The organism is Paraburkholderia sp. SIMBA_030, assembly GCF_046535245.1.
Taxonomy (GTDB): Bacteria; Pseudomonadota; Gammaproteobacteria; order Burkholderiales; family Burkholderiaceae; genus Paraburkholderia.
On the sequence record NZ_JAWRXB010000005.1, the window covers coordinates 283,589 to 339,302 of the forward strand.

A 55,714-nucleotide genomic window follows, 5' to 3' on the forward strand; every position below is an offset into this window, starting at 1 on the left:
GTTGTAAGCACTCCCTCACTTTAAACAAAGTGAAGTGGCTCGCGCAACACGAAAGTGCGCGATTCGCGATGTATTGTCGATGTACGCCAACCCTTTGCGAACATTGTTCGTATTGTCAATCGGCGCGATCCGTTGTCTGCTTTTCCTTCAACTCTGAAAGCTTGAACACCACCTCGTTGTTCAGGCTCCGTAAATTTTTGGTGGCCTCCGCCTCGAGCCACGCTTTCAATTCCGCTGGCATCCGCAAGTTCACAATCTTGATGCCTATTTCCATATTGCCCCCTACAGCACTAGGTGAAATCAGCGAAAAGACACCATTTTAGTGTCTTCATTCAAGCCCATGCTATGGTGACACCAAAGTAGTGTCAAACACTATTTTGACACTACTTTGGTGTAATCTTGGTTGCATGGATGAGCCTATTGAGAGAATTACACTCCGCATGCCCCAGGACTTACATGCCCTGGTGACGGCGAAACTAGAAAAATCCCATCGCTCGTTGAACGGCGAGATCGTCGCTCGCCTATGGGCAACATTCACCGGGGATGCCTACGAGATGCCCGAGAGCATCAGGGCAGCCATCAAAGCGCGCGCCCTCACCTCCGAGACCTCGTTCGACGCAGAGCTGATCAAGACCTTGATAGCCGGCCTGGAGCGCAAAGCACCGGCCGTCCTGGTGCTAGAAATTCCTGAGAGCATTTCGATATCGAAGGTCGCGACCGCCATCGAAGAAGCGAAGGCGCGGCTGCCGCGCGAGACCGCTGTTCGATTCGAGACTATCCGGAAGAAGTAGCGCCCCACCCCCGAGCGCACGCCGGCCGCATACCGCGGCCGTTTTTTTCGCATGATGAATTAAGCCAACTCAAATTTTGCTTGACTCGTTTATTTGAGTTTGCTTAAATTCAGTCCAACGCAACGCGATCTGGAACACGCGATGAACGCTCGGAAGGCAAACCACAAGGCGGCTCACCGCTCTCTTGACGGTCATGTACGGTTCGTTGTTGCAGCAGGACGGTCGATTGAGGTGCTCGATATCGGTGGTGTCGCGACGCGCGGCGCTCGGGTCGACATCATTGCGGCCTACTCGAAGGGCCGGCGCTTTACGCCGCATTCCCATTAACCCAGCAACAGGAGCACCGTGATGTCGACAATCAAGAAGCGACCCGCGAAAGTGGTTCGATCAGTATTCCGAATCACTCGAAACATTCTCGCCGTCCTTGGCGTGTGCTTCGTCTATCTGCTGGTGATGGGCGTCATGCAATACGAAGACCGCGTTGCTGCCGGCGACACGTCGTGCACTCTCACTCATTGCGTGTGAGCGCGGCGATGAACGTCTCCTACTTCCCGCAGCTCGAGCCACGTGATTACGCACACGTTATGTGGTCTCCGGTCATCGACAACTTCGGCGATGAGATCGAACTCGTGGAGATGCTTCCCGAGTCGGCGCGGATCAATGCCTTCTACGCGGCTATGGCTTTCGCGCCGAGCGAACACATTGAAAACATGTGTGGGGAGCACTGACATGCATGCCGACATCACTGTCACCGACGCGATGCTCGCCAGCAAGCTTCCGGAATACGGAATCAGCGGCGAGCCGAGCAAGATCTGCAGCGCTCTGCGCGCGATCGCGGTAGCTCGTATCCGCGCTGAGTTGCACCCGAATCCGAAAGTCTCGCGCCCGATACCGCGACCGCGTGCCGTCGTGAAGGCATTCGTCTCAACGCGGCCGGACATCGACCGTATGCGTCTTGCCGCCAACGACCTCGACGAGGAATAGTCGTGACTACCACCCATATCCTTTTCTTGATGGTTCTGGTGCTGATTGCAGCGGCCTGGACATCCGTGCGCGTCGGGGCAATCTTCGATGCCGAGTTCGAATTGTCCACCCCCGCGAAAGATGACCGGGTTCATTCGGGAGCGCGGTCGCGGCGTGCCTCCCGCGGGGAACAGTGACATGCGTTACTACCACGGTGGCGTCGGCCACCTCCAGAAGGGGCAGTTTCTGCTGCCGCCGACCATCACGAACCTGAAGAAGTCGTGCAGCGAGTTCGGTGCGTCCGGTATCCATCGGCGCGATCGCGTCTATGTGACCAGCGATCCGAACGCTGCGTTCGTCTTCGCAGCAGCGGCCCCGGCACGCAGCGCGGCTGTGTACGAGGTCGAGCCCGAAGATCTGGCGTCTGATCCCGACTGCGATAAGCCGGGCCTCTCATTCGAGTGCCGCCGTGCGCGCATTGTCCGCGTCGTCCAGGTGCTGACCGAGATCGAGCGCCACGAAACGATGGCCGGACTCACGCTCGTTGTCGGCATGTAACGATTTTTCAGGATTTGAAATGAGCGAGAAATTCGAACAGTGGGCAATCGTTGAACTCTTCGGGCATCAGCGCATTGCGGGGCGAGTAACTGAGCAGGCGATCGGCGGAAGTGCATTCGTCCGCGTCGACGTTCCCGAACTTCCGGCGACTGAAGATTTTATTGCAACGCAGGCCTTCACGAAGCTGTACGGCCAAGGCGCGATCTACGCGATCAGTTTCGTCGATCAGGCCGCAGCTTTGATGGTCGCCCGCCAACTGCGTGTGCAGCCGATCAGCGCGTATGACCTGCGCCGCGCACTTCAGGATTTGCCAGCGACAGGCGGCGCACTGCCCGCGCCTCGGCAGTCGGACCTTGAAATCGACGATGACGAAAGGCCGTTCTAAGCGGCGGTCGTTGCCAACGCCCTGGCAGATCGTCAACGACATCTATTCGCACAACGTCGACCCACGAACCGGCTACCGACTTGTCAAGGCCATTACCCGAGCCGCCGAGCACCGCGGCAAACGTCAACGCAGCAGAGGATGAACACCATGAAGAACGTTTTTGTTTTCAATGATTCCCGCGTCACTGACCGCGAATATCACGTTCTCGCTCTGAGCGAAGACGGCCAAGGGATCGCACTGATTCGATTCAACGACTGGACGATGCCGCATTGCCGCTTCGCCATGTGCGTCAGCAGCGAAACGGATGCGAGCGGAGATAGCTTCATCGCCGCCGACAACATCCGCGCGGAAGTTGAAGCGGCCTACAACATTTCCTTCGGTCGCGGTAACTGGCATGCCGTCTGGGTCGAGCATCCGAAGCAAGATCCGATGTGCATCGACGCTCTTCGCGTAATGCATGCGGACATGGCTGCAAAGATCGAAAAGCGCAACGCGGCCCTCGTGGAGAGTCTGTTTGGCTCCCTTGGGATCGCGCAGGAAGTGCGGTCACCCGCCACGCACTGAAACGCCACGTCCACTCAGTCACAGCCCATAACTCTTAGGGGAAACCATGTCCGTAAGACCCATCACCGACACGCTCCGACAGATTGCCGGCGGCATGTTGCTTGATCACGCCGGCGAGCAGTTCGCCGAGCTGGTACGCGCTATCGATGCAAACGGTGGCACTGGAAAGCTGACCATTGAGCTGACCGTCAAGAAAGCCTCGCGCGGCGGCGCCATGCTCGTTACCGGCAAGTCCACGTCGAAGAAACCCGCCGACGAGCCGATGGAAGCGATGTTGTTTGCGACGCCTGAAGGCAACCTCGTCGCAGACGATCCGCGTCAAGCGAAGCTCGACCTCAAGCGCGTCGAGACTCCCGACACCCCGCCGTCAGAACTGAAGACGGCTTAACCCGACCTCCCTACTGGAGATTGCCCTGTTATGGAAGATTTGAAATCCAACGTCGCCGAGACGCTCGCGCGCGAAATGAAAAAGCCGATCGAAATTGGCTCGGACACCGCTGGTGCGGTCCGGCGCATCGCGTTGCCGCCAAACTGGAATCTGCGCGAATACGACGACTCGAAGTTCCTCGTTGCGCCGCAGCGCAAGAAAGCGTCGGTGCGCCTGCGCACACCCGAGGACTTCATCGACTATGTCAAGCGCCACGGCTCGCTCGCCGATTCGACGATCTGGTGCGAGGCCGATTACCCGAAGGGCGAAGTCGCTTTCACGTCCATCCTCAATGACAACGGCGAAGATCCGGGAGCAGCTGCGTGGCGTGACCACCTCGCATACTTCCAGCCGGAATTCAGCGAGGAATGGAAGCGCTGGATCAGTGGCCACAAGAAGGCGATGAACCAGGTCGAATTCGCGGCCTTCCTCGAAGAGAACCTGAAGGATATCGTCGGGCCGACCGATGGCGAGAACCTGCCGACCGGTGCGCAGATGCTTGAAATGGCGCTCGCCTTCGAGGCAACCCAGGACTTCCGCTTCAAAAGTGGGGTTCGCCTGGCAAACGGCGGTATCAATCTTTCGTTCGTTCAGGACGACGACGACGCCACCCTGCAGCGCATGCAGATGTTCGAAAAGTTCGCGATCGGTATTCCGGTGTTCCGCAACCGTGACGCGTATCGGGTCGATGCTCGTCTGCGCTATCGGGTGCGCGATGCAAAGCTCACATTCAATTACGAGCTCGTGCGCTTCGACAAGGTGCTCGAGGCCGCTGCGAACGGTGTGATTGCGACGATTCGCGAGAAGACGGGCAACCCCTTCTTCTTCGGCGATCCATTCGCCAGCTAATCGGACGCGAGGAGCAATCCCATGGACATCATCGAAATCGCGCGTGTGGCCGGCCTTGTCGTGCTGCTCGACGGAAAGATCGGGCGAGAGGAATACCACAGTGTTTCCGGCTCTCTTCCTGCGCTGCGCCGTTTCGGTGATGCCTTTCGAGCTGCGGCAGAGGCGGAATCCCGCGATCGCGCCGAACTCGACGGCGCCGTTCAGGAATAGACGTGGAATTCGCCGAACTAATCGCGCTGTTCGAGCAATGGGCTGTCCATGAGGGGCTTCCTCTTGATCGCTCGGCGCTCCCGGGCAGAACGTATGTCTGGATGCAAACAGAGCAGGCGTGGTTCGGTTTCAAAGGTCTTGCGAGCGTGCTTGAGCGCTCAAAGGTATAGCACGCGGCGATCCGCCGTAAGCGTGTGGTTGGCCGGGGCTTCGGCCGGGTCATTTTTCCGAAAGGATAAGCAATGCAACAGATCCAGATTCCTCCCCTCGCCGAAGGCGAGATCTATCTGTGCGGTATCGCAGATGCAAATGGCGTTGTTGAGCACACCGTGATCATCGGCATCAACAACGACGGCGCGTCGTGGCAGAAGCATCTCGACTGGGCCAAGAGTCTCGGCGGCGATCTGACGAACCGCATCGAGCAGGCCGTGATTCGCGCACGTCGTCCGGAGCTCGTCGAGGAAGCCGCCTACTGGAGCAATACCGAAGTCGAGTGGGATTCCTCTTATGCCTGGTGCCAGAGCTTCGACGACGGCTTCCAGTACTACAACCGCAAGGGCGCCGCGCTCCGCGCGGTCGCCGTCCGCAGATTCAAAAATTAAGTCATTCATTCATTTCACAGGAGCATTGCAATGACGATCACGCTTGAGGCCATCGAGGCCCAGCAATCACGGATCACCGAGATGATCGCGGCCTTCAAGGCGAAGCCTCGCGCGACCGAGTACCGCATCGATGCCGTCACGATCCCCCTCGCACCGGGTGAGCGATTCGCCGGTGCGATCCTGAACGATGACGGCACGCTGAGCCACTACCTGATCAAGTTGCCTGGCGAAGCCGAAAGCAAAGGAAGCTGGACCGCGGCGCAGGCCTATGCGAGCGAGTGTGGTGGCGAAGCGCCCACATTGCGCGAACTCGCACTGATGCGCACGAACCTGCGCGATGAGTTTGAGGATGAGGCGTACTGGTCCGCCGAGGCACATGAGACAGATTCCTCTTATGCCTGGTACCAGGGCTTCGACAACGGCTACCAGAGCGGCACCCGCAAGAGCGCCGCGCTCCGCGCGGTCGCCGTCCGCAGATTCATTCCTTCAGTAATTTGACCATTTGATCCAGCATGGCTCTCCACACCGAACTCGACATCTACAAGGTCGGCTACAAGTTGCTCGGCAAGGTGACGAACCTTGTCAAGAACATGGAACGCGACTTCAAACGCCTTATCGGCGAAGAGATCGCGCGCGAATCGGCCAAGGTACTGATCCTGGTCTATCGCGCGAATATCGCCGACAACAAGGCGCCACATCTCGTCGGTCTGATTGAGAAGGTGCAGATGATCGAGGTTCTGCTTCGTCTCTCGATGGACATGGGCAAGATCTCGCCGGGGCAATACGCCGGTGTGATCTCGCTCACGACCAGCATCGGGAAACAGGCTAACGGGTGGAAGAAAAACTCCGCAAACCGCCTGCATCATGGAGGTCAAGGCCGCCATGACTGAGCGAGATTTCAATCTGGTCGTGCCGCTGGCTCACAAGGCCACCGCCATGCGCAATGAGGATACCGACCGCCGGCGTGCGGAGCGGTCCGGCGCAGTTTCCCGACTGAGCAATCGGCTGGGCGACGTAGATAGCACGATGGTTCCTCTTATGCCTGGTACCAGAACTTCAACAACGGCAACCAGAACAACAACCACAAGAGCGCCGCGCTCCGCGCGGTCGCCGTCCGCAGATTGGAACGGACATGCCGGATTTACATTGACCGAACTCGTGGTGGCTTATCGCGATTGCCGCCGCACGAAGCGAAATAGCGCGAGCGCACTTGCGTTCGAAATCGGCCTTGAGCGCAACCTAACGCGGCTGCATGACGAGTTGGCCGATGGCAGCTATGTACCGGGTCGCTCGAAGTGCTTCGTGATCACGCGACCAAAGCCGCGCGAGGTTTGGGCGGCCGAGTTCCGCGACCGTATCGTGCATCACCTGCTTTACAACCACATCGGTTCACGCTTCGAGCGCTCGTTCATCGTTGATTCATGCGCCTGCATCAAGGGTCGTGGCACGTTGTACGCCGTGCGGCGACTCGAAGCGAAGATCCGCTCTGTTACGCAGAACTGGTCGAGGCCAGCGTATTACCTGAAATGTGACCTCGCGAATTTCTTCGTCAGCATCGACAAGCGCATCGTGCTCGATCTGCTGCTCGCGAAAATCCCCGAGCCATTTTGGCGCGCGCTGACTGAGCTCGTGCTGATGCACGATCCACGGGCCGACTTCGAATACCTCGGCGATCCGGCGCTGCTCGAGCTGGTTCCAAGGCACAAGCGCCTGATGGAACAACCGTCACATCTCGGTCTGCCGATCGGCAACCTGTCGAGTCAGTTTTTCGCCAATGTGTTGCTCGACGTGCTGGATCAACGCGCGAAGCACATGCTCGGCGCGCGGCACTATATCCGGTACGTCGACGATTTCCTGATCCTTCATGAATCGCCCGACTACCTGAACGGCGTGCTTCGCGACATCACGCAGTTTCTGCCGGCGACGCTCGGCGTGAGCCTAAATCCCAGCAAGACCATTCTGCAGCCGGTCGACCGCGGTGTCGATTTCGTCGGCCAGGTCATCAAGCCTTGGCGCCGCTCGACGCGCAAGCGCACCCGCAATGAGGCATTGCGCCGGGTTGCGACGGTACCGGACGACGAGTTCGTGCCGGTCGCCAACTCCTATTTCGGCTTGCTCAGGCAGGCAACCGCCAGCCATCACGATCGAGCATTACTGGCGAACGCGGTGCGCGATCGCGGGCATGCGGTCAATTTCAACTTCACTCAAACATATCGGGGCTCTCGCGCATGAAACGCGATTCGATCTCTCTTCCGTTGAATCTAGGCAGCGAACTGATCGTTGATAACTTCGCCGGCGGCGGGGGCGCCAGCACCGGTATCGAGCGCGCCTTTGGTCGCCCTATCGACATTGCTATCAACCACGACGGCGAAGCGCTGGCGATGCACGCGGCGAACCATCCGGGCACGAAGCACTACACGGAAGACGTGTTCGCCGTGCATCCAGGCTTTATAACCGGCGAGCTGCCGATTGGTCTCGCGTGGTTCAGCCCTGACTGCAAGCACCATAGCAAAGCCAAAGGCGGCAAGCCGCGCGAACAGAAGATCCGCGGTCTCGCATGGGTCGCGCTGAAGTGGGCCACATTTCAGGTGCCACGTTGCATTGCGCTTGAGAACGTCGAAGAGTTTCAGGATTGGGGCCCGCTGGACGATGAAGGGCGACCCATTAAGTCCGAGAAGGGGCGGACGTTTCGCGCGTTCATCGCGGCACTCACGACTGGACTGCCTAAGGACCATCCGGACACCAACGAGATCTACGAGACGCTCGGCGCCGACTTCCCGATGGAGCGCTTACACGCTGGTCTGCGCTACAAACTCGAATATCGCGTCCTGAGAGCTTGTGATTACGGCACGCCGACGATCCGGAAGCGCCTTTATGTTTTCGCGCGCCGTGATGGGCTGCCTATCGTCTGGCCGATCGTAACGCATGGCGACCCGAAGAGCGATGCGGTCAAGACCGGAAAGCTGATGCCGTGGCGGACCGCTGCTGAATGCATCGACTGGTCGATGCCGTGCCCGTCCATCTTTGAGCGCGCGCGGCCGTTGAAAGACGCGACGCTGCGCCGGATCGCAAAGGGAATCATGAAATTCGTGGTGAACGCGGCAGATCCGTTCATCGTCACCTATTACGGCGACAAGGCCGGCGAGTTCCGCGGATCCGCGATCGACGAACCTCTGCGCACACAAAGCACGGAAAACCGCTTCGCCGTTGTTGCGCCGACCTTGATGCACGTTACCCATCAGGGAGCGGACCGCAATGCTTCCATCGACGCACCGATTGCGACCGTGACCGGCGCGAACCGCGGAGAGCAGGCGATTGTCTCCGCGACGCTGATTCAGACTGGCTACGGCGAGCGCGAGGGACAAGAGCCCCGCGTACCTGGTCTCGATAAACCACTTGGCACGGCCGTCGCGGGCGGAGTGAAGCATGCGGTCGTATCCGCCTTCCTTGCGAAGCACTATGGCGGCGTCGTAGGCACTGGTGTCGACGTGCCGACCGGGACCGTGACGACGACCGACCATCACTCTCTTGTCACTGCGCAACTGGTCGGATGCGGTGGTCGCGCTGGTCAATCGCGGCCGCGCGATGCCGGCGAGCCGCTCGCAACGGTCACGGCCAAGGCTGATACGGCGGTCGTGACGTCGCATTTGCTGAAGCTGCGTAATAACCAGTTCGGTCAGGACGCTCGGGAGCCGATGCCAACACTAACCGCTGGCGGTGGCCATGTTGGCGAGGTCCGCGCGTTCCTCATCAAGTACTACGGCAACGACAAGGATGGTCAGAGTCTTCGAAAACCGCTCGGCACGATTCCAACCCATGACCGTTTTGGCCTGGTGACGATCCACGGAGAAGACTACGTAATCGTCGATATCGGAATGCGGATGCTGACGCCGCGCGAGTTAGCGCGCGCCCAAGGCTTTCCCGATACCTACGTGCTGGACCCGCCGATCAACGGCAAGCCGCTTTCGAAATCCGCACAGGTCCGGATGATCGGCAACAGCGTTTGCCCCGACGTCGCGGCGGCACTGATCAACGCGAATTTCGCGCACGAGCGTCAAATTGCAGCTGCCTGACGGCATATCGAGAGAGATAGAGAGATGAAAGATATTCTGGGACGCATCGACGATTCGAGTCCGAATGAGAGCTCGCACGAACTGGTATGCCGCCTGCGCGATTGCGCGCATGAAATCGAAAAGTTGCGCGGCATCGATCCGGCCATCGTGTACACCGATCCGGATGGTCAAACGAATTTCTTCGGCGTGGCGCCGGGTGCGCCGATGCCGGACTACATCAATCTCGAAGGGTTGCGCGACAAGATATTGGCGCCTCGCGAAATCGTGCGCGACTGCGCTGGCTGGCTCGTGAATACAGACATTCCGATTTGCGACGAAGACGTGCGTGCGGACAAGCTCCTCGATGCGTTCGGCATCGAAACGCACTTTGTAGCGATGGATGGCGACGCCGACGAAGCGTTTGTCGAGCGCTATTTTGACAACGACGAGGCCGACTGCACCGAGTGGACGCCCACACCACCGGCCGGTGATGGTTGGGTGTTGCTCGAAATTTACCCGACCGAAGACGGACCGTACGCGATGTTCGCACGCAAGAAGTCGAAGAGCCACGCAGCCGGCGCAGCCCCCCGCACTGAGGCGGTGCGGGTGGGAAGCGAGGTCGCGATCATCAAAAGCCTTATCGACTTGGCCCGCACGACTTTCATCGCGCTAGATGATAGCGAAGAGGGTTGCGGCGACGACGGCCGCATGCATGTCATCGACTCCGCCAACTTCGATGCTGTCTGTGCGGTAATGGATCGACTCGAAGAATTGCCCGATGACCGGCCCGGTTACACGATGGACGCACCCGGCAAAACCGAATGGGCGCTTCGTAACCTTCTCGACGCCCGCAGCGGTGACGATGCAGCGCAAAGAACCTTTGCGGATCCCAAGCTCTCTGACGAACTGCACCCGGATACCGCGAAGCTCGTTCGACGCTTTGCGCGCTCGCTGGGCAACAAACTGCTCGATGCTCAGCGCAAATACGGCTATACCAACGGGTGGGCGGCGCCGGACTGGATGGACGAATGCCGCGCCCAGTTGATGAAACATATCTATAAGGGCGATCCTCGCGACGTCGCGGCCTATTGCGCATTCCTGTGGCACCACAACGAATCAACGTTACCAGCCGATGACGCTAGCGGCGAGCGCTTTCAATTGCATGTGCAGCCGTGGATGCTGAAGTGCTTCGGCGCCGAGATCGCGGCAGACACCGTCGAGCGCAATCATCGTTTCTTCGAGGAGGCCGCGGAACTCGTGCAGGCCTGCGGCATGACCGCCAGCGAGGCGCACCGGCTCGTCGACTACACGTGGTCGAGACCGATAGGTGAGAAGGTTCAGGAGGTGGGCGGCGTCATGGTCACGCTCGCGGCCCTATGTCTCGCGAACGGCCTGGACATGCATGCCGCCGGCGAGACGGAGCTCGCTCGCATTAATCAGCCCGACGTGGTGATCAGGATCCGTGCGAAGCAAGCATCGAAGCCGAAGCGCTCGTCTTTGCCAGAAAGCGCGGCGCCTGCGCTAGCTTACCCTGCCGAACTGACCGGCGGTCTACGAGAAGTGCTCGGTTGGCCGAACTTCCGCTGCGGTCCGGTCGCGCATCTCATGCGCGCCGCCGGCGCCGACATTAAGCCGAATTCCGAAGACGAACAGGCTGTGGTGCTGCATTGGATGGTCAAGCTGGTCTTGGAGCACGGCGCCCAATGGTGGGAAGTCGCATCCGACGAGCTGAGAGCCATGCAGGAAAGGATCGTGGCACCGGAGCAAAAACCATGATCGCTGAGCAATTCGATTTCCGTCTGTGCAAGGTCATGCGCGCTCGCAAAATGCGCACTACCGATTTGGCGATGAGAGTGAGCATGCCTGCTTCAGTTTTGTCGCGCCTGCGCGCCGGCCACACCAAGCCGACATTCTCAACCCTTTGCAAGCTTGCCAAAGAACTCGATATCAGTATCGACTGGTTAGTTGGATTCACCGACGATATGCGCCCACTGACGATAGATAAGGACAAACCGTGAGCGAAACCAAACTCTGGATGCTTCACATCGAAGGCCCGGATGACATTGTCGCGGCGCCGTCGAAAGAGGAAGCCGACAAGGTTGCAGCTGCGTTCAATGCGTTCTATGGCGCATACCTCGCGAAGCAGCGTGCAGCGTCAGTCGCAGCAGGCCGAGACCCGAACAATTGGCCGACCATCAACGCAGTTGTCGTCGAATGGGATAGCACCGCCAAGGCGCACGCCAAGAGTGTCGCGAAGTACTGGCCCGACTACGCCGAGTACCTCAAGCAACCGGAGCAGCAGTCATGAAGGTCGGCGAATCACGGCAATTTCACATGTGCCTCGACGTGCGCGGCGCGCTGACGAACTGGAAGAAGAAAGACTTCCGGCACATGTTCAAACACGCCGACGGCCGCACGATGACACCGGACGAAGCGAAGGCTCAGTTGCTCGAAGAACTATCGAAAGGTCACAACTTCATCCCTTACGGCAAGTGCGACAACTTCGACCATAAAGAGCAAGGCTGCATGGGGCACCCAGTGAACGAGGGAGAACGGGCGTGAGCGAGAACAGCAAGATCGAGTGGACAGATCACACGTTCAATCCGTGGGAGGGCTGTCAGAAAGTCGGCCCCGGTTGCGATCACTGCTATGCCGAGGCGCGCAACGCGCGCTTCGCTGGCGGTACCGCGATCAATTGGGGGCCCGGCGCGCCGCGGCGCCGCACGTCGGCCGCTAACTGGCGCAAGCCGCTGCAGTGGAACGCGAATCACGCTACGTTCTTCGCCGAGCACGGACGCCGGCAACGCGTCTTCTGCGCGTCGCTCGCGGACGTATTCGACAACGCTGTAGATCCGTCGTGGCGCGCCGATCTGTTCGACCTGATCGAGTGCACGCCGAACCTCGACTGGCTGCTGCTGACGAAGCGTATCGGTAACGTATTGCCGATGCTGAGTGAGACGGCTGCACGCCGCTTCGACCTCGATTGCCTTCACGATCCGTATCTGCCAGATAACGTCTGGCTCGGAGCGACTATCGTCAACCAGGAAGAAGCAGACCGCGACATTCCGAAGTTACTCGCAGTTCCAGCAGCGAAGCGGTTCTTATCGATGGAACCCCTGCTTGGGCCGGTTGATCTTGAGCGCCCGATGCCAGGCGCCGACCTCGATCAAGGTGGAGGCGCCTCGATTTGCCAGCCATGGATGATCCAGAGTGGTATCGACTGGGTGATCGTCGGCGGCGAATCGGGTCACGGCGCACGCCCTATGCATCCGGAGTGGCCGCGCGATCTGCGCGACCAGTGTTCGGCCGCCGGTGTGCCATACATATTTAAGCAATGGGGAGAGTGGCTTCCGGGCGAGCATAACCACGGCCAGTTCGATCCATCACCGATGCATGCCTACCGCCGCTGCGACGATCACACATACGAGTGGCCGCCATCACACGCCCGCGAAAATTTTGGTTCGCATCCAGATCGGCACAGCGGTCCATTCGCGACTATGCGAGTCGGCAAGAAAGCTGCAGGCCGCATGCTTGATGGCCGCTCACACGACGAATTCCCGCGAGGTGCCGCATGAAGGCGCTTTCCATCCGCCAGCCATGGGCGTGGCTGATCGCCAACGGCCACAAAGACATCGAGAACCGCACGTGGTCGACGCGCTTTCGCGGTCGCGTGTTGATCCATGCCGGCAAAGGCATGACCAACGATGAATATGACGACGCGCTGGCCACTGCGATGCATTGCGGCTACCGCGCCTACTTTCCGCCGCGCGGAACGCTCGAGCGCGGCGGCATCGTGGGTGTCGCAACGATCACGGACTGCGTTCCGCCCGAGCGCCGTTCGTCGCCCTGGCATATGGGCGGCCAGTTTGGTTTCCAGATCGCTGACGCGAAACCGCTGCCGTTCGTCGAATGCAAGGGCGCGCTCGGCTTTTTCAACGTTCCCGCTGATGTCGCTACCCACCTGCGTCAAATGCACGACCTCGGAGCCATCGCATGACTACCGCCTACCCGCTTCAATGGCCGGCCGGGCGCCCGCGCACCGATCGATATCGCCGTGAGAACGGCAAGTTTGATGTGACGTTCACGCGAGCGCGGGACAACATCGTAGACGAAGTGCGCTTACTCTGCGGCGGCCGTTGGGCGACAGACCCGAATATCGTCATCAGCACGAATATCGGACTTCGCCGCGACGGTCTCCCGCTCGCCGGCCAGCGCGCGCCTGATGATCCGGGGGTGGCCGTCTACTTCACCTACAAGAAGCGGCAGATGTCGTTTGCCTGCGACCGGTGGCTGAAGATTGAGCACAACATGCAGGCCATCGCCAAGACCATCGAAGCGCTGCGCGGCATCGCCCGCTGGGGTACTGGCGACATGCTCGAAGCGGCATTCACCGGATTCACGGCGCTGCCCTCTCCCGGCGCCGTGCGGCATTGGCGCGAGGTGATCGGCGTCGGACCGGAGGTTCGCGACCTCACCGCGATCCGCTCCGAATATCGACGCCGCGCGGCGCAGCACCATCCGGATCGCGCCGGCGGCTCGCACGATGCCATGACCGAACTCAACGCTGCCCTCGCGGCGGCCGAAAAGGAACTGAGCTGATGCAATACCTGACCGATCACGATCTCGCCGGCGAGCGCGGCGCGCACATCAGCGATTGCGGTACCTATCGTTACAGACTCTGGCGCGAATGGGACCGCTCGCGGCCCACCCTAGCCTTCCTGATGCTGAACCCGTCGACCGCAGACCACCTGACAGACGATCAGACCGTCACGCGGTGTCTTCTGCGAGCAGCGGCCGGCAAGTATGGACGCCTCGAGGTGGCGAACCTGTTTCCTCTCCGCGCAACGAATCCGGCCGAGCTACTAACGCATGCCGACCCGGTAGGACCGACCGGCCCTGCCGACGGCGCCGTGCTCGACGCGATCGACCGCGCCGGCATGGTGATTTGTGCATGGGGAGCGCACTCGGCCGCTGCGCCACGCGCTGCCGAGGTGATGCGCATCATCCGGCTCACAGGCATGCGCAACAAGCTGTACCACCTCGGCCTGAATAAGGACGGCAGCCCGAAGCACCCGCTTTACATCGCCGCCAGCACGCGGCCTAAACCTTTCGAATTTGCAACATGAGCGAAGCAGCAGCACAAATCATCGAAACGACGCGTAACGCATGGACCGTGGCTGGAGTAAAAACATGATCGAACGTGCACTCAGTCTGAAGGAAGCCGCTGCCCTGCTCGGCGTCTCCTACTCCACCGTGTACGCCCACAAGGAAGAAATGGGCTTCTTCCAGATCGGCAACCAGTGGCGCATCTGGCCCGACAAGCTGAAATTCGCGACAGAGTACAATCCGAACCGACCGGCGCAGACGGAACCAAGGAGCAAAAAATGTCAATCCGAAAGCGCGAAGGCTCGGACATCTGGCATATCGACATCCGCACGCCAGGTGGAGAGCGAGTTAGACAGACTACTGGAACGACCAACCGAAAGGAGGCTCAGGAGTATCACGACAAGCTGAAGCACGAACTGTGGCGCGTCGAGAAGATGGGCGAACGTCCGGTGCACACGTGGAACGATGCAGCCGTAAGGATGTTGAAGGAAAGTTCGCACCTCGCGGACTGCCAGAACCGCGTAATCCACATCCGGCACTTCCGGCAGTTTTTTGCAGGTCGCCCACTGGCCTCGATTACGCGGGACGAAGTTTTCGCTGCCCTGCCCGAATGGGATCAGCGGTGCAAGGAACGCCGCAAGGTCTCCCGCGCGACGAAGAACAAATACCTTGCAACGATGCGCATCCTGTTCAAGCTGGCCGCCGATAAATGGGAATGGATCGACCGCGCGCCGAAGCTGGAAGACCTGAAGGTGGCGAACGGCCGCATCCGCTGGATCACGAAATCGGAAGCACAGCGGCTGATCGGTGCCATTCGGGCCGACTGGATGCGGGACGTGGCCACTCTCGGGTTTGCGACTGGGCTGCGCCGCGCCAACTTGCTCGGTCTGGAGTGGTCGCAGGTCGATCTGGTGAACCGGCGGGCATGGATACACCCAGATCAGGCGAAGGCGAGAAAGCCGATTGGCGTGCCGCTGAATGATGATGCGGTTGAAGCGATCCGGCGGTGGATCGGCAAGCACCAGACTTACGTGTTCGTAAGGTGTGGCAAGCCGATCCCGACGACGAGCTGGTGCAGCGCGCAGTGGGACCGGCAATGCGCCCGCGCGGGGATCGAGAATTTCCGGTTTCACGATGTGCGCCATACCTGGGCGAGCTGGCATGTGCAGGCGGGAACTCCATTGAACAGGCTGATGGAATTGGGGGGATGGGCGAAGTACGAGCACGTTCTCCGGTATGCCCACCTTGCACCGGATCATCTGGCTGAGCATGCAAACGCGGTCACGTTTACGGCACAGCCAGCGCGGGAAAAGCCACAAACCCTTGCGGCATAAGGCTCTGCGAAAGCCTTATTTCACTAGGGACATGCGAAACGTGGCTGGGGTGAAGCCCATATAATACTTGCTTGCCTTAGCTAAAGTCAGAATTGACTGTTCTCCGAATCCATGAACACACCGCTCGCTACCGCTTCAGGCACCCTCTCAGACACTGTTGCCACGGCACCTTCTTCACCTGCCGGGCTCCCTGCGCTGCCGCGCCCGGCGTCCGATGAATTCGACGCCGTGATCCAGCAAGGCGCCTACGTGCCGCTCACGCAATTCGGCGTGATCGACGTCACTGGCGACGATGCGGCGAGCTTCCTGCACGGCCAGCTGACCAACGACACCCAGCATCTCGATGCCGCCCATGCACGCCTCGCCGGCTACTGCTCGGCCAAGGGCCGTCTGCTGGCGTCGTTCCTGACGTGGCGCAGCGGCGAGACGATCCGCCTGCTGGTGTCGAAAGACGTGCAGGCCGCGGTGCAGAAACGGCTGTCGATGTTCGTGCTGCGCGCCAAGGCCAAACTCGTGGATGCAAGCGGCGAACTGGCGGTGGTCGGCCTCGCGGGCGACGTGCGCCGCGCGCTCTCCACCGTGTTCGACGCGCTGCCGGACGGCGTGCATGTGCAGGTGGACGGCGCGGCGGGTTCGCTGATTCGCGTGCCCGATGCGCTCGACCGGTTGCGTTATCTGTGGATCGGACCGAAGGCCGGGATCGAGGCGCGCCTGCCCCTGCTCGATGGCAAGCTTAAGCGCGTGTCGCCGGCGGTGTGGGATTGGCTCGACATTCGCGCGGGCGAACCGCGCATCACGCAGCCGGTGGTCGAGCAGTTCGTGCCGCAAATGGTCAATTTCGACGTGCTCGGCGCGGTGAACTTCCGCAAAGGCTGCTATCCGGGCCAGGAAGTGGTTGCGCGCAGCCAGTATCGCGGCACGATCAAGCGGCGCACGTCGCTCGCGAATGTGGCGGGCGAACTGGACACGGTCAAGGCGGGCGTGGAACTGTTCCACTCGGACGATCCGGGCCAGCCGTGCGGCATGGTGGTGAACGCGGCGTCGGCGCCGGATGGCGGCGTCGATGTGCTGGTGGAGATCAAGCTCGCGGCGCTGGAAAGCGGCTCGGTGCATCTGGGCGCGGCCGATGGCCCGGCGCTGAGGTTCCTCGCGTTGCCGTATGGGTTGCCGACCGAGGCTTGAGCTGCTGGACTGAAGCGGCGCGACTTCGCGCCGCTTTCTCCCCACGTTTGCACGCCATTCCATCCCCACCGGGAGATCCCACCCGATGTGCCTGATCGTCTTCGACTGGCGACCTGACGCGGCCGACGGCCCGCTCTTCACACTCGCCGCGAACCGCGACGAATTCTTTCGCCGCACGGCCGAGCCAATCAACTGGTGGCATGACGCGCCGACCGTGCTGGCCGGCCGCGATCTGGTGGGCGGCGGCACCTGGCTGGGAATGTCGCGCGACGGCCGTTTCGCCGCGCTGACCAACTACCGCGCGCCACGTGAAATGCGCGCCGATGCGCCGACCCGCGGCACGCTCGTCAGCGACTGGCTCAGCGGCCCGGCCAACGGAAGCAACGGAATCGGCGGAACGCACGCCGCCCCGCTCGAATATCTGCAACACGTCGCGCAAACCGGCGACATCTACAACGGCTTCAACCTGCTGATCGGCGACTGGACGCGCCGCGAACTCGGCTGGTATTGCAACCGCTCGAACATTGCGCCGACGCTGCTTGCGTCCGGCACGCACGGCATCTCGAACGCGGTGCTCGATACCGCGTGGCCGAAGCTGGTCAACAAACGCGCGGAATTAGGCGAGCTGCTCGCACGCGACCCGATGCCGCCGCTCGAACGCCTGATCGATCTGATGCGCGATCCGCGCCTCGCCCGCGACGACGAATTGCCGGCCACCGGCATTCCGCTCGAACGCGAACGGGCGCTGTCGGCGGCGTTTATCGAAACGCCGGAGTACGGCACGCGCGGCACCACCGCGTTGCGGGTGGTCGTGCATGGCGACGCGGTCAGCGTCGCGATCGCCGAACGCAGCGACGACAACGGCTCGCACCGGATCGTGCGGCCCGGCGACTTCGAGCGCAGCTTCGCCTTCAACGTCGAACGCGCGATCGCCTGAAGCCGGGCGCTTAGGAGAAATCAGTCGACGCCGAGTGCCGCGCGCAATGCCGCCGCGGCATCGGCGTGCGCCTGCGCGACGTCGGGCACGAAGCCGCCCATCTTGAAGAACTCGTGGATCATGCCCGGGTAGCGTTTGAGCGTCACCTCGTTGCCGGCTGCACGCAATTTCTCCGCGTATGCATCGCCTTCGTCGCTTAAAGGATCGTATTGGGCGGTCGCGATCCATGCCGGCGCAAGGCCGCCGAAACCGGGCGCGCCGCGCTTGCCGTCGAGCGGCGCGAAACGCCAGTCGTCGCGATCGCCGGCGTCGCGTACGTATTGCTCGAAGAACCATTGGATCGTGTCGCCCGACAGCAGGAAGCCGTCTGCGAGGCGCGCGTGCGAATCGGTTTGCTGATAAGCCGTCGTGCCCGGATAGATCAGCAATTGCAGCGCAAGCTCGATGCCGGCGTCGCGCGCGAGCACCGCGCAGACCGTTGCCAGCGTGCCGCCCGCGCTATCGCCGCCGACTGCCAGCCGCCCGGCATCCACGCCGTACTCCGCGGCGTGCGCGTGCAGCCAGGCCAGTGCATCGAAGGCGTCCTCAACCGCAGTGGGGAATTTGTACTCCGGGGCGAGCCGGTAATCGACCGACAGCACCGTGCAGCGACCGTCGCGTGCGAACATCCGGCACAGCGCATCGTGCGTATCGACGCTGCCGACCGTGAAGCCGCCGCCGTGAAAATAGACCAGCGCCGGCGCCGGCTCGGCCCAACTCGGCTCGACAGCATGATAAAGGCGCGCGCGAATCGTCGCGCCGTCGCGCGTCGGCACTTGCAGGTCTTCGAGCGCGAACATCGGCGCGCTCGCGATCTCCAGGATCGGCGCGCTTTTTTCGTAGGAGGCGCGCGCCTGTTGTGCGGTCAGTTCGTGATACTGCGGGCGCTTGGCGCGCGCGATCATGTCGAGCACCTGCTCGAGCTTCGGATTCAGCGACATGGTGCGTCAGGCGGCGCGGGTGCGCCGAAGGTTGGCGGAACGAGCGCCGTATGATGCCATGCGCGGCTAGCTTGCGCTTTTCACCTCGGGCTTCAGCGACAGCGGATCGGTGGGATTGCGCTGCTGTTCGATGTCCTCGTGACGCAGCTTCACCGTCTCCATGATGCCCGGATGCGTGACGATGTAGAAACGCCGCGTCTTGATCGCCTCGAACGTGAGCGCGGCGACGTCGGCCGCCGTCAGCTTGCCCGCTTGCACCGCGCGTTGCAGTTGCTTGCCGGCGGCGATTTGCGAGCGCGTCGGCGCGCTGTCGTTGCGCAACGCCTCGGGCCGCGCGCGCTCCGCATTGGCGATGCCGGTCGGCACGAAGGCTGGACACAGGAGCGAACAGCCGACCTCGCCGCCCGCCGCCGCTTGTGTCGCTTGTGCCAGTTGCAGGTCGTGATAGAGCGTTTCCGTCAGCGACACGACGGCATGTTTCGACGCGTTGTAAATCCCCATCGCGGGCGGCGACAGCAAGCCGGCCACCGACGCCGTATTGACGATATGCGCCGGCTCGTTCTGCCGCAGCATGATCGGCGTGAAGACGCGCACGCCGTGCGCGACGCCCATCACGTTGACGCCGAACACCCAGTCCCAGTCGTTCGCCGAGCTTTCCCACAGGAAGCCGCCCGAGCCCACGCCGGCATTGTTGAAGAGCAGATGAACCTTGCCGAAGGCGTCGAGCGCCGCTTGCGCGAGCGCTTCGACCTGGGCGGCGTCGGACACGTCGGTGGGCACGCCGAGCACTTGCGCGCCGCCGGCGCGCAACGCGTCGACGGTTTGCGCGAGCGCGCCGGTATCGACGTCGGCCAGCACCAGCTTCATGCCGAGCGACGCGCCCTTGTCCGCGAACGCACGGCCGAAGCCGCTCGCCGCACCGGTGATCACCGCCACCTTGCCTTCGAATTCGAACATCGTGTATCTCCTGGGTTGACCGTTTTTTTCAGCCCGTTTTTTCAGCCGTTTTTTTGGGCCGGGCTCAGATCGCTCAGATCAGCTTGACGAGCTGCTTGCCGAAGTTCTTACCCTTGAGCAGACCGATGAAAGCCTCGGGCGCCTGGTCGAGCCCTTGCGCGATGGTCTCGCGATACTGCAGCTTCTTCTGCGCGACCAGCGTGCCGAGTTGCGTGAGCGCTTCGGGCCACACTTCCATATGCTCGCTGACGATGAACCCTTGCACCAGCAAACGCTGCGTGAGCATCAGCGACGGATGCCTGAGCGGCACCGGCTGGCCGTCGTAACCCGCGATGAACCCGCACAGCGCGATGCGGCCGAACGCGTTCATCCGGGCAAGTGTCGCGTCGAGCACTTCGCCGCCGACGTTCTCGAAGTAGCCGTCGACGCCATTCGGCGTGACCGCTTTCAGGTCCTGATACAGATTGCCGGCCTTGTAATCGACGCAGGCATCGAAGCCGAGCGTCTCGACCACATAGCGGCACTTGTCCGCGCCGCCCGCAATGCCGACCGCGCGCGCGCCGGCCAGCTTCGCCAGTTGCCCGACCACGCTGCCCACCGCGCCGCTCGCCGCGCTGACCACCACCGTCTCGCCGGCCTTCGGCGCGATGATCCTGTTCAGGCCGTACCAGGCGGTAACGCCAGGCATGCCGACCGGACCGAGATACGCCGACAGCGGCACGTGCGTGTCGTCGACTTTCTGCACGCCCGCCCCATTCGAGGTGCCGTACTCCTGCCAGCCGAACATCGCGACGACCTTGTCGCCAACCGCGAACTTCGGATTTTTCGACTCGACCACTTCGCCCACCGTGCCGCCGATCATCACTTCGTTCAGCGGCTGCGGCGCCGCGTACGACTTGCTGTCGTTCATCCGGCCGCGCATGTACGGATCGAGCGAGAGGTAATGATTGCGCACGCGGAATTCGCCGTCGGCGAGCGCTGCGAGCGGCGTTTCGACCAGCTTGAAGTTGTCGGGCATAACAGCGCCTTGCGGACGCGAAGCCAGCACGAGTTGACGGTTGATCTGGGGCATGACGAGCGTCTCCATGAGTCGATGTTATGAACAGCGGATGATGTGTTGCGAACAGTGTCTGCAGAGGCAAGGACGGCGCGCGGCTCTCGACACGCGCGCCGTCGACGGGAAATCAGCCGTCGCTTGGGCCGGGTTTGGCGGACGGGTCGCTGCGCAGACGCTGCTGCGTCACATCGCGGCCCACGGCGAGGCGCCGCATGTATTTGAAGGTGCCGAGCGCTTTGGCGACGAAATGGCCTTCGCTATCGCGGATCTCGCCTTCGCAATAGGCCATCGTGGTGGAGCGGTGCAGCACGCGGCCGGTGGCGCGCAACTCGCCGCGGCCCGGCTGCATGAAGTTGACCTTCATCTCGACCGTGACCACGCCGACGCCGTCGCCGGCCAGACTGCGCGCGGCCATGGCGAGCGCGACGTCGGCCAGTGTCATCGTGACGCCGCCGTGCGCGACGTTCCACGTGTTCATGTGATCCGGCTCGAGCGGCAGCACGATTTCGCTGACGCCGTCGGCAGCCGACACGAGCTGCGCGCCGAGCCGGTCGACGAACGGGCTCTCGGGCAGCGCCGCGCTGCTTCCTTTAGATGAGGGCGAATCGGTCATTGCGCCGCGTCAGATTTCGTAATCGACGCACTGACGCGCTTCACGCACCGCGCCGACAAAGCCCTTGAGCGCTTCATGCGTGGGATGAACCTGATACGCGTCGAGCGCGGCTTTGTCGGTGAAATCGGAGACCAGCACGATGTCGTAGGTCGATTCGAGGCCCGGTTGGGCGATGCCGACTTCGAGCTTCAGGATGCCCGGTACGATGTCGCGGCAGCCTTCGAGCTTTTCTTTCAGCTTCAGCGCGTTTTCCGCACGGGTCGCGCCCTCGGCGGTTTCTTTGAGCTTCCACATCACAATATGACGGATCACGGAGTCACCTTCTTCGATTCAATTCGTTGGGCTGGGACTTTGCGTCGGCGCTCGACGTTTTTTGCGTGTCGCGCGGAAGTCCGCAGGCTGTGGGCTGTGCAAACGTGCGCCGAATGCTGCGCACGCGCAGTAGGAAATGATAACCGGAATGGCGTTTGCCGATGCGCGGGCGCCGCGCCCGCAGCTTCGATCGAACCACGTTGCACGCGCGGCGGCATTCCTTGTTCAACCACAGCGGCCCGAAAACAACGGCTTGATCCGTCAAGCCGCGCGCCGTTTGTCCAGCCTTGTCGGAATCCTGCTGCGCAGCCCGGCTTAACCCTGCTCTTCGGCCGCCAAACCGGCCGGTACAATGCATGACACAACCCGCTTCCTTCGAGGTGCCGGTCATGTCCTTCGTTCGCGCCCTGCTGTCCGGCCGGAGCACCCGGCTGGCCGCGATCGTCGCCCTCGTCACGCTGACGCTCAACGGCTGCGCGGGTCTGTTCGGCGGCGATCCGCTGCGCGTGAACGTGGCAGGCATCGATCCGATCGAAAGCCAGGGCCTCGAAATGCGCTTTAACGTCAAGCTGCGCGTCCAGAATCCCAACGAAGCCGCCGTCACCTATGACGGCGTCTCGCTCAACCTCGAACTGAACGGCAAGCAGTTCGCGAGCGGCGTCAGCGACCAGAGCGGCACCGTGCCGCGCTTCGGCGAAACCGTGGTCGACGTGCCGCTGACGGTGCCCGCCTTCGCCGCCGTCCGCCAGGCCTTCGCGTTCGCCGACGCCGCGCAATCCGGGCAGATTCCGTACATCCTGCGGGGCCGGCTCGCCGGAGGCCTCACAGGCGGCACGCGTTTTATCGACCAGGGTACGCTGAGCCTGCCGGCGCTCGGTACGGCTTTGCCTTGATTCAGACGATCCGCGCTTTCAGGTAAAAAACGGGTGGCGCGAATTCAACGCCTGTACGTCAACTCGCACCGAACCACACGACACCCGCTTTTCACCGCATCACAAGCCGAATCAAACCACTTCGAACAAGCCCGCCGCGCCCTGCCCGCCGCCGATACACATCGTCACGACGACCAGCTTCGCGCCGCGCCGCTTGCCTTCGATCAGCGCATGGCCGGTCAGACGCGCGCCCGACACGCCATACGGATGGCCCACCGCAATCGCGCCGCCGTTCACGTTCAGACGGTCGTGCGCAATGCCGAGCTTGTCCGCGCAATACAGCACCTGCACCGCGAACGCTTCATTCAGTTCCCACAGGTCGATGTCCTCGACCTTCAGGCCGGCTTGCCTGAGCAGCTTCGGCACCGCGAACACCGGGCCGATACCCATCTCGTCCGGTTCGCAGCCGGCCACCGCGAAGCCGCGGAAAATGCCGAGCGGCTGCAAACCTTCGCGTTCGGCAACCTTCGCGTTCATCACGACGCAAGCCGACGCGCCGTCCGAGAACTGGCTCGCGTTGCCCGCGGTGATCACGCCGCCCGGCGTCGCGGTGCGAATCTTCGACACGCCTTCGAGCGTCGTGTCGGCACGGATGCCTTCGTCGGCGCTGACCGTCACTTCCTTCGTGAAGAGACGACCGCTGGCTTTGTCGGCGACACCGGCGAGCACCGTCAACGGCACGATCTCGTCCTTGAACCTGCCGGCTTCGAGCGCGGCCGCGGCGCGCTGCTGCGAGCGCGCGCCGTATTCGTCCTGACGCTCCTTCGAGATCGCGTAGCGCTTCGCGACGTTCTCGGCCGTCTGCAACATCGACCAGTAGATTTCCGGCTTGTTCTGGCTGAGCCAGCCTTCGGTCATCATGTGGCGGTTCATCTCGTTCTGCACGCACGAGATCGATTCCACGCCGCCCGCGACGAACACGTCGCCTTCACCGGCGATCACGCGTTGCGCGGCCAGCGCGATCGTCTGCAAACCGGACGAGCAGAAACGGTTCACCGTCATGCCCGGCACGCTGACCGGCAAACCGGCGCGCAGTGCTATCTGGCGCGCGATGTTCATGCCTGTCGCGCCTTCCGGATTCGCGCAGCCCATGATCACGTCTTCGACGCGGGCCGGGTCGAGCTTCGCGCGCTCGACGGCGGCTTGAGTCACATGTCCGCCGAGCGTGGCGCCATGCGTCATGTTGAACCCGCCGCGCCATGATTTGGCGAGACCCGTACGGGCGGTCGATACGATTACGGCGTCAGTCATGCAAATCTCCTGTGTCGACCAGAGTTGGCGCTTTAGCGCTTACTCTGGTCCCATAGCGCTTACTCTGGCCCCATGCAAAGCGGTCGACCAGAGTTAGCGTGTCGGCCAGAGTTAGCGCTTTAGCGCTTACTCTGGTTCCATAGCGCTTACTCCGGTCCCATACAAGTTGGTTGGTACTTCCAGATGTCGGTGGTGGCGCGCCGGCGGATCGCTCAACCGCGCCACCCCACTCATTTCACTCATTTTCAGTCGAGCGACGCTTCAGCCGTTAAAGCCACGGCCCTTCGCCGCCAACTCCGCGATGCTCGGCGCGAGCTGCCACGCATCGCCGTTCGGCCGCGACGCGTAGCGGCGAATCGCGCGCTCGACGTTGTAGAGCCCGACCGTATCCGCGTACAGCATCGGGCCGCCGCGATAGAGCGGGAAGCCGTAGCCGGTCAGATAGACCATGTCGATGTCCGATGCCTTCGACGCGATGCCTTCTTCGAGAATCTTCGCGCCTTCATTCACCAGCGCGAATACGAGACGTTCGACGATTTCCTCGTCGCCGATCTTGCGGCGCTCGGCGTTGGTTTCCTTCGAAAACGCCACGATCATCTCGTCGACCACTTTCGACGGATACGCAGTGCGGTCGCCCGCCTTATAGTCGTACCAGCCGCCGCCGGTCTTCTGCCCGAAGCGCCCCGTCTCGCACAGACGGTCGGCGATCTTCGAGTAATGCATGTCCGGATGCTCCTGATAGCGGCGCTTGCGGATCGCCCAGCCGATGTCGTTACCGGCCAGATCGCTCATGCGGAACGGCCCCATCGCGAAGCCGAACTTCTCGATCGCCTTATCCACCTGCGCGGGCAGCGCGCCTTCTTCGAGCATGAAGAGCGCCTGACGGATGTACTGCTCGATCATCCGGTTGCCGATGAAGCCGTCGCACACGCCCGACACCACCGCGGTCTTCCTGATCTTCCTGGCCAGCTTCATGACGGTGGCAAGCACGTCTTTCGCCGTTTCCTTGCCGCGCACGACTTCGAGCAGCTTCATCACGTTGGCCGGGCTGAAGAAGTGCATGCCGACCACGTCTTGCGGACGCAACGTGTACGCAGCGATCTTGTCCACGTCCAAAGTCGACGTATTCGATGCGAGGATCGCACCGGACTTCGCCACTTCGTCGAGACGCTTGAACACCTGCTCTTTCACGCCGAGTTCTTCGAACACGGCTTCGACGATCAGATCGGCGTTTTTCAGGTCGTCGTAGGAAAGCGTCGGCGTGATCAAGGCCATGCGCTGTTCGATCGCTTCGGGCTTGAGCTTGCCCTTCTTGACGGTGGCTTCGTAGTTCTTGTGGATCGTAGCGAGGCCGCGATCGAGCGCTTCCTGTTTCGTTTCAAGCAGCGTGACGGGAATGCCCGCATTGATGAAGTTCATCGCGATGCCGCCGCCCATCGTGCCGGCGCCGATCACGGCCACCTGCGCGATGTCGCGCACCGGCGTGTCCGACGGCACATCGGGAATCTTGCTCGCCGCACGTTCGCCGAAGAACGCGTGACGCAGCGCGTGACTTTCCGGCGTCTGCACGAGCGCGATAAAGCATTCGCGTTCGAATGCAAGGCCCTTGTCGAAGCCGTTCTGGACGCCCGCTTCGACCGCGTCGATACACTTGTGCGGCGCCGGGAAATTTTTCGCGATTGCCGCCACGCTATTGCGCGCGAACTGGATGAAACCGGCGGCATTCGGATGCTCGATCTTGCGCTCGCGCACCTTGGGATGCGGGCCTCCTTTAGCGCCGACCTTGCGGGCAAACGCGAGCGCGGCTTCGGCCAGATCGCCTTCGACCACTTCGTCGAACAGGCCCGAGTCGGCCAGTTTCTCCGACATCACCGGCGCACCGGAGACGATCATGTTGAGCGCGGCTTCGAGGCCGATTGCGCGCGGCAGACGCTGCGTGCCGCCCGCGCCCGGCAGGATGCCGAGCTTCACTTCCGGCAGCGCGATCTGCGCGCCGGGTGCGGCGATCCGGTAATGCGCGCCGAGTGCCAGTTCCAGGCCGCCGCCCATCGCGACGCTGTGAATCGCCGCGACCACCGGCTTCGCGCTGCCTTCGACGGCCTCGATGACCGTGGCGAGCGTCGGCTCCTGAGTGGCTTTAGGTGTGTTGAATTCGGTGATGTCGGCGCCGCCCGAGAAGGCTTTGCCCGCGCCCGTCAGCACGATCGCCTTGATGGCCGGATCGTTCTGCGCGCGCTCGATGCCTTCGACGATACCGGCTCGCGTCGACAGACCGAGCCCGTTCACGGGCGGATTGTTCAGCGTGATGACGGCCACGCCGTCATGGGTTGTGTAGTCCACTGCCATCTGCCTGTCTCCATGCGATGAGGCGGCACATGACGCGCCGCCCGTCCCAGTTCACCGAGCCGAAGCGTGAATCGATTCGTGAGTCAACTTGTAAGCCGACTCATTCTCCGACTTTCCGGGGTCAGCAGGCAGAATACACAAAAAAGCACGCTCGTTCAATTTATCATGAGACGGGGTTTCCCCTGGCAACGGGACAGTTCTTTTCGTCCTCGAGCGCGGACGGCAGCACGTGATCGCGGAAGGTGTCGCGCAGTTTGAGTTTTTGCAGCTTGCCGGTGGCCGTGTGCGGCAGTTCGTCGACGAACGCGACGTCGTCGGGAATCCACCATTTGGCGACCTTGCCGTCGTAGAACGCGAGCAGTTCTTCGCGCGTCACGTCGAAACCCGGCCGTTTGACGACCACCAGCAGCGGCCGCTCGGTCCATTTCGGATGCGCGCAGGCGATGCACGCCGCTTCGGCCACCGCCGGATGCGCGATCGCGACGTTCTCGATTTCGATCGAACTGATCCACTCGCCGCCCGACTTGATCACGTCTTTCGAGCGATCCGTGATGTGCAGGAAACTGTCGCGGTCGATGGTGGCGACGTCGCCGGTCGGAAACCAGCCGTCCACCAGCGGCGAATCGTCCTTGCGGAAATACCGGTCGATCACCCACGGGCCGCGCACGTGCAGATCGCCGAACGCAACGCCGTCCCACGGCAGGTCGCGCCCATCGTCGCCGACGATTTTCATATCGACGCCGTAGATCGCATGGCCCTGCTTTTCGCGCAGCTTGCGCTGCTCGTCCGGCGAGCGCTGGCTCTGCTCCCACGTCAGTTTCGACAAGGTGCCGAGCGGCGACATTTCGGTCATGCCCCATGCATGAATCACTTCGACGCCGTATTCGTCCTGGAACGTGCGCAGCATCGCCGGCGGACACGCTGAGCCGCCGATCACCGTACGGTTCAGCGACGAGAAGCGTACACCGGCTTCGCGCAGGTGGTTGAGCAAGCCGAGCCACACCGTCGGCACGCCGGCCGAATAGGTGACGCGTTCGTTTTCCATCAGTTCGTACAGCGATTTGCCGTCAAGGTCCTTGCCGGGAAACACCAGCTTCGCGCCGGTCAGCGGCGCGGCATGCGGGATGCCCCACGCGTTCACATGAAACATCGGCACGACGGGCAACACGGAATCGCGCGCGGACAGACCCATCGCGTCGGGCAACGACGCGCCGAGTGCATGTAGCACGGTCGAGCGATGCGAATACAGCGCGCCCTTGGGATTGCCGGTGGTGCCGGACGTATAGCAAAGGTACGACGCCTGGCGTTCGTCGAGCAGCGGCCATGCGTAGTTGCCGTCCTGCGCGGCGACGAGCGTTTCGTAGCTGAGCACGGGCGTTTGCATCTTCGGCAGATGCGCTTCGTCGGCAAGTGCGATCCAGCCGCGCACTTTCGGGCATTGCGGCGCGAGACAATCGACGAGCGGTGCGAAGGTGGTATCGAACAGCACGTACGCATCGTCGGCATGGTTGACGATGTAGGCGATCTGATCGGGAAAGAGGCGCGGATTGATCGTGTGGCACACGGCGCCGAAGCCGGTGACGCCGTAATATGCTTCAAGATGCCGGTAGCCGTTCCAGGCCAGCGTGGCGACCCGCTCGCCGGGCTCGACGCCCAGTGCGATCAACGCCTGCGCCAGCTGCTTCGCGCGCTTTTCGCAGTCGCGGTAGGTGTAGCGATGCACGTCGCCTTCGATACGCCGCGACACGATCTCGGTGTCGCCGAAATGCCGCGCGGCATGCGCGAGCAATGAGGACACGGTGAGCGGCACGTCCATCATCTGGCCAAGCAGCGGCGTCGTCATAAAGAGAGGTCTCCTCGCCTTGTTTCCGTCAATGGGCGTTGTAATGGGCTTGCGTTTCGTGTGCCGCGCGGGCTTTGGCGGGAGGCGGCCCGGAACGCGGGAGGCGTCGGGCAAAAGGCCTGCCAGCAGCGCCGCGGGCGCGGACTTACAATATCGGTTAATCCAGAGGCGCTCAATATGTCGTTTTCCCCAAGCATTGCAGGGTTATCCGTTCCTTTATCGGCGCTTTCCGACGCGCTTACCAACTCTGCCGAAGGCGCGTTTGCACGGCTCGGCAGCACGTTTCTGACGCGCCTGCCCGCGGCGCCGCTCAATGCGCCGTACATGGTCGGCTTCTCTGAAGAAACGGCCGCGTTGCTTGGCTTGGCACCCGGGCTCCAGCATGAGCCCGGTTTCGCCGAACTCTTCTGCGGCAACGCCACACGCGAGTGGCCGGCGCACGCGCTGCCGTACGCGTCGGTGTATTCGGGCCATCAGTTCGGCGTGTGGGCCGGCCAGCTCGGCGACGGCCGCGCGCTCAGTCTCGGCGAAGTCGAGCACGACGGCCAACGCTTCGAGCTGCAACTCAAAGGCGCCGGCCGCACGCCCTATTCGCGCATGGGCGACGGCCGCGCGGTGCTGCGCTCGTCGATTCGCGAATTTCTGTGCTCCGAAGCGATGCATCACCTTGGCATTCCGACCACCCGCGCACTGTGCGTGATCGGCTCCGACCAGCCGGTGCGGCGCGAGGAAATCGAAACCGCCGCGGTCGTCACGCGCGTGGCGCCGAGCTTCGTGCGCTTCGGGCACTTCGAACATTTCTATTCGAACGATCGCGTCGATGCATTGCGCGCGCTCGCCGATCACGTGATCGAGCGTTTCTATCCGCATTGCCGCGAAGCCGACGATCCGTATCTCGCGCTGCTGAACGAAGCGGTGTTGTCGACCGCCGATCTGATGGTCGAATGGCAGGCAGTCGGCTTCTGCCATGGCGTGATGAATACCGACAACATGTCGATCCTCGGTCTCACGATCGACTACGGCCCGTTCGGTTTCATGGACGGCTTCGACGCCGGCTACATCTGCAATCACTCGGACTCGCAAGGCCGTTACGCGTACCGGATGCAACCGCAGATCGCGTACTGGAACCTCTTTTGCCTCGCGCAAGGCCTGCTGCCGCTGCTCGGCGCACAACACGAGGAAAGCGTGCGCGGCGACAAAGCGATCGAAGACGCGCAGCGCGTGCTCGTCGGCTTCAAGGACCGTTTCGCGCCGGCGCTGGAGCGTCGCATGCGCGCGAAGCTCGGCCTCGAGGTCGAGCGCGACGGCGACGATGCGCTGGTCAATCGTCTGTTCGAAGTCATGCACGCAAACCGTGCCGATTTCACGCTGACATTCCGCAATCTCGCGCGTATTTTGAAACACGATGCGAGCGGCGACGCACCGGCGCGCGACCTGTTCCTCGACCGCGCCGCGTTTGATACGTGGGTGAACGACTACCGCGCGCGCCTGTCCGAAGAAACACGCGACGACGCCGCGCGCGCCATTGCAATGAACCGTGTGAACCCCAAATTCGTACTTCGCAATCACCTGGCGGAAACGGCGATCCGCCGCGCGAAAGAGAAGGATTTCTCCGAAGTGGAGCGTTTGGCGGCGGTGCTGCGCCGTCCATTCGACGAGCAGCCGGAACACGAAGCGTATGCGGGCCTGCCGCCTGACTGGGCCAGCTCGCTGGAAGTCAGTTGCTCTTCGTGAAGCGCCGCCGCAAGTCGTAAGCACGCGCCAAAGACAAACCCGAGACAGGTACTCCGACCATGAACAACCCCGACGACCTCAAGACCGACGCCCCTGCCGTACAGAAAGACGACGCCGAATGGCGCAAGCAACTGTCGGACATCGAATATCAGGTGACGCGCCACGCAGCCACCGAGCGGCCGTTTACCGGCCGCTACCACGACCACTGGGATCGCGGCATTTACGACTGCGTGTGTTGCGGCACGCCGCTGTTCGAATCGGACACCAAATTCGACGCCGGTTGCGGCTGGCCGAGCTACTTCAAGCCGATCAACGGCGAAGTGATCGCCGAGAAAACCGACCGCTCGCACGGCATGCTGCGCATCGAGGTGCAGTGCAAGCATTGCGGCGCGCATCTGGGCCACGTGTTCGAAGACGGACCGGCGCCGACCGGTCTGCGCTACTGCATCAATTCGGCTGCGTTACAATTCGAGCCCAAGTAACGCAGCGCGGAGTCCGGCGCGTTGCCGGCCGGCGTGCGCCCGTATGTCATCGAGCGCCCGCCGGCCGCGACACCGTTCATCCGGCTTGCGAACCGGTCGACCCGGCGCGGCAATCACGCTACGAACGGCAAAAGCGCCGTTCACCGGCCGACGCGGCGGGTTCATACAGCACGCACCCACGGGCGCCTCACATAGCGCCTCTCATTGTCCGACTCACTCTCCGAATCCCCGACCAGATAATGAAATTCCTGTTCGATCTGTTCCCGATCATCCTGTTCTTCGTCACCTTCAAGGTATGGGGCATTTTCACGGCGACGGCAGTGGCGATCGTCGCCACGCTGGTGCAGATCGCCTGGGTGGCGTTCCGCCACCGCAAAGTCGATCCGATGCTGTGGGTCAGCCTCGGCGTCGTCACCGTGTTCGGCGGCGCGACGCTCGTGCTGCACAACGACACCTTCATCAAATGGAAGCCGACCGTGCTGTACTGGGCGTTTTCGGTCGCGCTGATCGTTTCCCAACTGGCGTTCAACAAGAACCTGATCGAAGCGATGATGGGCAAGCAGATCACGCTGCCGCACGTGATCTGGGGCAAACTGAATATCGTCTGGGCGATATTCTTCGTGCTGCTCGGGCTCGTCAATCTGTTCGTCGCGTACCACTACACGACCGACCAATGGGTCAATTTCAAGCTGTTCGGCGCGACGGGGTGCCTCGTGGTGTTCATCGTCGGACAAAGTTTATGGCTGTCCAGATATATGAAGGAGGAGTGACATGACGAGCGATGTGTTTATGCACGCCACCACCGCCGAGCGCGCCGCGCTGATCGAAGCGCGTCTGAGCGCTGCGCTCGCGCCGGTCACGTCGATCCGGATCACCGACGATAGCGCGCAGCATGCGGGCCACGCCGGCGCGTCCGCCGGCGGTCATTTCAGTGTCACGATCGTGGCCGCCGCATTTGCCGGCAAGGCCCGCGTGGCGCGGCATCGCATGGTGTATGATGCGCTGGCCGATGCCATGCAGCGCGGCATTCACGCCCTTGCAATCACGGCGTATACGCCCGAAGAATTCGCTTTGTTGCCCCGCTAGGAAAATATTCGATGACCCTGAAGAAAACCCGCCTTTGGGTATTGCTGGCCGCGTTTGCGGCCGCACCTGCATTCGCACAGAACATTGCCGTCGTGAACGGTACGCCGATTCCGAAAGCGCGCGCCGATGCGCTGATCGATCAACTGGTTCATCAAGGCCAGCAAAACACGCCGCAACTGCAAATGGCCGTGCGCGAAGAGCTGGTGAACCGCGAAATCCTGATGCAGGAAGCGCTGCGCCGCGGTCTGCCGAATCGTCCGGACATCAAGGCGCAAGTCGCCGTCGCACAACAAACCGTCGTGCTGCGCGCGCTGATCGAAGACTTCGTCAAGAACAACCAGCCGAGCGACGCCGAAGTGACCGCACGTTACAACGCACTGGTCAAGGACGCGGGCGGCAAGGAATATCACCTGCACCACATCCTCGTCGACAACGAACAGCAAGCCAAGGATCTGATCGCGAAGATCAAGGGCGGCGCAAGCTTCGAGGATCTCGCCAAGCAGTTCTCGAAGGACCCGGGATCGGGCAAGAACGGCGGCGACCTGGACTGGTCGGACCCGAAGGCCTACGTACCTGAATTCGCGGACGCGGCCACGCATCTGCAAAAAGGCCAGATGACCGACGCGCCAGTGCATACGCAATTCGGCTGGCACATCATCCGTGTCGACGACGTGCGCAACATCACGCCGCCGCCGCTCGAGCAGGTGCGCCCGCAAATCGTGCAGCAGATCCAGCAGGAGAAGCTGCAAGCGTTCGAAGAAGGTCTGCGTAAGAACGCGAAGATTCAGTAAGCGGTTCTTTTACCTACCGCTTGAGCACGAGAAAGCCGCCCTTGGGCGGCTTTCTCGTTTCTGCGGTTCGGTTTTCGCTTCGAAGGCCGCCCACGCGATGCAGCGCAGCGGCCTTCTTCGCATCAACCCAGCCAGCGGCGTGCGTTCTGGAACACGCGCATCCACGGGCTGCCGTCGTTGCCGCCCTCGCCCCAGCCTTCCGGATGCCAGCTCATCTGCACTGCGCGATGCACGCGCTCGGTGTGCGGCATTAGCACGGTGAAGCGGCCATCCGGCGTGGTCACCGACGTGATGCCGTTCGGCGAGCCGTTCGGGTTGAACGGATATTGCTCGGTCGCCTGACCACGGTGATCAACATAACGCATCGCCACCGCGACCTTCGACGCATCGCCTTGCTGCGAGAAGTCGGCAAAACCTTCACCGTGGGCGATCGCCACCGGAATGCGCGAGCCTTCCATGCCGGCAAAGAAGATCGACGGCGACGCTTGCACTTCAACCAGCGAGAAACGCGCTTCGAACTTCTCCGACTTGTTGCGCGTGAACTTCGGCCATGCTTCGGCGCCCGGAATCATCGACGCGAGGCTGCTCATCATCTGGCAGCCGTTGCAGATGCCCAGCGCGAACGTGTCTTCGCGTCCGAAGAAGGCGGCGAACATGTCGGCCAACTGCGCATTGAAGCGGATCGCCTTCGCCCAGCCTTCGCCGGCACCCAGCGTGTCGCCGTACGAGAAGCCGCCGCACGCCACCGCACCGGCGAAATCCGCCAGCGTGGCGCGGCCCGTCAGCAGGTCGCTCATGTGCACGTCGTGCGCATCGAAGCCGGCGCGGTCGAATGCATAGGCCGTTTCCAGGTGCGAGTTCACGCCTTGCTCGCGCAGAATCGCGACACGCGGACGCGCGCCCTTGGAGACGCCCCGAAGGAAGTCCCCTTGGGGGGCGCCCCGAAGGAAGTCCCCTTGGGGGACGAACGGCGCGGCGACGTCTTCAGCCGGATCGAACGTGAGGACCGGCGTGATGCCCGGATCGGCAGCGTCGAGCAGCGCGTCGTATTCGGCATCGGCGCATGCCGGGTTGTCGCGCAGACGCGAAATGCGCCAGCTCACTTCGCTCCACGCGCGATGCAATTCGGTGCGCGGCGCTTCGTAGATCTTCTTCGCGTCGCGATAGATTTCGATCGTGTCGCGCTCGTTGGTCTTGCCGATCACGTGCGAGCATGCCGACAGGCCATGTTCGCGCAATGCGCCCAGCACCGCATCGCGGTCCGCTGCGCGCACCTGGATCACCGCACCCAGTTCCTCGGTGAAAAGCGCGCGGATCGTGCGGTCTTCGCGGCGGCCGCTGGTCTGCCTGGCCCAGTCTTTCGCGTCGCCGTAATCGGATTCGTGATGCGGATCGAGCACCAGCATGTCGACGTTCATCGACACGCCGACGTGACCGGCAAACGCCATTTCGCACACCGTCGCCCACAGGCCGCCGTCGGAGCGGTCGTGGTATGCGAGCAGCTTGCCGTCGCTGTTGAGCGCCTGGATCGCGCTGAAGAAGCGTTTCAGATCTTCCGCATCGTCGACGTCCGGCACCGCGTCGCCGACCTGCTGCGTGACCTGCGCGAGAATGCTGCCGCCGAGACGATGCTTGCCGCGGCCGAGGTCGATCGCGATCAGCACGGAGTCGCCCACGCCATCCGTTCCGCTTGCGCGGCGCAGCTGGGGCGTGAGGTGGCGACGCACGTCTTCGACCGGCGCGAATGCCGAGATGATCAGCGAGACCGGCGCGACCACTTCCTTCGCGACGCCGCGGTCTTCCCATTTGGTGCGCATCGACAGCGAATCCTTGCCGACCGGAATGCTGATGCCCAGCGCGGGGCACAATTCCATGCCGATCGCCTTGACCGTGTCGAACAGCGCGGCGTCTTCGCCCGGTGCGCCGCACGCGGCCATCCAGTTCGCCGACAGCTTGAGCTTATCGAGCGACGCGATCGGCGCCGCGGCGATGTTGGTGACCGCCTCGCCGACCGCCATGCGGCCCGAAGCCGGCGCGTCGATCACGGCGAGCGGCGTGCGCTCGGCCATCGTCATCGCTTCGCCGCGGAAGCCCGCGTAGTCCATCGTCGTGATCGCGACGTCGGCGACCGGCACTTGCCACGGGCCGACCATCTGGTCGCGCGCGGTCGTGCCGCCCACCGAGCGGTCGCCGATCGTGATCAGGAACGACTTGCTGGCGACCGTCGGGTGACGCAGCACGCTGAGCGCCACTTCCGACAATGCGATGCCAGTGACATCCACCGGATCGAGTTTCGTTGCGACGCGCCTGACGTCGCGATGCATGCGCGGCGCCTTGCCGAGCAGCACTTCCATCGGCATATCGACCGGCTGGTGCGCGGCGACGTCTTTCAGTTCGGTGTCGATCAGTTTCAACTGACGCTCGGCGGTGGCCGTGCCGGTCACCGCGAACGGGCAGCGCTCGCGCTCGCACATCGCTTCGAAAGCCGGCAGATCGGCCGGCGCAATCGCCAGCACGTAGCGTTCTTGCGCTTCGTTCGACCAGATTTCACGCGGCGACAAACCGCTTTCTTCCAGCTGGATCTTGCGCAGTTCGAAAACCGCGCCCTTGCCCGCGCCGTCCACCACTTCCGGGAACGCGTTCGACAGACCGCCCGCGCCGACGTCGTGGATGCTCAGAATCGGGTTCTTCTCGCCGAGTTGCCAGCACGCGTTGATGACTTCCTGGGCGCGCCGCTCGATTTCCGGGTTGCCGCGCTGGACCGAGTCGAAGTCGAGCTCGGCGGTGTTGGTGCCGGTCGCCATCGAGCTGGCCGCGCCGCCGCCCATGCCGATGCGCATGCCCGGGCCGCCGATCTGGATCAGCAGCGACCCTTCCGGCAGATCGTGCTTGTGCGTGTGTTGATCCGAAATATTGCCGATGCCGCCGGCGATCATGATCGGCTTGTGATAGCCGCGCACCAGACCGGCGACGTTCTGCTCATAAGTACGGAAATAGCCGCCCAGATTCGGCCGGCCGAATTCATTGTTGAACGCGGCGCCGCCCAGCGGGCCGTCGATCATGATCTGCAGCGGCGAAGCGATGCGATCGGGCCGGCCGTACGCTTCGTGCCTGTCGTTCGGGTTGCGGTGCGCGAGCGGCTGCGCGGCGTCGCGGGCGTTTTCCCATGCTTCGACGCCGTCCGGCAATTCGAGGTTCGACACCGTGAAGCCCGCCAGACCCGCCTTCGGACGCGCGCCGCGGCCGGTTGCGCCTTCGTCGCGGATTTCGCCGCCGGCGCCGGTCGAGGCGCCCGGGAATGGCGAAATCGCGGTCGGGTGATTGTGCGTTTCCACCTTCATCAAGGTGTGCGTCAATTCGACATTGCGGCGATAGTGCTCGGGCAACTCGCCTTCGCCGAGTTCAGCCGGCGTGCGCGGGAACCAGCGCTCGGCGATGCCGCCCGCCATGATCGCCGAGTTGTCCGAATACGCGACGATCGTGCCTTGCGGGTTCAGCTTCTCGGTGTTGCGGATCATGTTGAACAGCGAGATGTCTTGCGGCTCGCCGTCGATGGTCCATTGCGCGTTAAAAATCTTGTGGCGGCAGTGCTCGCTGTTGGCCTGCGCGAACATCATCAATTCGACGTCGGTCGGGTTGCGGCCGAGTTTCGTGAATGCGTCGACCAGATAGTCGATTTCGTCGTCGGCAAGCGCGAGGCCCAGCTCCGCATTGGCCGCTTCCAGCGCGCTGCGGCCGTGGCTCGAAACGTCGACGGTTTGCAGCGGCTTGGCCGGCAGTTCGTCGAACAGATGCATCGCGTGGTCACGCGACGGCGCGACGCTGTCGGTCATGCGGTCGTGCAGCGCTGCGGCGACGGCCGTGCGCGCTTCGTCGGAGAGCGCCTTCTTGCCGCCGAGCAGCCCGCTTTTCAGCGTGACCGTGTACTCGACGCCACGCTCGATGCGGCGCACCTGCGTCAGACCGCACAGATGGGCGATATCCGTTGCCTTGCTGGCCCACGGCGACACCGTGCCGAAGCGCGGCACCACGAGGAAGGTGTCGGCCGTGCCGCGCTCTTTGGTTTCTTCGAGCGGGTGGCCGTAGTGCATCAGCGCTTCGATCTTCGCGTTGTCGTCCCCGGAAAGCGGCGTCTGGGCGTTGACAAAGTGCAGATACTGTCCGCGCACGCCGGTGATGTTGGCGTCGATGCGCGTGAGCGTTTCGAGCAGGCGGGTTTGACGGAAATCGGAAAGGGCCGAAGCGCCGGGGAAACACGAGAAGTGGGCCATGGACTTGACGTTGCGTCGCTCAATGATGCCGATGAGTCGCGCATGCAGGCGACGTGAGGCTGAAAGGAAGTCCGGGATTATACCCCGGGAACGGGCTTCCAGCGGGCTTGGCGGTGCGGTCCCGGTGGCGTTCCGGCCCGTGCCTCCGGGCTGGCAAGGTGGTCGCCCCGCGGCTCGGGTATGGCCGCGCCAGAAAAGCCGATCGTCATTGCGCGGCGGGACATCCTCTGGCCGAAGGGTAATCGTGCGCCCGTAGCCACCACCCCGGACGCCGGCCTGCGGCGTGCGCGGCGACGCTCACGTGGCAGTGCCGTCCGTTTGGCTGCTATCATTCGCCCTTTCACCAGATCGGCGCGAACGGCCTGCGCAACGCCGGGCTTCGCGCCGCATGTCACGCTTACGCGGAACGCAGGGTTTTAGCATCCCGCCGGCAAATCGAATCAGAACATGGATGTCATCGTCATTGGCGGCGGAATCGCTGGCGTCGCCACCGCTTATCAATTGCGCGCGGCCGGCCACAGGGTTTGCGTCGTCGAGCGCCACGCGACCGTCGCGCAGGGCGCGACCTATGGACATGGCGGCACCGTCCTGCCGACTCCGCTCGACGTCTGGTTCGGCCCGACTTTCATGGCGAACCGTCAGGGCGCAAAAAACGGCGTCATCAGCAAGACCGGTTTCAACGGGCCGGCGCGCCAGTTCGTCAAGCAGCTTGCCGCTTTGCAGGAGCCTGAGGCGTTCAGCCAGCAATACGGGCGGCTGCGCCCGCTGATCGAATCCTCGCGTGACGCGATGGCCGACATGGAAGCGCGCTTCGGCCTGGAATACGAACAGGCGAGCGGCGTGCTTTATCTGGTGCGTTCCGCGCAGGAATGGCAGCAGACCCAGACCGCGCTCGACATGCTGCGTCAATACGAAGTGCCGCATCACGTGCTGACGCCTGCCGAATGCGCCGCGTTCGAGCATTCCGTGCCGACCGATCCGGAATTCGCCGGCGGCGTGCTGTTCGACCACGAGCGCACGGCGAACTGCCCGCTTTTCGCCAAGCTGATCAAACAGACCCTCGATGAGCAGGGCGGCGTGCAATTCATGCTCGGCTGCGAAGTGTCGGCGATCCGCCTCGACGGCCAGCGCCCCGCGGTGGAACTGGCGGCGCGCCCGGCCGACACGTCCCGTTCACGCGAAGTCGACGTGATCAGCGCCGACGCCATTGTCGTGGCCGCGGGTTACGGCAGCTTGCCGCTGCTCGAACGCCTCGGGCTGCGACTGCCGCTGCATCCGCTGCGCCTGCACACGCTGGTTGCACCGATTGCGCATGAGGAATGCGCGCCGCACGTCGCGATCGTCGACGCGGTGAAGCGGATTGCAATTACACGGATGAACCACCGGTTGCGGATTGCGGGTGGCGCGGTCTTGCAAAGTGCCGGCCAGATCGACAAACCGCTCGGCGAGGCGTTGACCAAGGAAGCGCTTGCGCTATTGGGTCAGGCGACGCACGACTGGATCCCGGGGGCCGCGCGGATTTCCGCGGCGTTGCCATGGGAGGGGGTGAAACTGCTGTCGCAGGACGGTTTGCCGGTGATCGGTCACGCTGTGCATCCCCGGCTGTTTGTGAATGTGGGGCATGGCCCGGCGGGATGGGGGCTGGCATGCGGCGCTGGCAAGCTCGTGACCGATATGGTCACTGGCACGACGCCAGAGCTGCCGGCGCAGACATTGGCAGCGCTTCGGCCGGATCGGTTTTAAAGGTTTTTTTGCCTTTTGCGGCGGCATGGGTCGTATGCCTACGGCGTACCGACCATCGCGCCGCACAGGTAAAAAAACCGCCTTATCCCTATCCGCACTACCATAGTGCTTTCGATAGCTTCCGCATCTTGCAAAAAGGTGAACCCCAAGCCACTGCCATGACAGAACCCGAAACCGCGCTCCCGGATCTGATCAGCCCGCACAACCGTGCATTGCCCCTCCTTACCCTGACAGACCTTCGGATACTGGAAAACCAGACATCGGCAGCGTTGCCGGCACATACGCTCATGGCCCGCGCAGGCAAAGCCGCCGCCAGCTTCCTGAGCGAGCAAATAACCCGCGACACGTCAGTCGACAAAACGAAGCACAAAGTGTGGCTCATGGCAGGCCCGGGCAACAACGGCGGCGACGCCCTGGTCATGGCGACGGAACTCCACAAGGCAGGCATCGCGGTAGAACTCTGCATGCCGATCGAAGTAAAACCGGAAGACGCCCGCTGGGCCCTGAACAACGCCCGCGCCGCAGGCATTGCAATCACCTCGACACCCCCAGCCTCGCTGGAGAACTACAGCTGGCTGGTGGACGGCATGTTCGGCATAGGCCTGACGCGCCCATTGGAGGGCATCTTCGCAACAACCGCCCGCCAACTCTCGCAACGCACCAAAGCGAAAACAAAAGCAAAAGGCGGCGTACTGGCGCTCGACACCCCAAGTGGCCTGGACAGCGACACCGGCACGGTCATCGGCGAGGGTGACGCAGCAGTCCACGCTACCCACACCGTCACCTTCATCGGCGCCAAACCCGGCCTCTTCACCGCACAAGGCCGCGACCTGGCCGGCGCGGTAACGGTGGCGCCGATCGGCGTCGACAGCACCACCCGCACGGCCGTACAACTCAACGCGCCTGAACTATTCGCCGCCTTCCTGCCGCCACGCGACTTCGCGACCAACAAGGGCACTTTCGGCAGCCTCGCGGTGGTCGGCGGCGACACCGGCATGTGCGGCGCGCCGATCCTCGCGGCGCGTGCGGCGCTCTATTCCGGCGCGGGCAAAGTGCACATCGCCCTGCTGGGCGTCGGCGCACCGCCCTACGACCCGCCGCATCCCGAACTGATGCTGCACGCGATCGACGATCTGCCGCTCGACACGATGGACGCGCTCGCCGTCGGCTGCGGCATGGGCCATCGCGAGTGTGCGACGCAGGTCCTGCACCGCGTCTTGCCGCTCGACATGCCCAAGCTGCTCGACGCCGACGCACTGAACCTGATTTCGAAAGACCCGTCGCTCGCAGCGCAGGTCACCGCGCGCGGCGTGCAAGGCGATCCGTGCGTGCTGACGCCGCATCCGCTCGAAGCCGCGCGTCTGCTCGGCATCGACGCGCCCACCGTGCAGCGCGACCGGCTGGCCGCGGCGCGTGCGCTGGCGGCGCGCTTTGCCAGCGTCGTCGTGCTGAAAGGCAGCGGCACGGTGATCGCGGCGCCGGACGGCCGCCTCGCGATCAATCCGACCGGCAATGCGGCACTCGCGACAGGCGGCACCGGCGACGTGCTCGGCGGCATCATCGGCGCCCTGCTCGCGCAGCACTTGCCGCGTTATGAAGCGGCGTTGGCAGGCGTCTACCTGCACGGCCTCGCCGCCGACACCCTGAGCGCGCAAGGCCACGGCCCGGCCGGCTTGACGGCAGGCGAACTGGCACCGATGGTGCGGACCTTGATGAACCGGATGTTCTATCCGACACTGGATCGATGACGCCGCATGTCTCGCCGGGCGCGTCGGACGCCCAGGCCGCTGCCACCTGTCACGCAACACCGTTATACTGATTGGCCAAGCCGCGCGACCGGCCGCGCGGCATCGCTCTAACAGCATCGTTGCATCATCCTCGGCAGCGCTTCATGCGCGCGCCTTTCTTCGTGCCCCTTCGTTAGACGGACGCTATGACGCAGAACTCGCTCCCCTCCTGGTCCTCGCTGCAAACGCATTACGAGAAGATTCGCGATGCGCACATGCGCGACTGGTTCGCCCCCGAGAACGATCCCGCCCCTACCCGCGCTGAGCGCTTTGCGTTCGCGGGCGGCGGTCTCGCGGCCGATTTTTCGAAGAACCGCATCACCGACGAAACCTTGCAACTGCTGGTGCAACTCGCCCGCGAAGCCGGCGTCGAAAAGCGCCGCGACGCGATGTTCGCAGGCGAAGTCGTCAACCCGACTGAAGGCCGCGCCGCGCTGCACACCGCACTGCGCGCAAGCGACCCGAAAGCGCCGTTCCATGCACAAGTGCAGGCCGAGCGCGCCAGGATGGCCGCGTTCGCCGACCAGGTGCGCAGCGGCGCCTGGACCGGCTACACCGGCAAGCGGATCCGCTATGTCGTGAACATCGGTATCGGCGGCTCGGATCTCGGGCCCAAGATGGTCGTGCACGCGCTGCATCATCTGGCGAGCCGGCAGATCACGACGCACTTCGTCTCGAACGTCGACGGCGCCGATCTGTACAACGTGATGCAGCAGATCGATCCGGAAGAAACGCTCGCGATCATCGTCTCCAAGACCTTTACCACGCTCGAAACGATGACCAACGCGCGCTCGCTGCGCGACTGGTTCGTCGAGAAAGGCTGCCCGGAAAGCGCGCTCGCCAAGCACTTTGTCGGCGTGTCGGCGAACCCGGCGGAAGTGGTCAGGTTCGGCATCGCGAAAGAGAACGTGTTCGAGATGTGGGACTGGGTCGGCGGCCGCTATTCGCTGTGGTCGGCGGTCGGTCTGTCGATCATGATCGCGATCGGTCCGCAGCAGTTCGGCGAACTGCTGGCCGGCGCCAACGAAATGGACCAGCATTTCCGCGACGCGCCGCTCGAGCGCAATCTGCCGGTGCTGCTCGGCATGATCGGCATCTGGTATCGCAACTTCTTCGGCTCGCAAAGCTACCTGGTCGCGCCGTATTCGGAAGCGCTGCATTTCCTGCCGTCGTATCTGCAACAGTTGGAGATGGAGAGCAACGGCAAGTCCGCGCGTCTCGACGGCGCGATGGTCGATTATCCGACCTCCGCCGTGACGTGGGGTGAACCCGGCACGAACGGCCAGCACGCGTTCTTCCAGATGCTGCATCAGGGCCCGACGATCGTGCCGATCGACTTCGTCGCCGTGTTGACGCCGGAGCATCCGCTTGTCAGCCATCATCCGAAGCTGCTGGCGAACTGCTTCGCACAAAGCGAAGCGCTGATGCTCGGCCGCACATTGGAAGAAGCGAAGAAGGTCGCTGGCGCGGACAAGCCGGAACTCGCGCCGCATCTGGTGTTTCCGGGCAACCGTCCGACCAGCACGCTGCTGGTCGAGGCACTGACCGCGCGTTCGCTCGGCGCGTTGATCGCGCTTTATGAGCACAAGGTGCTGGTGCAGGCGTCGGTCTGGAACATCAATCCGTTCGATCAGTGGGGCGTCGAGTTGGGCAAGATTCTCGGCAAGGTCGTCGAAGCGGATCTGACCGCCGCAAGCGTCGATGAAAAGAAACATGACTCGTCGACGTCCGCGCTGATCGCCCGGGCACGCGCCGCATTAAAGCGCTGAGCGTGAGCGGCGCGCTTGCGCGTGCCGCATGCGCCGATTGCTCACGCGCGCCTGGTTAACCGGCCAGGCGCCCCGCTTCGATCGTCACCGTCGTATCGCAGCGGCGCGCAAGTTCGACGTCGTGCGTGACAAGAATCAACGTGGCGCCGTTCGCACGATTCATCTCGAACATCAGGTCGATCACCGCATGGCCCGTCGCCGCATCGAGACTACCGGTCGGCTCATCGGCGAACAGGATCGCCGGATGTGTGACGAACGCGCGCGCCAACGCGACGCGTTGCTGCTCGCCGCCCGAGAGCAGCTTCGGATAATGACCGGTACGCTGCCCTAGACCCACCTGCTCCAGCAAGCGGCGCGCACGCGCCGCGGCCTCGCGCGTGCCGATGCCGCCTTGCAGTTCGAGTGGCAAGGTGACGTTTTCGAGCGCCGTCAAATGCGGCATCAGTTGAAACGACTGAAACACGAAACCGACCGAGCCGCTGCGCAACGCAGCGCGCTCGTCTTCGTTCAGTTCGGTAAGTTCGCGCCCCAGCAGCCGAACCGAGCCGGAACTCGCGCTGTCCAATCCGGCAAGCAAGCCAAGCAGCGTAGACTTGCCCGACCCGGATGCACCGACGATCGCCACACTGCTGCCGGCATCGATGGCAAGATCGATATCGTCGAGAATCGTCAACTCGCCGGTCGCGTCCTTAACCCTCTTGCTCAAACCCCGTACTTCAATGACTGGATCAGTTTTGTTTAGCATGGTGAAGCGTAGGTTGAAAGTGGGCGCTATAGCGCCTCGCACTGCGGCGCTGGCTACGGCATTGGGCTCGGCCGTGCTGAGTGCAGCCATGTTTTCGATGCCTGTCGCGGCTCAAGCCGCCAACGCGCCTGGCGAGGCCAAGCCGGTGATCGTCGTGCTCGGCGACAGCATCTCCGCCGAATACGGCCTGCCCCGCGACACCGGCTGGGTTGCCTTGATGCGCCAGCGCCTCACCGACGAGCGAATCGATTATAGCGTCGCCAATGCCAGCATCAGCGGCGACACCACGAGCGGCGGCCGGGCCCGCTTGCCGGCGCTCCTGCAAAGACTCAAGCCGAGCATCGTGATCGTCGAACTCGGCGCCAACGACGCGTTACGCGGCGTACCGCTCGCCACCACCGAAGACAACCTGCGCACGATCATCGAACAGGCTCAGCAGGGCCACGCGAAGGTCGTGCTGATCGGCATGTACGTACCGCCTAATTACGGCCCGGACTACACGCAAAAGTTCCACAGCTTGTACGGCGAACTGTCGAAGCAACTGCGCGTGCCGCTGGTGCCCTTCCTGCTCGCCGGCATCGCCGACAAACCGGAGATGTTTCAGGCCGATCAGATTCATCCGACGCAACAGGCACAGCCCGTGCTGCTCAACAACGTGTGGCCGGCTGTGAAGCCGTTGCTGCGCACAAGTTCGCCGCGCTGAAAAGTTCGCTAACAACTTGTTTCCGAAAATTGGGGAACATGGATCCGCAAGGTCGATCGGATTATTTCGCAATCCGTGTAACCCGGCTCGCTTCCGAGCGACTTTTGAGGAGATAACGTGAAATACTTATCGTTAATCGCTTTGACCGTAGCATTTTCTGCCAGCGCCGCTCAACCGTCGGCGGTTCAGTCCGTGGGACAAAGTCAGCAACCGCCCAAGGCTGTCGCTGCCTGCATTGCGCAGAAGTGGGCGGATGGCTCGCAACAGCAAGTCGTGTCGCAGAACACGCTGGCCAACGATCAGGCGCTCGACGTCTACGTCCCGGGCCAGAAGCCGCCTGACGGCGCGGCCGCAGTGGTACGCCCGGCGTACTCCGGCAAGGGTACGTGGGTCGGCTTCCGCGCGAATGGCGCAGCGGGCAGCGACGCCACCAGTGCGATCAGCGCTTGCCTTTAACAACCGGCAGCATGCATCTGCATGCTGCGTTCCGCAACAAACCGTTTGACACGCTTTCGTTCATCAATAAAAAAGCCCCGCAATTCAATTGCGGGGCTTTTTTGCATCTGCGCGTTTTAGTGACGCGCTAGAGCCGAAGCTTATTCGCCGCTTGCCTGGGCACTGCCGCTGTCGAGCGAACCGTAGAACTTGATCTTGGAACGGGCACGCAGCGCTTCAACATAAGCTTGTGCTTCCGACTGCGCCTCGACTTGCGCGATCTGCTGCTGGGCCGCGGCGAGGCGTTGCGGATCGGTCGGCGCACTGGCCACCACCGAGTTCACGCGATAAATCGCATAGCCGTCGTTGCCGAGATCGACACCGACGTAGGCCGGCAGTTTTTGCGCATCCGCTTTGTAAATTTCGCTCAACGCAGCAGGCGGCACGCCTTGCGCGTCGTTACGCGAGACCTTCAGCGGCGACGAGAAACCCGTAGTGGCATTCGATTTCTGGAATTCAGCCAGCTTCGCGATGCCATCCTTGTGCGCCGCCTCGTTCGACTGAGCCGCGATCACCTTCTGACGCACTGCGTCCTTGATGGTGGCGAGCGCCGGTACGGCGGCGGCCTTGTAGTCGGTCACGCGTGCGGCGATCAGCGTATTGCCGCCGGCGTCGATCGCTTGCGTGTTGTTGCGCGCCGTCACCGCGTCGCTTGCAAACACAGCGGCGAGGAATTTCGCGTTGTTCAGCGGACTATCAGGCGGCAGCTTCGCGTCCGGCTGCGGCGTCACCGTGGCCGTTTGCACTGGCAGTTTGTACTTGTCGGCGGCCGGTTGGAGGCTCTTTGCCTTTTCGTAGACGATCGACGTGAAGCCTTCCGACTCGTCGCTGAAGGTTTTGCTCGCCTGCTGTGTCCTGAGCTCTTTCGCGATCGCATCCTTCACTTCGTCGAACGGCTTCGTGACCGACGGCTTCACGTCCGTGACCTTGACGATGTGATAGCCGAAGTCGCTCTGCACGATGCCGCTGACTTCGTCTTTCTTGAGCGCGAACACGGCGTCGTCGAACGCCTGACCGCCCGCGATCATGCCGCGACCGAAGTAACCCAGATCGCCGCCTTTCGATGCGGAACCCGGATCCTGCGAATTCTGCTGCGCGATCTGCGCAAACTGATCCGGATGCGCCTTGATCTGCGCGAGCAGTTCTTCGGCCTTCTGCTTCGCCTTGGCCTTGTCAGCCGCGCTCGCGTCTTTCGGCGCGGTGATCAGGATGTGGCTCGCGCGCACCTGGCCATCGGTGCGGTACTTCGCGATGTTGTCGTCGTAATATTTTTTCAGATCGGCGTCGCTCGGCTGCACGGCGGCGGCGAGCGCTGCCGGCGACAACACGAGGTACTGGATCGTTGCCGTGGCCGGCGTAGCAAAGTCGTTGCGATGCGCGTCGTAATAGGCTTGCAGTTGCGCGTCGGTCGGCTGCACCTTCGCGGCATAGTCACGCGGATGGAACGCGATACCCTGCACTTCGCGCTGCTGTTCGGCGAGTTCGGTCAGATGCTGCGCGAGGGTCTTCGACGTGAACGCGCTGCCTTGAATGCTGGCCGGCAATTGCTGCGTGGCGATGCTGTAACGCACACGTTCGTCGTACTGGTCGGGCGTCATGCCCTGCATCGCGAGTAATTGCTTGTAACGATCGACATCGATCGAGCCGTCGGGATTCTTCAGCGACGAGATCACCGGATCGTTCAGCAAGACGCGCCGCACGGCGTCGTCGGAAGCGGTCAGATGCAGGCGCTGCGTTTCGTCGGCCATCACGCGCTGCTCGATCAGACCGTCGAGCATTTCGCGACGGCGCTCGGGCGTGTCGAACGATTTCATGTCGAATTGCGCACCCAGCATCTGGCGGGCGCGATCGAGCTGCTGACGCATTGCGTTGTCATACTCAGCGCGGGTGATCTTGTGACCGTTGACGCCGGCGACGTTTGCACTTTCGTCAAAGAAGCCGCGGAAGCCCTGGATACCCACAAAACCCAACCCCGGCACAATGACGAGGATGAGCATGAACATCATCAGGCGTTTGTGATTGCGGAAAAAATCGAGCATGCGTGAGGAGTGCCAAAAACAGAACGCCCGATATTACAACAGCGGGCAATAAAAAAGGCGAACCGGAGTTCGCCTTTCGAGGATACTGGCGGAGTGGACGGGACTCGAACCCGCGACCCCCGGCGTGACAGGCCGGTATTCTAACCGACTGAACTACCACTCCTTATACTGCGCTTACCAAACCGAAACACTGAGCCGAATCTGAAACCGGTGGTGCCGGGAGTCTCGAAGACGGCCCGTTAAGCCTTATGGGGTAAGGCCTACACACAATTCGATCCAACGGATACTATGAAAAATACAACGATCCAAGATTCTGCCGCAAATGTCGCGACTTGGCAACGGAAATCTGACCGCGCCGGCTAACCCGAAGGCATCGCACCGCCTATGTTCCTCGCAACCCATCGAAGAGGCAGGTCCGGATTCCCGCCCCCTGCAGCGGGCATGCCTCCGGACACTATTTACCCAGACACTATTTATATTGGTTAACGGCTTTTGCTGACGTCCGACTGCCGGCCTTGGGAAGTGGTCCTTGAGATCGGGCGACTAAGCTTGCTTCCAGCCCGTTCTTGGCCGGAGACGACCGATCCGCTAGCCACCCGCGGTAGCCCGATAGCCGCAACACGTTGCTCGTGATAAACCCACGTCAGGGGTGAATGGCGCCATCTTTACCGGGCCGTCGACAGGGGCGGCCATACCATTGACTTTCTGCTCCGTGCTCTTCGGGACAAAACTGCAGCTCGGCGTTACTTTGAAAAATCGATCGCCCAGAATGGCGGCATCGAACTGATGCATACGATCGCCAAAGGACAGGTGAAGTGCGCTCGCGGAACCCATCCTTCTACCACTGATCAATTCTACGATCTCGCAACATAAGGAGTACTTTGCATATCGGCCAGCCAGTCGGCTGAACCCGTATTGTAGGCTTCTGGTATAGCGCGAATGAAGTTTGAAACACCTGGGGGTGAGGCATGCCGATTAAGCAAGCATGCGAGACGATTATTTCAGCCAAATCCTGCGATCACAAGAAGGCACCTGCCGGTTTCATACTTTCCCCACAGAAACTAATTGCTGCGACGGGCCTTGCGCCGACGACGATGCCCGCAAGGTCGAAGCCATGAATACATGGATCATGTACCCGGGACAGCCTCATATGGCGTTTGTCATACGCCGTCGGCGGCGTGAAAGCCACTGTCCGCCCCCTGTTTTGCGCACAACTGTTTTGCGCAAAAAGTCACTTTTCGACGCCTCCGAAGCGGCCCATTAAACGCATGGTAGACGTACAATTAGCATTCCTATTCGTAAACATAACCGTTGCGTGATAGTTCGACTCGGCACGAAAGGAGACGTCCCTGCTAGCCGGTGACGATCATCGTGAACGATGTGACAGCGACATGAAGACCTCATCTCCAGAATGGAAATCGGTTCTTTGAATGCCGTTTAGAGCGTGTGTCCAGAGCGCGCATGGACCTCCTGAACAATTGGTAATAAAAAGCGCTGACGGTTTAGCCTTCGCAGGAAGTGCCGCTCGTGTGCCTCTGTCCGCTTCTTGCCAGGCATCACGCTGTCCAGCAACGACAAGGTATTCCCGGGACGTGCAGGCAAAGCGAAATGAGCTTACCCGGCATCCATACGTGCCTGGCGTTTCATTTGTCCTTCAGCAGAAGTGCCGAGCTTTGTGTACATTCGCGCTTGGGTCGCGTTGCGACACATCGGCACGTGTCCCAAGGCAGCCTTCCTTGATGCGCATGTCTTTCTCTGCTAAACGCCGGGCGATTGAAAGACGACGCAAGTTTTATCGACTGATCTTAAGCAGCAGAGCAATTCTCAAGAAATGCAGATTATGCGAAGCCCTAGCCAGTATTCCGTCACGATCGAATATGCCGTCAACTCAAGCGCGTCCTGTACTTGTGTCAGGTACAGGCACGCGGCTGCGGGTCATCGCACGCCGCGCTAGCCTCCTTCAGGACACTCTTACGTTTTACCCCAAGCTCTGGAATTCTCATGCTCGGCCTAGTCCGTATCGCCCTTCGGCGACCCTACACCTTCGTAGTCCTGGCGATCTTCATCCTCATCATCGGTCCTTTGTCCGCGATGAGGACGCCAACCGACATCTTTCCGGATATCAAGATTCCCGTGATCAGCGTCGTGTGGCAGTACACGGGTCTGCCGCCGGACCAGATGGTCGGCCGCATCACCTCGCCATTCGAACGCACGCTGACGACCACTGTGAACGACGTCGAGCATATCGAGGCGGAATCGGTCGCCGGCTTCGGGATCATCAAGATCTTCTTCCAGCCGGGGGTGAATATCAGCACGGCGAACGCACAGGTGACTTCGGTCGCGCAAACTCAATTGCGGCAGTTGCCTGCAGGTACGACGCCTCCTCTGATCCTGAACTACAGCGCGTCGACCGTGCCGATCATCCAGTTGGCGCTGTCCGGCAAGGGACTCTCTGAACAGAACCTCGGTGACCTTGGCCTGAATGCGGTGCGCCCGGTTCTCACCACGGTCGCAGGCGCAGCGATTCCTTACCCGTTCGGCGGCAAGACACGTCAGGTGCAGATCGACGTCGACCCAGTGGCGCTCCAGGCGCGCGGCTTATCCGCGCAGGACGTCGCCAATGCACTTGCCGGCCAGAACCTGATCACGCCGGTCGGCACGGAAAAGATCGGCGACTACGAGTACACGCTGCAACTGAACAATGCGCCGTCGGAAATCAAAGCCTTGGGCGATCTGCCCGTCAAGGCGGCCAATGGCACCACGGTCTATATTCGTGACATCGCGAATGTGCGCGACGGCAGCCCGCCGCAGACCAATATCGTGCACGTCGACGGCCGGCGCTCGGTACTGATGTCCGTGCTCAAGAACGGTTCGGTTTCGACGCTCGGCATCATCTCCGGCATCAAGCAGCGGCTTGCTGCAGGGAAAGCGTCGTGGCCCGCCAACCTGCAGATCGAGCCCATCGGCGACCAGTCGCTGTTCGTACGGGCGGCCATCACCGGCGTGGCGCGCGAGGGCGTGATCGCGGCCGTGCTGACGAGCCTGATGATCCTGCTGTTCCTGGGCAGCTGGCGTTCGACGATCATCATCGCAACCTCAATCCCACTTGCTATCCTCGGCTCCATCGCGACGCTGTCCGCGCTCGGCGAGACTTTGAACATCATGACGCTCGGCGGTCTCGCGCTAGCGGTGGGGATTCTGGTCGACGATGCCACGGTGACGATCGAAAACATCAACTGGCACCTTGAGCACGGCAAGGAGGTGGAGACGGCTATTCTCGACGGCGCCGCGCAGATCGTCACGCCAGCGTTCGTCTCGCTGCTGTGCATCTGCATCGTGTTCGTGCCGATGTTCTTCCTGAGCGGCGTCGCACGCTTCCTGTTCGTGCCGATGGCAGAAGCGGTGATCTTCGCGATGATCTCGTCGTTCATCCTGTCGCGAACCCTTGTGCCGACGATGGCGAAATACCTGCTGAAACAGCATGTAAAGGGCGAGCACGCCGATGAAACCAGCAGTCCCGGTCCGCTTGGGCGTTTCCAGCGTGGCTTCGAAGCACGCTTTGAAAAGGTGCGTAGCGCCTACCGCGGGCTGCTCGAACTCGCGCTGACCCACCGGCGTCCGTTCGTCGCTGGCTTCCTCGGCTTTGTCGCCCTCTCGTTCGCGCTGGTGCCGTTCCTCGGCCGCAACTTCTTCCCTTCGGTCGATTCCGGACAAATCCTGATGCATGTGCGCGCACCGGTCGGCGTTCGGGTTGAAAAGACCGCGCAGATTTTTGCGGAGGTCGAAGGCGCGATCCGCCAGATTGTCCCGCCGGCGGATCTCGGCACCGTGGTCGACAACATGGGTCTGCCAGTCAGCGGCATTAATACCGCGTACAACAACACCGGTACAGTCGGCTCTCAGGACGGTGACATCCAGATCGCGCTGAACGAAGGCCATCGTCCAACCGAAGAGTATGTTCGCATCATGCGCGAGAGATTGCCGCGGGAATTCCCGGGCGTCACGTTTTCGTTCCCGCCAGCGGACATCATCAGTCAGATCCTGAACTTCGGCTCGCCTGCGCCGATCGACCTGCAGATTCGCGGCAATAATCTGAACGCCAACTACGCGTACGCGGACCGTTTGCTGCGCCAGGTTCGCGATGTTCCGGGCGTGGTCGACGCGCGGATCGCGCAGTCGCACGGCAACCCGACTTTCAAGGTCGATGTCGACCGCACGCGCGCGCAATTGCTCGGCATCACCGAGCGCGACGTGACGAACAGCATGGTGGTGAACCTCGCAGGTTCCAGCCAGGTCGCGCCCGCGTTCTGGCTGAACAACGCGAACGGTGTGTCTTATCCGATCGTGATGCAAACGCCGCAATACAGCCTCGATTCGCTTGCGGCCCTGCAAAATCTTCCGATCACAGCCAGCGGCGGAAGCACCGCCCAGATCCTCGGTGGTCTGGCGACAGTCGAGCGCACCAGCAGCAACGAGGTTGTCAGCCAGTACAACATCCAGCCCATGGTCGAGATCTTCGCGACCACCCAGGGTCGCGACCTCGGCGCGGTGGCATCCGATATCCAGCGCATCGTGCACGACAACGCCAGCACCTTGCCCAAGGGCTCGGCCGTCGCGCTGCTGGGCCAGGTGCAGACGATGAACAGCGCCTTTGCCGGCATGTTGTTCGGCTTGCTTGGTGCGGTGGTGCTGATCTATCTGCTGATCGTGGTCAATTTCCAGTCGTGGGCCGACCCGTTCGTGATCGTGACCGCGTTGCCTGCCGCGCTGGCAGGTATCGTCTGGATGCTGTTCGCGACCCACACGACGCTCTCTGTCCCTGCATTGACCGGTGCGATCATGTGTATGGGGGTGGCGACGGCCAACTCGATTCTGGTCGTCAGTTTCTGCCGCGAACGTTTTGCCGTACACGGCGACCCGTTCAAGGCCGCCCTCGAAGCGGGCTTTACGCGTTTTCGCCCCGTGCTCATGACCGCGCTCTCCATGATCATCGGCATGGCGCCGATGGCGCTCGCCCTCGGCGAAGGCGGTGAGCAAAACGCGCCGCTTGGCCGCGCCGTGATCGGCGGTCTGCTGTTTGCGACCACCGCTTCGCTGTTCCTCGTCCCCGTCATTTTTTGTATCGTGCACGCACGCCCCGGGCGCGCGGCTACCCCGGCATCCGTCTCGGGAGGTCCTGCTCATGTCGTCTGAATCTACTTTTCCCACTAATACACCGTCGCGACGCCCGCTTCTGGTAGCAGGCGTGGTCGGCCTGCTGGTCGTCTCAGGCATCGTCGCTGCCGGCATCGCGCTGCGAGCCGCCGATGCCCGCAAGCTAAAAACCTGGACCGACGTCCAGGCCGTGCCGACCGTCAACCTGATCCAGCCCTTGCGTGGCGCCAATGGCCCCTCGCTGCAACTGCCAGGCCGTCTCGAAGCGTTTACGCAGGCGCCGATTTTCGCTCAGGTCAGCGGCTATCTGAAATCATGGAATGTCGATATCGGTGCGCCGGTCAAAACGGGCCAGGTACTCGCCGAAATCGAAACGCCCGAGCTCGACCAGCAGCTATTGCAGGCGCGCGCGGACCTCCAGAGTGCGCAGGCGAATGCGTTAGTTGCGGGTACGACGGCGAAGCGCTGGGAAGCGCTAAGCGGCACGGATTCCGTCGCCCAGCAGGATGTCGACCAACACACCGCTGACTACACCGCCAAGGAGGCGATCGTAGCGGCCGCGAAGGCCAACGTCGACCGCCTCGTCGCCACCAAAGCCTTCGCGCGCATCGTCGCGCCATTCGACGGCGTGGTGACCGCCCGCGATACCGATGTCGGCGCGTTGGTCAACGCCGGCAGCGGCGGTGTAGGACAGGAGCTGTTCGCGGTCTCCGACGTCAAGCAGTTACGCGTGTATATCCAGGTGCCGCAGAATTACGCACCGGCGATACACGACGGCACGACCGCCATTCTGACCGTCCCCGAGTATCCCGACCAGCAGTTCACCGCGCGCGTAGTCGCAGCGGCAGACTCGGTCAATTCGAGTTCGGGAACGACGCTGGTTCAACTGCTGGTCGACAACGCTAACGGCAAGCTGCTGCCGGGTGGGTTCGCCAGTCTGAAATTCTCGTTGCCCGCCTCCGCCGATTCGCTCCGTGTACCGGCCAGCGCACTCGTCTTCGATAGCCGCGGCGTCGTGGTCGCCACGCTTGGTTCGAACGGTCACGTGCTGTTCAAGCAGGTGAAGATCGACCGCGACCTGGGCGACTCAGTGGAGATCGGCTCAGGGCTCGCCGCAACCGATCGCGTGATCGATACACCGCCCGACGGACTCGCTGACGGCGACAACGTGCAAGTTGCGAAGGCGACCGACAAAAAGGCAGCGGCACATGGTTAAGTATGGACTTCCGGCGCTTCTCGCGAGCGTCGTCGCGCTCTGCGCCTGCTCGCTTGCGCCGCAATATCAGGTCCCGCCGACGCCGATCGCTGCGCAATACAAGACGGTTGGCCCGTGGACCACGGCACAGCCCGCCGACCGGATAGACCGCAACGGCTGGTGGAAGATGTATGGCGATGCACAGCTCGACGATCTCGAAGCGCGCCTGCTGGCAAACAACACCGATTTGCGCGCGGCGTACGCACACTATGCGCAAGCGCGGGCTTTCGTGGCGCAGGTCGAATCGGGACTGTACCCGTCGATCAGTGCGAGCGCCGTGCCGCAGCGCGTTCGCCAGTCCGACAACCGGCCTTTGCGTGTGGGCGGCCCGAACGACTACAACTCCATCACGCTTGGCGGCGAAATCAACTACGACCTCGACCTCTGGGGACGCGTGCGCGACTCCGTGGTGGCCGGCAAGGACGAGGCGCAGGCGACCAAGGCCGATCTGGCCTCGGTAAGGCTGAGCCTGCAGGTCGAACTGGCGGACAGTTGCCTCCGCTTGCGCGGTCTCGACCAGCAAACCGAGCTGTTGAACGAGACTGTCGCGGCGTATGCGAAGGCCCTGCAACTCACGGAAACGTTGCACAACAGTGGGATCGTGTCGGGCCTCGACGTTTCCCGAGCGCAAACGCAACTTTCGTCGGCGAAGTCGCAGTTGTCGCAGAACCTGGCGCAACGGGCTCTGATTGAACACGCGATCGCGGACCTGGTCGGCGCCTCCGCGTCCGAATTCAGCCTGCCGCCCCAGACCGCCGCCATCGCGTTGCCGGCGATTCCGACCGGCCTGCCCTCGACGCTGCTGCAGCGACGGCCCGACGTCGCTGCAGCGGAACGCCGGGTGGCCGAGGCCAACGCAAAAATTGGCGTCGCGCGGGCGGCCTACTTCCCGGACATCATGCTCAGCTTGCAGGGTGGTGTGCAAAGCGCAGCCTACGCCGGCCTGGTTAGCGCGCCCAATCTGTTCTGGGCGGTCGGCCCGCAGCTTGTGCAGTACGTGTTCGACGGCGGGTACCGTCGCGCGCAACTCGATTCCGCCAAGGCGGCAACCGAAGAAGCGGGAGAACGTTACCGCGGCGTGGTGCTGTCTGCATTCCAGCAGGTTGAAGACAACCTCGCCCTGCTGTCGTATCTCGGCACTGCGCTTGGTGAGCAACGGGATGCGGCAAACGCCGCCCAGTACTCGGTCGACCTCGCGTTACGCCAATATCGCCAAGGCACCGTGGGTTACCTCGATGTCGTGCAGGCGCAGACCGTCGCACTCGAGGCGCAACGCAGCGTGCTCGATATCCAGACACGCCAGTTGAGCGCGAATGTGCAACTCCTGCATGCGCTCGGCGGCGGCTGGTCGAGCGATGAACTCGCTCAAGCGGCTGCAGCGCCTGCACTCGTCGCGACAGCAACGGAACGCCGCGCTAATTGAGCGCCTCTGCACGGCCACCCAGTCGCATAGGGCAGCCGCCAGGCCTCACACGCGCGCAACGCCAAACGCCTTCACGACGTTCACCCAATACGACGCACCGATAGCCAATGCGTCGTCGTTGAAGTCGTAGTGCGGGTTGTGAAGCGGAGCGCCAGGCTCGGGCCCGTCGACGCCCATCCAGACATACGCACCCGGCCTGGCCTGCGCCATGAACGCGAAGTCTTCCGAGGCCATCGACGGCTTACAGCCCAACGTCACCTTCGCCGCGCCGACGGTCGCGCGCGCCGCATCGAGCGCGACGTCGGCTTCGGCCGGCGCATTGACCGTTGCCGGATAGCCGTAGTGGTAAGACAGCGTCGCTTTCGCGCCATGCGCCTGCGCGGTCAGCGTGCCGATTTCATCCAGCAAGCTCCGTACGCGCTCCTGCACGTTGGCATCGAAGCAGCGTACGGTGCCGCGAATCACGGCGCGGTCAGGCAATACATTCCAGGCCTCGCCGCCATGAACCTGCGTGACGCTCACGACGCATGCTTCTTTCGGCGAGATGCGCCGGCTCACGATAGTCTGCAGCGCGATCACGACATGACTCGCGCAGACCAGCGCATCGATTCCCTCTTCCGGCATTGCGGCGTGCGAGCCTTTGCCGTCCACCAGAATCTCGAAGGTATCGAACGAGGCCATCATCGCCCCACGGTTGATCGCGAAATGGCCGAGCGGCAAGCCAGGCCAGTTGTGCAGACCGAATACCGCGTCACACGGGAAACGCTCGAACAGTCCGTCTTCGACCATGACGCGCCCGCCGCCCGCCACCTCTTCGGCGGGCTGGAAGATCACGTTCACCGTACCGTGCCAACCGGTATCGCGGCTTAACGAAGCAGCGGCGCCCAGCAGCATCGCGGTGTGACCGTCGTGACCGCACGCGTGCATTTTTCCGCGGTGTTGCGAACGGTGCTCGAATTCGTTGTACTCCACCATCGGCAGCGCATCCATATCCGCACGCAATCCGAGCGCAGGACCACTCCCCCTTCGCAGCGTGCCGACCACACCAGTCTTGCCCACGCCCTCGGTCACTTCAAAACCGTAGTCGCGCAGCGCCGATGCCACCAGCCGTGCCGTCGAGACTTCTTCGAACGCGGTCTCGGGGTGCGCATGCAGTGCACGACGCCACGTCACCATCTTGTCGACCAAATCAGCTTCAATCATTGATTACCTCACAAACAGACCGCGGCGCAGCAAGTACCGTTGCACGCCCGGTGGTCAGAGAACTTCACCGCTTCTGCTTCAGTCAGCAGGGCAAAACGGCACGGGCGCAAGGAACACCGATTCCTGATGCACCAGGTAAGGCAGGATGCGAGGCGTGAAGGCTTGCCAACGCGGATCCGCTGCGAGCTTCGCGCGCTGCGCGGCGCGATGCGCGTAGTCGTCGTAGCTCCAGCAGAACACGACCGAATTCAGCGTGCCCGAGTCTTTAGTCCAGCAGCCCTTGAGCCGGGCGTACTGACTGATGATCGCGAGCCCCTCGCGCTCGTAGATTTGCAGAAACTCGCCCACCTTTCCTGCCGTAATCTGATACGTACGCATTTCCACCAGCATGATTGCCTCCTGTTGCAATTCAAACGCTCACAAAACGACGGCCACCGGGCACGCTGTCATGCCGCCCGACAGACCTGTATTCCACTGCAAGTTAGAAGCTGTGTCGGATGCCCACGCGCACCGCGACCTGATTGGGCGTCGACGAAGGTGACAGATAAGTCAGATCGGCTACCGCAGCGTGTCCCGTCGAATCGACGCCGCTGGCGCGTTGCCAGGCAACGATCAGGTAAGTGAAAGTACGTTTCGAAAATGAATACTCGGAACCCGCGGCCACCTGGTTGTAGTGCGCATGCGGTGACGACGTGTAGTCGTAGGTCAGACCCGCCATGACAGCAGGTGTAAAGCGATGGCTGACGAATGCTTCGTAAGAATCGAGTGTTGCCGAACCCTGAA

At 62.5% G+C, this 55,714-nt stretch carries 60 protein-coding genes, 1 tRNA gene and 1 pseudogene (1 of these 62 only partly in view); 45 read left to right on the forward strand and 17 right to left on the reverse strand.

From position 1 onward, the window contains the following. Positions 1-115 precede the first annotated feature (115 nt). Positions 116-274 carry an Arc family DNA-binding protein gene (locus SB772_RS10835; RefSeq protein ID WP_410833254.1) on the reverse strand — a complete coding sequence of 53 codons (159 nt, stop codon included), beginning with the start codon at positions 272-274 and terminating at the stop codon, positions 116-118. Positions 275-407: 133 nt separating this feature from the next. On the opposite strand from SB772_RS10835, the gene SB772_RS10840 reads away from it, so the two are divergent. The 30 genes from SB772_RS10840 to SB772_RS10985 all read left to right on the forward strand — a co-directional run bounded on the left by SB772_RS10840 (position 408) and on the right by SB772_RS10985 (position 17,960). After that, positions 408-791 (forward strand): Arc family DNA-binding protein, encoded by a 384-nt coding sequence (locus tag SB772_RS10840; RefSeq protein WP_410833255.1) that lies wholly within the window; start codon positions 408-410, stop codon positions 789-791. A 141-nt stretch (positions 792-932) separates the two neighbouring features. Next, complete coding sequence (locus SB772_RS10845) at positions 933-1,118, forward strand: hypothetical protein (protein ID WP_410833256.1); 186 nt, start codon at positions 933-935, stop codon at positions 1,116-1,118. Between the two features lie 21 nt (positions 1,119-1,139). Beyond that, positions 1,140-1,316 (forward strand): hypothetical protein, encoded by a 177-nt coding sequence (locus SB772_RS10850; protein ID WP_410833257.1) that lies wholly within the window; start codon positions 1,140-1,142, stop codon positions 1,314-1,316. Positions 1,317-1,324: 8 nt separating this feature from the next. Further along, positions 1,325-1,519 (forward strand): hypothetical protein, encoded by a 195-nt coding sequence (locus SB772_RS10855; RefSeq protein WP_410833258.1) that lies wholly within the window; start codon positions 1,325-1,327, stop codon positions 1,517-1,519. A gap of 1 nt (position 1,520) precedes the next feature. Continuing rightward, on the forward strand, positions 1,521-1,775 hold the full coding sequence (locus tag SB772_RS10860; RefSeq protein WP_410833259.1) for a hypothetical protein: 255 nt from the start codon (positions 1,521-1,523) through the stop codon (positions 1,773-1,775). Positions 1,776-1,777: 2 nt separating this feature from the next. After that, on the forward strand, positions 1,778-1,951 hold the full coding sequence (locus tag SB772_RS10865; protein WP_410833260.1) for a hypothetical protein: 174 nt from the start codon (positions 1,778-1,780) through the stop codon (positions 1,949-1,951). A gap of 1 nt (position 1,952) precedes the next feature. Then, entirely contained in the window at positions 1,953-2,312 is a 360-nt protein-coding gene (locus SB772_RS10870; protein ID WP_410833261.1) for a hypothetical protein, read from the forward strand. A 19-nt stretch (positions 2,313-2,331) separates the two neighbouring features. Then, positions 2,332-2,697, forward strand: coding sequence for a hypothetical protein (locus SB772_RS10875; RefSeq protein ID WP_410833262.1), 366 nt, complete (start codon positions 2,332-2,334; stop codon positions 2,695-2,697). A gap of 138 nt (positions 2,698-2,835) precedes the next feature. Then, complete coding sequence (locus SB772_RS10880; protein WP_410833263.1) at positions 2,836-3,261, forward strand: hypothetical protein; 426 nt, start codon at positions 2,836-2,838, stop codon at positions 3,259-3,261. A gap of 46 nt (positions 3,262-3,307) precedes the next feature. Further along, positions 3,308-3,649, forward strand: a complete 342-nt coding sequence (locus SB772_RS10885; protein ID WP_410833264.1) for a hypothetical protein — start codon at positions 3,308-3,310, stop codon at positions 3,647-3,649. Between the two features lie 30 nt (positions 3,650-3,679). Then, entirely contained in the window at positions 3,680-4,537 is an 858-nt protein-coding gene (locus tag SB772_RS10890; RefSeq protein ID WP_410833265.1) for a DUF2303 family protein, read from the forward strand. A 21-nt stretch (positions 4,538-4,558) separates the two neighbouring features. After that, a complete protein-coding gene (locus SB772_RS10895; protein ID WP_410833266.1) occupies positions 4,559-4,747 on the forward strand; it encodes a hypothetical protein in 189 nt (62 codons plus the stop codon). A 2-nt stretch (positions 4,748-4,749) separates the two neighbouring features. Next, the gene (locus SB772_RS10900) at positions 4,750-4,917 is read left to right on the forward strand and encodes a hypothetical protein (RefSeq protein ID WP_410833267.1); all 168 of its coding nucleotides are present in this window, start codon (positions 4,750-4,752) and stop codon (positions 4,915-4,917) included. 72 nt (positions 4,918-4,989) lie between these two features. Then, positions 4,990-5,349 carry a DUF1566 domain-containing protein gene (locus tag SB772_RS10905; protein ID WP_410833268.1) on the forward strand — a complete coding sequence of 120 codons (360 nt, stop codon included), beginning with the start codon at positions 4,990-4,992 and terminating at the stop codon, positions 5,347-5,349. A 30-nt stretch (positions 5,350-5,379) separates the two neighbouring features. Then, positions 5,380-5,847, forward strand: a complete 468-nt coding sequence (locus SB772_RS10910) for a DUF1566 domain-containing protein (protein ID WP_410833269.1) — start codon at positions 5,380-5,382, stop codon at positions 5,845-5,847. A 14-nt stretch (positions 5,848-5,861) separates the two neighbouring features. Then, positions 5,862-6,239 carry a four helix bundle protein gene (locus SB772_RS10915; protein WP_410833270.1) on the forward strand — a complete coding sequence of 126 codons (378 nt, stop codon included), beginning with the start codon at positions 5,862-5,864 and terminating at the stop codon, positions 6,237-6,239. A 331-nt stretch (positions 6,240-6,570) separates the two neighbouring features. After that, positions 6,571-7,581, forward strand: a complete 1,011-nt coding sequence (locus tag SB772_RS10920; protein WP_410833380.1) for an RNA-directed DNA polymerase — start codon at positions 6,571-6,573, stop codon at positions 7,579-7,581. Next, a complete protein-coding gene (locus SB772_RS10925) occupies positions 7,578-9,422 on the forward strand; it encodes a DNA cytosine methyltransferase (RefSeq protein WP_410833271.1) in 1,845 nt (614 codons plus the stop codon). Before SB772_RS10920 ends, SB772_RS10925 begins: the two co-directional genes overlap by 4 nt. 24 nt (positions 9,423-9,446) lie before the next feature. Beyond that, positions 9,447-11,177 carry a hypothetical protein gene (locus SB772_RS10930; RefSeq protein ID WP_410833272.1) on the forward strand — a complete coding sequence of 577 codons (1,731 nt, stop codon included), beginning with the start codon at positions 9,447-9,449 and terminating at the stop codon, positions 11,175-11,177. After that, positions 11,174-11,419, forward strand: a complete 246-nt coding sequence (locus SB772_RS10935; RefSeq protein ID WP_410833273.1) for a helix-turn-helix domain-containing protein — start codon at positions 11,174-11,176, stop codon at positions 11,417-11,419. Before SB772_RS10930 ends, SB772_RS10935 begins: the two co-directional genes overlap by 4 nt. Next, positions 11,416-11,709, forward strand: a complete 294-nt coding sequence (locus SB772_RS10940) for a hypothetical protein (protein ID WP_410833274.1) — start codon at positions 11,416-11,418, stop codon at positions 11,707-11,709. The genes SB772_RS10935 and SB772_RS10940 overlap by 4 nt, the downstream gene beginning before the upstream one ends. Next, positions 11,706-11,963, forward strand: a complete 258-nt coding sequence (locus SB772_RS10945) for a hypothetical protein (protein ID WP_410833275.1) — start codon at positions 11,706-11,708, stop codon at positions 11,961-11,963. Before SB772_RS10940 ends, SB772_RS10945 begins: the two co-directional genes overlap by 4 nt. Further along, positions 11,960-12,976, forward strand: coding sequence for a phage Gp37/Gp68 family protein (locus tag SB772_RS10950; RefSeq protein WP_410833276.1), 1,017 nt, complete (start codon positions 11,960-11,962; stop codon positions 12,974-12,976). The genes SB772_RS10945 and SB772_RS10950 overlap by 4 nt, the downstream gene beginning before the upstream one ends. Then, the gene (locus SB772_RS10955; protein ID WP_410833277.1) at positions 12,973-13,398 is read left to right on the forward strand and encodes an ASCH domain-containing protein; all 426 of its coding nucleotides are present in this window, start codon (positions 12,973-12,975) and stop codon (positions 13,396-13,398) included. Before SB772_RS10950 ends, SB772_RS10955 begins: the two co-directional genes overlap by 4 nt. Continuing rightward, positions 13,395-14,000, forward strand: a complete 606-nt coding sequence (locus SB772_RS10960) for a hypothetical protein (protein ID WP_410833278.1) — start codon at positions 13,395-13,397, stop codon at positions 13,998-14,000. The genes SB772_RS10955 and SB772_RS10960 overlap by 4 nt, the downstream gene beginning before the upstream one ends. Then, positions 14,000-14,527, forward strand: a complete 528-nt coding sequence (locus SB772_RS10965; protein ID WP_410833279.1) for a DUF1643 domain-containing protein — start codon at positions 14,000-14,002, stop codon at positions 14,525-14,527. Before SB772_RS10960 ends, SB772_RS10965 begins: the two co-directional genes overlap by 1 nt. Before the next feature lie 64 nt (positions 14,528-14,591). Continuing rightward, positions 14,592-14,915, forward strand: a complete 324-nt coding sequence (locus SB772_RS10970) for a helix-turn-helix domain-containing protein (protein ID WP_410833280.1) — start codon at positions 14,592-14,594, stop codon at positions 14,913-14,915. Continuing rightward, complete coding sequence (locus SB772_RS10975) at positions 14,831-15,841, forward strand: tyrosine-type recombinase/integrase (protein ID WP_410833381.1); 1,011 nt, start codon at positions 14,831-14,833, stop codon at positions 15,839-15,841. Before SB772_RS10970 ends, SB772_RS10975 begins: the two co-directional genes overlap by 85 nt. A gap of 111 nt (positions 15,842-15,952) precedes the next feature. After that, positions 15,953-17,023 carry a YgfZ/GcvT domain-containing protein gene (locus SB772_RS10980; RefSeq protein ID WP_410833281.1) on the forward strand — a complete coding sequence of 357 codons (1,071 nt, stop codon included), beginning with the start codon at positions 15,953-15,955 and terminating at the stop codon, positions 17,021-17,023. Positions 17,024-17,108: 85 nt separating this feature from the next. After that, positions 17,109-17,960, forward strand: coding sequence for an NRDE family protein (locus SB772_RS10985; protein WP_410833282.1), 852 nt, complete (start codon positions 17,109-17,111; stop codon positions 17,958-17,960). A gap of 20 nt (positions 17,961-17,980) precedes the next feature. Here the strand turns inward: SB772_RS10985 and SB772_RS10990 are convergent, their stop codons facing one another. From SB772_RS10990 to SB772_RS11015, 6 genes are all read right to left on the reverse strand, one after another. After that, positions 17,981-18,940, reverse strand: coding sequence for an alpha/beta hydrolase (locus tag SB772_RS10990; protein WP_410833283.1), 960 nt, complete (start codon positions 18,938-18,940; stop codon positions 17,981-17,983). 66 nt (positions 18,941-19,006) lie between these two features. Then, positions 19,007-19,897, reverse strand: coding sequence for an SDR family oxidoreductase (locus SB772_RS10995; protein WP_410833284.1), 891 nt, complete (start codon positions 19,895-19,897; stop codon positions 19,007-19,009). A gap of 73 nt (positions 19,898-19,970) precedes the next feature. After that, entirely contained in the window at positions 19,971-20,969 is a 999-nt protein-coding gene (locus tag SB772_RS11000; RefSeq protein ID WP_410833285.1) for an NADP-dependent oxidoreductase, read from the reverse strand. Positions 20,970-21,081: 112 nt separating this feature from the next. Beyond that, positions 21,082-21,567 carry a PaaI family thioesterase gene (locus SB772_RS11005; protein WP_410833286.1) on the reverse strand — a complete coding sequence of 162 codons (486 nt, stop codon included), beginning with the start codon at positions 21,565-21,567 and terminating at the stop codon, positions 21,082-21,084. Between the two features lie 9 nt (positions 21,568-21,576). Continuing rightward, positions 21,577-21,879, reverse strand: a complete 303-nt coding sequence (locus SB772_RS11010; protein ID WP_410833287.1) for a Dabb family protein — start codon at positions 21,877-21,879, stop codon at positions 21,577-21,579. 4 nt (positions 21,880-21,883) lie between these two features. Next, a complete protein-coding gene (locus SB772_RS11015; protein WP_410833288.1) occupies positions 21,884-22,270 on the reverse strand; it encodes a hypothetical protein in 387 nt (128 codons plus the stop codon). Here SB772_RS11015 and SB772_RS11020 point away from each other — a divergent pair. After that, positions 22,269-22,772: an LEA type 2 family protein gene (locus tag SB772_RS11020; protein ID WP_410833289.1), complete on the forward strand. Its 504-nt coding sequence runs from the start codon at positions 22,269-22,271 to the stop codon at positions 22,770-22,772. The genes SB772_RS11015 and SB772_RS11020 overlap by 2 nt on opposite strands. A 111-nt stretch (positions 22,773-22,883) precedes the next feature. On the opposite strand, the gene SB772_RS11025 is transcribed toward SB772_RS11020, so the two are convergent. From SB772_RS11025 to SB772_RS11035, 3 genes are all read right to left on the reverse strand, one after another. Next, complete coding sequence (locus SB772_RS11025) at positions 22,884-24,062, reverse strand: acetyl-CoA C-acyltransferase (protein WP_410833290.1); 1,179 nt, start codon at positions 24,060-24,062, stop codon at positions 22,884-22,886. Between the two features lie 261 nt (positions 24,063-24,323). Further along, on the reverse strand, positions 24,324-26,408 hold the full coding sequence (locus SB772_RS11030) for a 3-hydroxyacyl-CoA dehydrogenase NAD-binding domain-containing protein (RefSeq protein WP_410833291.1): 2,085 nt from the start codon (positions 26,406-26,408) through the stop codon (positions 24,324-24,326). Positions 26,409-26,571: 163 nt separating this feature from the next. Beyond that, positions 26,572-28,251, reverse strand: coding sequence for a 3-(methylthio)propionyl-CoA ligase (locus SB772_RS11035; protein WP_410833292.1), 1,680 nt, complete (start codon positions 28,249-28,251; stop codon positions 26,572-26,574). Positions 28,252-28,428: 177 nt separating this feature from the next. On the opposite strand from SB772_RS11035, the gene SB772_RS11040 reads away from it, so the two are divergent. From SB772_RS11040 to SB772_RS11060, 5 genes are all read left to right on the forward strand, one after another. Next, on the forward strand, positions 28,429-29,985 hold the full coding sequence (locus tag SB772_RS11040; protein WP_410833293.1) for a protein adenylyltransferase SelO: 1,557 nt from the start codon (positions 28,429-28,431) through the stop codon (positions 29,983-29,985). A 59-nt stretch (positions 29,986-30,044) separates the two neighbouring features. Continuing rightward, positions 30,045-30,467, forward strand: coding sequence for a peptide-methionine (R)-S-oxide reductase MsrB (msrB, locus tag SB772_RS11045; protein WP_410833294.1), 423 nt, complete (start codon positions 30,045-30,047; stop codon positions 30,465-30,467). Between the two features lie 239 nt (positions 30,468-30,706). Continuing rightward, entirely contained in the window at positions 30,707-31,237 is a 531-nt protein-coding gene (locus SB772_RS11050) for a septation protein A (protein WP_410833295.1), read from the forward strand. Between the two features lies 1 nt (position 31,238). Next, positions 31,239-31,553 carry a BolA family protein gene (locus SB772_RS11055; protein ID WP_410833296.1) on the forward strand — a complete coding sequence of 105 codons (315 nt, stop codon included), beginning with the start codon at positions 31,239-31,241 and terminating at the stop codon, positions 31,551-31,553. A gap of 11 nt (positions 31,554-31,564) precedes the next feature. Next, the gene (locus tag SB772_RS11060; protein WP_410833297.1) at positions 31,565-32,344 is read left to right on the forward strand and encodes a peptidylprolyl isomerase; all 780 of its coding nucleotides are present in this window, start codon (positions 31,565-31,567) and stop codon (positions 32,342-32,344) included. Positions 32,345-32,466: 122 nt separating this feature from the next. Here the strand turns inward: SB772_RS11060 and purL are convergent, their stop codons facing one another. Continuing rightward, a complete protein-coding gene (gene purL / locus SB772_RS11065) occupies positions 32,467-36,615 on the reverse strand; it encodes a phosphoribosylformylglycinamidine synthase (RefSeq protein ID WP_410833298.1) in 4,149 nt (1,382 codons plus the stop codon). A 447-nt stretch (positions 36,616-37,062) separates the two neighbouring features. Here purL and SB772_RS11070 point away from each other — a divergent pair, with 447 nt between their 5' ends. The 3 genes from SB772_RS11070 to pgi all read left to right on the forward strand — a co-directional run bounded on the left by SB772_RS11070 (position 37,063) and on the right by pgi (position 41,914). Beyond that, positions 37,063-38,358: an FAD-dependent oxidoreductase gene (locus tag SB772_RS11070; RefSeq protein ID WP_410833299.1), complete on the forward strand. Its 1,296-nt coding sequence runs from the start codon at positions 37,063-37,065 to the stop codon at positions 38,356-38,358. A gap of 158 nt (positions 38,359-38,516) precedes the next feature. Then, complete coding sequence (locus SB772_RS11075; RefSeq protein ID WP_410833300.1) at positions 38,517-40,106, forward strand: NAD(P)H-hydrate dehydratase; 1,590 nt, start codon at positions 38,517-38,519, stop codon at positions 40,104-40,106. A gap of 185 nt (positions 40,107-40,291) precedes the next feature. Then, the gene (gene pgi / locus SB772_RS11080; protein ID WP_410833301.1) at positions 40,292-41,914 is read left to right on the forward strand and encodes a glucose-6-phosphate isomerase; all 1,623 of its coding nucleotides are present in this window, start codon (positions 40,292-40,294) and stop codon (positions 41,912-41,914) included. A 55-nt stretch (positions 41,915-41,969) separates the two neighbouring features. Here pgi and SB772_RS11085 read toward each other — a convergent pair whose 3' ends face one another. Further along, entirely contained in the window at positions 41,970-42,659 is a 690-nt protein-coding gene (locus tag SB772_RS11085; protein WP_410833302.1) for an ABC transporter ATP-binding protein, read from the reverse strand. On the opposite strand from SB772_RS11085, the gene SB772_RS11090 reads away from it, so the two are divergent. Together SB772_RS11090 and SB772_RS11095 are read left to right on the forward strand one after the other, a co-directional pair. Continuing rightward, positions 42,658-43,362, forward strand: a complete 705-nt coding sequence (locus SB772_RS11090; protein WP_410833303.1) for an arylesterase — start codon at positions 42,658-42,660, stop codon at positions 43,360-43,362. The genes SB772_RS11085 and SB772_RS11090 overlap by 2 nt on opposite strands. Positions 43,363-43,479: 117 nt before the next feature. Next, positions 43,480-43,818 (forward strand): hypothetical protein, encoded by a 339-nt coding sequence (locus tag SB772_RS11095; protein WP_410833304.1) that lies wholly within the window; start codon positions 43,480-43,482, stop codon positions 43,816-43,818. A 140-nt stretch (positions 43,819-43,958) separates the two neighbouring features. Here the strand turns inward: SB772_RS11095 and SB772_RS11100 are convergent, their stop codons facing one another. Next, positions 43,959-45,896, reverse strand: coding sequence for a SurA N-terminal domain-containing protein (locus SB772_RS11100; RefSeq protein ID WP_410833305.1), 1,938 nt, complete (start codon positions 45,894-45,896; stop codon positions 43,959-43,961). Positions 45,897-45,982: 86 nt separating this feature from the next. Continuing rightward, positions 45,983-46,059: transfer RNA gene (locus SB772_RS11105), tRNA-Asp, on the reverse strand. 479 nt (positions 46,060-46,538) lie between these two features. Here SB772_RS11105 and SB772_RS11110 point away from each other — a divergent pair. The 4 genes and pseudogenes from SB772_RS11110 to SB772_RS11125 form a co-directional block, all read left to right on the forward strand. Further along, positions 46,539-46,661: pseudogene (locus SB772_RS11110) on the forward strand (DDE-type integrase/transposase/recombinase); the annotation flags it as partial. A 1,236-nt stretch (positions 46,662-47,897) separates the two neighbouring features. Then, complete coding sequence (locus SB772_RS11115; RefSeq protein WP_410833306.1) at positions 47,898-51,089, forward strand: efflux RND transporter permease subunit; 3,192 nt, start codon at positions 47,898-47,900, stop codon at positions 51,087-51,089. Continuing rightward, positions 51,079-52,266 carry an efflux RND transporter periplasmic adaptor subunit gene (locus tag SB772_RS11120; protein WP_410833307.1) on the forward strand — a complete coding sequence of 396 codons (1,188 nt, stop codon included), beginning with the start codon at positions 51,079-51,081 and terminating at the stop codon, positions 52,264-52,266. Before SB772_RS11115 ends, SB772_RS11120 begins: the two co-directional genes overlap by 11 nt. Continuing rightward, entirely contained in the window at positions 52,259-53,728 is a 1,470-nt protein-coding gene (locus SB772_RS11125; RefSeq protein WP_410833308.1) for an efflux transporter outer membrane subunit, read from the forward strand. Before SB772_RS11120 ends, SB772_RS11125 begins: the two co-directional genes overlap by 8 nt. Positions 53,729-53,773: 45 nt before the next feature. Here the strand turns inward: SB772_RS11125 and SB772_RS11130 are convergent, their stop codons facing one another. The 3 genes from SB772_RS11130 to SB772_RS11140 all read right to left on the reverse strand — a co-directional run. Then, the gene (locus SB772_RS11130; RefSeq protein ID WP_410833309.1) at positions 53,774-54,931 is read right to left on the reverse strand and encodes a M20 aminoacylase family protein; all 1,158 of its coding nucleotides are present in this window, start codon (positions 54,929-54,931) and stop codon (positions 53,774-53,776) included. Between the two features lie 78 nt (positions 54,932-55,009). After that, positions 55,010-55,321 carry an NIPSNAP family protein gene (locus SB772_RS11135; RefSeq protein WP_410833310.1) on the reverse strand — a complete coding sequence of 104 codons (312 nt, stop codon included), beginning with the start codon at positions 55,319-55,321 and terminating at the stop codon, positions 55,010-55,012. Between the two features lie 91 nt (positions 55,322-55,412). Beyond that, positions 55,413-55,714: the 3' portion of a porin gene (locus tag SB772_RS11140; RefSeq protein WP_410833311.1), read on the reverse strand. It continues 838 nt past the right edge of the window; 302 of the gene's 1,140 nt are visible here — the last part of the coding sequence; its start codon lies off the right edge, out of view; its stop codon occupies positions 55,413-55,415.

Excerpts from the sequence above, each read along its gene's own strand:
- msrB (WP_410833294.1), top strand. The coding sequence starts at position 30,045 with ATGAACAACCCCGACGACCTCAAGACCGACGCCCCTGCCGTACAGAAA.
- SB772_RS11135 (WP_410833310.1), bottom strand. The coding sequence starts at position 55,321 with ATGCTGGTGGAAATGCGTACGTATCAGATTACGGCAGGAAAGGTGGGC.
- SB772_RS10860 (WP_410833259.1), top strand. The coding sequence starts at position 1,521 with ATGCATGCCGACATCACTGTCACCGACGCGATGCTCGCCAGCAAGCTT.
- SB772_RS10840 (WP_410833255.1), top strand. The coding sequence starts at position 408 with ATGGATGAGCCTATTGAGAGAATTACACTCCGCATGCCCCAGGACTTA.
- SB772_RS11050 (WP_410833295.1), top strand. The coding sequence starts at position 30,707 with ATGAAATTCCTGTTCGATCTGTTCCCGATCATCCTGTTCTTCGTCACC.
- SB772_RS10970 (WP_410833280.1), top strand. The coding sequence starts at position 14,592 with ATGATCGAACGTGCACTCAGTCTGAAGGAAGCCGCTGCCCTGCTCGGC.
- SB772_RS10985 (WP_410833282.1), top strand. The coding sequence starts at position 17,109 with ATGTGCCTGATCGTCTTCGACTGGCGACCTGACGCGGCCGACGGCCCG.
- SB772_RS10915 (WP_410833270.1), top strand. The coding sequence starts at position 5,862 with ATGGCTCTCCACACCGAACTCGACATCTACAAGGTCGGCTACAAGTTG.
- SB772_RS10910 (WP_410833269.1), top strand. The coding sequence starts at position 5,380 with ATGACGATCACGCTTGAGGCCATCGAGGCCCAGCAATCACGGATCACC.
- SB772_RS11025 (WP_410833290.1), bottom strand. The coding sequence starts at position 24,062 with ATGACTGACGCCGTAATCGTATCGACCGCCCGTACGGGTCTCGCCAAA.
- SB772_RS11085 (WP_410833302.1), bottom strand. The coding sequence starts at position 42,659 with ATGCTAAACAAAACTGATCCAGTCATTGAAGTACGGGGTTTGAGCAAG.
- SB772_RS11120 (WP_410833307.1), top strand. The coding sequence starts at position 51,079 with ATGTCGTCTGAATCTACTTTTCCCACTAATACACCGTCGCGACGCCCG.
- SB772_RS11040 (WP_410833293.1), top strand. The coding sequence starts at position 28,429 with ATGTCGTTTTCCCCAAGCATTGCAGGGTTATCCGTTCCTTTATCGGCG.
- SB772_RS10990 (WP_410833283.1), bottom strand. The coding sequence starts at position 18,940 with ATGTCGCTGAATCCGAAGCTCGAGCAGGTGCTCGACATGATCGCGCGC.
- SB772_RS10850 (WP_410833257.1), top strand. The coding sequence starts at position 1,140 with ATGTCGACAATCAAGAAGCGACCCGCGAAAGTGGTTCGATCAGTATTC.
- SB772_RS10925 (WP_410833271.1), top strand. The coding sequence starts at position 7,578 with ATGAAACGCGATTCGATCTCTCTTCCGTTGAATCTAGGCAGCGAACTG.
- SB772_RS10995 (WP_410833284.1), bottom strand. The coding sequence starts at position 19,897 with ATGTTCGAATTCGAAGGCAAGGTGGCGGTGATCACCGGTGCGGCGAGC.
- SB772_RS10875 (WP_410833262.1), top strand. The coding sequence starts at position 2,332 with ATGAGCGAGAAATTCGAACAGTGGGCAATCGTTGAACTCTTCGGGCAT.
- purL (WP_410833298.1), bottom strand. The coding sequence starts at position 36,615 with ATGGCCCACTTCTCGTGTTTCCCCGGCGCTTCGGCCCTTTCCGATTTC.
- SB772_RS10965 (WP_410833279.1), top strand. The coding sequence starts at position 14,000 with ATGCAATACCTGACCGATCACGATCTCGCCGGCGAGCGCGGCGCGCAC.
- SB772_RS11070 (WP_410833299.1), top strand. The coding sequence starts at position 37,063 with ATGGATGTCATCGTCATTGGCGGCGGAATCGCTGGCGTCGCCACCGCT.
- SB772_RS10885 (WP_410833264.1), top strand. The coding sequence starts at position 3,308 with ATGTCCGTAAGACCCATCACCGACACGCTCCGACAGATTGCCGGCGGC.
- SB772_RS11020 (WP_410833289.1), top strand. The coding sequence starts at position 22,269 with ATGTCCTTCGTTCGCGCCCTGCTGTCCGGCCGGAGCACCCGGCTGGCC.
- SB772_RS11000 (WP_410833285.1), bottom strand. The coding sequence starts at position 20,969 with ATGCCCCAGATCAACCGTCAACTCGTGCTGGCTTCGCGTCCGCAAGGC.
- SB772_RS11100 (WP_410833305.1), bottom strand. The coding sequence starts at position 45,896 with ATGCTCGATTTTTTCCGCAATCACAAACGCCTGATGATGTTCATGCTC.
- SB772_RS10870 (WP_410833261.1), top strand. The coding sequence starts at position 1,953 with ATGCGTTACTACCACGGTGGCGTCGGCCACCTCCAGAAGGGGCAGTTT.
- SB772_RS11090 (WP_410833303.1), top strand. The coding sequence starts at position 42,658 with ATGGTGAAGCGTAGGTTGAAAGTGGGCGCTATAGCGCCTCGCACTGCG.
- SB772_RS11015 (WP_410833288.1), bottom strand. The coding sequence starts at position 22,270 with ATGACCGGCACCTCGAAGGAAGCGGGTTGTGTCATGCATTGTACCGGC.
- pgi (WP_410833301.1), top strand. The coding sequence starts at position 40,292 with ATGACGCAGAACTCGCTCCCCTCCTGGTCCTCGCTGCAAACGCATTAC.
- SB772_RS10895 (WP_410833266.1), top strand. The coding sequence starts at position 4,559 with ATGGACATCATCGAAATCGCGCGTGTGGCCGGCCTTGTCGTGCTGCTC.
- SB772_RS10935 (WP_410833273.1), top strand. The coding sequence starts at position 11,174 with ATGATCGCTGAGCAATTCGATTTCCGTCTGTGCAAGGTCATGCGCGCT.
- SB772_RS11030 (WP_410833291.1), bottom strand. The coding sequence starts at position 26,408 with ATGGCAGTGGACTACACAACCCATGACGGCGTGGCCGTCATCACGCTG.
- SB772_RS10845 (WP_410833256.1), top strand. The coding sequence starts at position 933 with ATGAACGCTCGGAAGGCAAACCACAAGGCGGCTCACCGCTCTCTTGAC.
- SB772_RS10855 (WP_410833258.1), top strand. The coding sequence starts at position 1,325 with ATGAACGTCTCCTACTTCCCGCAGCTCGAGCCACGTGATTACGCACAC.
- SB772_RS11115 (WP_410833306.1), top strand. The coding sequence starts at position 47,898 with ATGCTCGGCCTAGTCCGTATCGCCCTTCGGCGACCCTACACCTTCGTA.
- SB772_RS10890 (WP_410833265.1), top strand. The coding sequence starts at position 3,680 with ATGGAAGATTTGAAATCCAACGTCGCCGAGACGCTCGCGCGCGAAATG.
- SB772_RS10880 (WP_410833263.1), top strand. The coding sequence starts at position 2,836 with ATGAACACCATGAAGAACGTTTTTGTTTTCAATGATTCCCGCGTCACT.
- SB772_RS11035 (WP_410833292.1), bottom strand. The coding sequence starts at position 28,251 with ATGACGACGCCGCTGCTTGGCCAGATGATGGACGTGCCGCTCACCGTG.
- SB772_RS11130 (WP_410833309.1), bottom strand. The coding sequence starts at position 54,931 with ATGATTGAAGCTGATTTGGTCGACAAGATGGTGACGTGGCGTCGTGCA.
- SB772_RS11005 (WP_410833286.1), bottom strand. The coding sequence starts at position 21,567 with ATGACCGATTCGCCCTCATCTAAAGGAAGCAGCGCGGCGCTGCCCGAG.
- SB772_RS11055 (WP_410833296.1), top strand. The coding sequence starts at position 31,239 with ATGACGAGCGATGTGTTTATGCACGCCACCACCGCCGAGCGCGCCGCG.
- SB772_RS10980 (WP_410833281.1), top strand. The coding sequence starts at position 15,953 with ATGAACACACCGCTCGCTACCGCTTCAGGCACCCTCTCAGACACTGTT.
- SB772_RS10955 (WP_410833277.1), top strand. The coding sequence starts at position 12,973 with ATGAAGGCGCTTTCCATCCGCCAGCCATGGGCGTGGCTGATCGCCAAC.
- SB772_RS11060 (WP_410833297.1), top strand. The coding sequence starts at position 31,565 with ATGACCCTGAAGAAAACCCGCCTTTGGGTATTGCTGGCCGCGTTTGCG.
- SB772_RS11125 (WP_410833308.1), top strand. The coding sequence starts at position 52,259 with ATGGTTAAGTATGGACTTCCGGCGCTTCTCGCGAGCGTCGTCGCGCTC.
- SB772_RS11075 (WP_410833300.1), top strand. The coding sequence starts at position 38,517 with ATGACAGAACCCGAAACCGCGCTCCCGGATCTGATCAGCCCGCACAAC.
- SB772_RS10960 (WP_410833278.1), top strand. The coding sequence starts at position 13,395 with ATGACTACCGCCTACCCGCTTCAATGGCCGGCCGGGCGCCCGCGCACC.
- SB772_RS10835 (WP_410833254.1), bottom strand. The coding sequence starts at position 274 with ATGGAAATAGGCATCAAGATTGTGAACTTGCGGATGCCAGCGGAATTG.
- SB772_RS10905 (WP_410833268.1), top strand. The coding sequence starts at position 4,990 with ATGCAACAGATCCAGATTCCTCCCCTCGCCGAAGGCGAGATCTATCTG.
- SB772_RS10945 (WP_410833275.1), top strand. The coding sequence starts at position 11,706 with ATGAAGGTCGGCGAATCACGGCAATTTCACATGTGCCTCGACGTGCGC.
- SB772_RS10930 (WP_410833272.1), top strand. The coding sequence starts at position 9,447 with ATGAAAGATATTCTGGGACGCATCGACGATTCGAGTCCGAATGAGAGC.